Raw genomic sequence first — 56223 nt, forward strand, 5'->3', positions numbered from 1 at the left:
CTCGACCGGCTACTGTCCCACCCACCAAAACATGGTGTTGCAGACGCGGGTTGAATCCACCGCACGGCTCAGGTTGCTGGGGCACCGCTGGTTGGCGGGTGGCTGGGTGGGCGGTGTGTGGGCAACCGTTCGGTGCGGCTGTGGGGTTGGTCAGCCACCGCCGATCGCCGGTGGTGGCTGTGGGGCGGTGTGTGGGCAACCTTTCGGGGCGCGGCTCAGGTTGCTGGGGCACCCCCGGTCGGCGCCGCGAGGCTCAGGCCAGCTCGGCGGCGAGGCGCTCGGCGAGTGAGTCCTGGACGTCGTCCGGCACCCTCAGGTCGTCTCCGGCGCCGAGCCAGCCGAGGACCCCAGGGCCCTTGCGGTCGTCGGGCGGGTCGGGGACCCGCGGCACGAGGTGGACGTGCAGGTGGGCGAACCCCGGTGCCTCGGAGAACTGCATGACGTACGACTTCCGGGCTCCCACGACGAGTCGGAGCGCGGCGGTGAGCCGACCCTGCAGCACGCCCATCTCGGCGAGGGCCGCCTCGGGCAGCTCGTCGAGGGCGAGCACGTGCCGCCGCGGCACCATCACGAGCCACCCCGGCAGGGCTGCGTCGAAGGCGTGGGCGACCCGCCAGTGGTCGGTGAGCACGACCCTCTCCCGAGGGGGCAGCGCGTCGACGCGGGTCTCGAGCCGGCAGTTGTAGCAGTCGTCCACGAGCTCAGTCTGGCGTGCGGCGTCCACCCCGCCGCCCGCCGCCGCGCCCCCGCCACCCCGGGACGTCATGCGAACGCGCCCTGCGGTGCGCCGGGATGGATGACGTCCGCCCCGCCGCCCCGGGAGGTCATACGAACGCGCCCTGCGGTGCGCCGGGATGGATGACGTCCGCCCCCGCCACCCGGGACGTCATACGCACACGCCCCACGACACGCCGGGATGGATGACGTCCACCCACGCCGGCGAGCAGCCGCCGGCCCGGCAGACCCGGCACCCCCCGTTCCCACCCCGTCATGTGTCGAGAGTCATGCGCCCTCGACCGCGTGCAACCGGGCAACCCCGGGCATAGTTGAAAGCGATACGGAGAGCGTGTCGATTTCTACGAGGAGCAGAAGCATGAAGATCGGTGTCGTCATCGGTTCGGTCCGCAAGGGGCGCCGCGGCGCGTCCGTCGCCGAGTGGGTCGCGGAGGCGGCCAAGCAGCGCGACGGCGTGGAGGTCTCGGTCGTCGACCTGGCCGAGTACAACGTCCCGATCCTGGACGAGGAGACCCTGCCGATGATGGCGGGCAAGTCCTACGCCGACGCCGGCGTCCAGGCCTGGAGCGCCGCGATCGACGAGTGCGACGCCTACGTCTTCGTCACCCCCGAGTACAACCACGGCGTGCCCGGCGCGTTCAAGAACGCCGTCGACAGCCTGGGCCCGGAGTGGGTCGGCAAGACCGTCGCGTTCGTCTCCTACGGCGCCGACGGCGGCGTCCGTGCCACCGAGCAGTGGCGCCAGATCATGGTGAACTTCCAGATGTACGACGTGCGCGGCTTCGTCGCCCTCGGCCTCTTCAGCGACTTCGGCGAGTCCGGCTTCGCGCCGATGGAGCGCCGCACCGCCGAGCTGGGCGGCATGCTCGACCAGCTCGTCGCCCTCGCCACCAAGCTGGCCGGCTGACCCCGGCCCCGCCCGGCCGGTCGACACCGGCCACGCGTCGGGTCCTCCCCTGCTGGGCCCGACGTCACGCGCCGACACCGGGCGACGGACACCCCGTTGCCACGGTGTCGGCGCGTTCCCTTACCGTCGTCGCGTGACCTGGCCCGGCCGCTACACCGACACGGGAGTCTTCGTCTGCTTCGAGGGCGGCGACGGCTCCGGCAAGTCCACGCAGTCCGCGCTGCTCGAGTCGTGGCTGGTGGAGGCGGGGCACGACGTCGTCCTCACGCGCGAGCCGGGCGGCACGGACGTCGGGGTGGAGCTGCGCCGGATCGTCCTCTCGCCCGAGACCGGCGTCCTGGCCGACCGCACCGAGGCGCTCCTCTACGCCGCCGACAAGGCCGAGCACGTCGAGCACCTCGTCCTCCCGGCGCTCGACCGGGGCGCGGTGGTCGTGACCGACCGCTACGTCGACTCCACGCTCGCCTACCAGGGCGCCGGCCGCACCCTCGCGGTCGCGGAGGTCGAGCACGTCGCCCGCTGGGCGACCGGGGACCTGCGTCCGCACCTCACCGTCGTCCTCGACCTCGAGCCGGACGCCGCCCTCGCCCGCTTTGAGGGCCGGGACCGGATCGAGGGGGAGTCGCTGGACTTCCACCGCCGGGTCCGCGCCGCCTTCCTGGACATGGCACAGGCGGACGCCGAGCACTACCTCGTCCTGGACGCCCGGGCGCCCCGCGAGGAGATCGCCGCCGCGATCCGCGCCCGCGTCGAGCCGCTGCTCGGCCAGGCCGCCGGGGGGCGACCGTGACCGCACGTCACGGGGTCTGGGGCGACCTGGTGGGCCAGGCGCGGGTGGTCGAGTCCCTCGCGGACGCCGCCGCCGGCAAGGGCATGACCCACGCCTTCCTCTTCACCGGCCCGCCCGGCTCGGGTCGTTCCAACGCTGCGATGGCCTTCGCGGCCGCCCTCCAGTGCGAGCGCGGCCCCGGGCCGGAGGCGGGCTGCGGCGCCTGCCAGCCGTGCCGCACGACGCTGGCCGGCTCGAACCCGGACGTCACCCGCGTCCGCACGGACTCCGTGCAGTTCCTCGTCCGCGACGCCCGCGACATGGTGCGCAAGGCCGCGATGAGTCCCGTCTCCGGGCGCTGGCAGGTCATCGTCGTCGAGGACGCCGACCGCTTCAACGAGTCCTCCGGCAACGCCGTCCTCAAGGCCGTGGAGGAGCCCGGCCCGCGCACGGTCTGGCTGCTGTGCGCGCCCACGGTCGAGGACGTCCTGCCGACCATCCGCTCCCGCTGCCGGCTCGTCTCCCTGGCGACGCCGACCGCCCCGCAGGTCGCGGACTTCCTCGTGCGCACCGCCGGCGTGCCGGAGTCGCTCGCCGCGTACGCGGCCCGGGCGAGCCAGGGCCACATCGGCCGCGCGAAGGCGCTGGCCCTGGACGAGGCCACCCGGAACCGCCGCCGCGAGGTCGTCCGCTACCCGCGCCGCCTCACCGGCATCGGCGCCGCCATGACCGCCGCCTCCAACCTGGCCGAGGTCGCCAAGGAGGAGGCGGACGCGATCACCGGTGAGCTGGACGCCCGGGAGAAGGCCGACCTCGACCAGGCGTTCGGCTACGAGGACAAGGGGCGCCGCCCGCGCGAGTACGCGGCGGCCCTCAAGGAGATGACGGAGGGCCAGAAGCGGCGCGCCCGGCGCCGGGTGCTCGACGTCGTCGACCGCTCCCTCATGGACCTCGTCTCGGTCTACCGCGACGCGATCGCCCTGGGCGTGGGCGCCCCCGGCGAGCTCGTCAACGAGGAGATCCGGGACGAGGTGGAGGAGGTCGTCCGCGCCTCCACCCCCGAGCTGAACCTGCAGCGGATCGAGTGGATCTTCGCTGCCCGCGAACAGATGATGGAGTTCAACGTGCCCCCTGCCCTGGCCCTGGAGTCGATGATGGTCGCGCTGCGCGTGCCGGAGGCCCACCGGTGAGCGGGGACTGGACGCCGCCGGGGTCCTCCCCGCAGCCGCCGCAGAACGGCCAGCAGCCGCCGCAGTACCCGCCCCTCCCGCCGGAGCTCGCAGGCGCGCAGCCGGGCCCCGAGGGGCCGCGACGCGGCTCCACGGCCACCCGCGTGGTCGCCGTCGTGGCCGCCGTCGCGGTGGTGCTGGCCGCGGCCGGCGCCGGCCTGGCGACGGGCCTGGCCTTCTTCGGCGGGTCGGACGACTCCACGAGCGCGTCGAGCACGAGCTCGTCGGCGGCCCCCTCCGAGAGCCCGTCCAGCAGCGCCTCGGCCGACGAGGACGCGACGACCGCGCCGGACGCCTCGCTCCAGCAGTTCTACTCCCAGACGCTCGACTGGGCCGACTGCGGCGACGGCTCGGGCAACGAGTGCGCCACGCTCCAGGTGCCGGTCGACTACGACAACCCGGACGACGGCTCGTTCGGCCTCGCGGTGCTGCGGGTGCCGGCGGCCGACCAGGCGGACAAGGTCGGCTCGCTCGTGGTGAACCCGGGCGGCCCCGGCGCGCCGGGCACCAGCTACGCGGCGGGCGGCAGCTCGGTCTTCACCCAGCCCGTGATGGACGCCTTCGACATCGTCGGGTTCGACCCGCGGGGCACCGGCTCCTCCGACCCCGTCGACTGCCTCTCCGACTCCGAGATCGACGACTTCGTCGCCATGGACCCCGATCCCGACACGGACGCCGAGGCCCAGGCCTCCGTCGACGCCCTGAAGTCGCTCTTCGCCGGCTGCGTGGCGAACTCCGACGACCTGGTGGGGCACGTGACCACGGCCGAGGCGGCGCGGGACATGGACGTCCTGCGGGCGGCCCTGGGCGAGTCGCAGCTCGACTACCTCGGGGCGTCCTACGGCACGAAGCTCGGCGCGACCTACGCCCAGCTCTTCCCCGACCGGGTCGGCCGGTTCGTCCTGGACGGCGCGGTCGACGTCTCGCTCAGCAGCCGCCAGCTCGCCCTCGGCCAGGCCAAGGGCTTCCAGCGCGCGCTCACGGCCTACGTCACCGACTGCGTGGACGGCGCGTCCGGCTGCTTCCTCGGCGACACCGTCGACGAGGGCCTGCAGACGATCTCCGACTTCCTCGAGAGCACCGACTCCGACCCGCTGCCCACCCAGGACGGCCGGACGCTCACCGAGGGCGACGCGTTCTACGGGATCATCACGCCGCTCTATAACAGCGACTACTGGTACCTGCTGACCCAGGGCCTCAAGCAGGCGTTCCAGGGGGACGGCTCGACGCTGATGCTCCTGGCCGACGCCTACACCTCGCGCAGCGACGACGGGACGTACGCCGACAACTCCTTCGAGGCCTACTACGCCATCAGCTGCCTGGACGACCCGGCCTCGGAGTCGATCGCCCAGGTGAAGAAGGACATCCCGGCCTTCGAGAAGGCCTCGCCGACGCTGGGTGAGGTGTTCGCCTGGGGGATGCTCGGCTGCCAGGGCGAGACGCTGAAGGCGACCGAGACGGTCGGCGACATCACCGCCGAGGGCGCCAACCCGATCCTCGTCGTCGGCACCACCCGCGACCCGGCCACCCCGTACGAGTGGGCCCAGGCCCTGGCGTCCCAGCTGGACTCCGGCGTCCTGCTCACCCGCGACGGCGACGGTCACACCGCCTACAACTCCGGCAACAGCTGCATCGACTCGGCGATCGAGGGCTACCTCATCGACGACGTCGTGCCGGACGACGGCACCACCTGCTGATCCGGCGGGGCGCGACCGGAGCCCGCGTCAGCGTCGGTTGATCGGCTCGGCCACGGAGCGGATGCGCTCCGTGGCCAGCTCGATCATCAGCCGCGCGGCGGGGGAGAGGACGGCCCCGGCGCGGTGCACCACCGCGAAGGTGTCGAACTGGCGGGGCCGGAGCGACACCCAGCCCGCGTTGGGGGCGAGCCGGGGCAGGAGCTGCTCGGCGGCGCCGTGGGGGATGACGGAGTCCGCGAGCCCCATCCCCACGACCTCGACGGCCGTCTCGATGTCCTCGACCTCGATCTTGCTGCGGGGGTTGCGGCCGGTCTCGGTGAGCATCTGCCGCAGCGTGGTCCGCGTGGAGTCGACCTCCGCCCACGTGGTCTCGGGCATCACGAGGCTGGCCAGCGAGAGCCGGTGGGCGGTGACGGGCGTGGCCAGGTGCGCGGGGTCGGCGCTGATGTACACGAGCTCCTCGCGGGCCACCGGGGTCACCGTCAGCCCGTCTGCGTTGACGCTGGAGACCGCGAGCATCGCCGCCTCCAGCCGTCCGCGCCGGAGGTCCTCGGCCACGGCGATCGAGTTCTGCCCGACGAGCTCGACGTTGACGCCCGGGTAGCGGGCCAGCACGTCGGCGATGAGGCTCGCGCCGGCGTACAGGCGGGCGATGCCGAACATCCCGAAGCGGATGGTGCCAGTTTCGAAAGAGCGGACGCTCGCGACCGCCTGGCGGGCCTCCTCCACGGACGCCAGGACCTTCTCCGCGTGGGGCCGCAGGGTGTCGGCCACGGAGGTGGGCACGACCCCCCGTCCGACCCGGCGGAAGAGCTGCACCCCGAGGGTCTTCTCCAGGGCTCTGATCTGCTCGGACACGCTCGGCTGGGCGTAGCCGAGCGCGTTCGCGGCACCCGTGAGCGAGCCGTGCTCGTAGGTCGCCAGGAAGCAGGTCAGCTGGTGCAGCGACAGCATGTGACGCACCTCTCTTCAAGCCATAGGTCGAGCCTTGAGAACCGGCTGGAAAGTAAGGCTACCCCTGGGCAAGAGGAGTCCTCAGAATGGAACTCGTCAACGACGTCGATCCGACTCCCCGGGAGGTACCCCCATGTTCGTCCACCACTGCTCCGCCTGCGCCAAGGACCAGCTGATCTTCCCGAGCATGCTCTCGGGCGTCCGCACCACCGAGGTCGGCACCGAGGTCACGTTCACCTGCTGGTGCGGCGCCGAGCAGGCTGCCGGCACCGGCCACGTCCTCGCCGACGCCTGAGCCCCACCGCCTCGGCCACGCTGCCCGAGGCTCATCTGCGCCGGCCGCCGGCGCGCACGCAACGAGCCCGCCCGACCTGATGGTCGGAGCGGGCTCGACGTGTCTCCGGGGTCCCCCGGTGGTCGCGGGTCAGCGGTTGAGCCACCAGATGGCGGCGTTGAGGCACGTCGCGAAGGCCACCCAGAGCAGGTAGGGGGCCAGCAGGACGCCGGCCGCCCGCTCGCGCCGCACGCCCAGCACGAGCGTGGTGGCGACCGCGACCAGCAGCACCACGATCTCCACGAGCGCCCAGCCGTAGAGGGCTGCCGCGAAGAACAGGGGCGTCCAGCAGGCGTTGAGCACCAGCTGCACCGTCCATGCGCCGAGGAACCGGTCGGCCCCGTGCCGCCGCCACACCTGCCAGGCGGCGAGGGCGATGAGCACGTACAGGACGCTCCAGACCGGGGCGAACAGCCACGAGGGCGGTGCCCAGGCCGGCAGCTCCAGGGCGGCGTAGTCCGAGGCCGCGCTGCTCGCGGCCAGGCCGCCCACGCCCGCGGCTACCGCGACCGCCACCAGGAACCCGACCAGCGCCGCGACCTGTCGGCCCCGGCTCGGGGCGGTCCGTCGGCCGGCGTCCGCGTGCCCCTGCGGTGTGGCGAGGGTCGTGCGGCCGGTGTCGGGGAGGGAGCGCTGTGCGGTCATGTCTCCACGGTGCCTCGCGCTCGGCCGACCGCGTCCACCCGGCCGGGTAGGAAGCGGGGAGGCCTGGCGCGTGACCCGGGTCGCCCCGCGTTTTCACGCCAGCGCCGGGCTCTCCCTATACTCACTGCCGTCGCCGGGCCCGGTCACGGGCGCGAGGACACGCCGCCTTAGCTCAGTCGGTAGAGCGATTCACTCGTAATGAATAGGTCGTCGGTTCGATTCCGACAGGCGGCTCCACCAGACAACCCCTGACCTGCAGCGATGCAGGCGGGGGCTGTCGGCGTTCCGGGGCGAAATGGCCCGATTGACACGTTTGCGACACGTTTCAGCGAGATCCGGGGCGCAGATCTGCCCTCTGACGTGCGGTGTCGGGCTCGGTGGCACCGCGATTGCGGACCGCCTCGGGTCAGATGTCGAGGGGTGCGAGCAGCCGGTCGAGCACGGCGCGGAGGTCGGGTGCGACCTCGCGTCGTCCGACGTAGTGGCGGAAGGTGACGGAGGGGTCGCGGTGGCCCAGCTGGTCGCGGGCGGCGTCGAGGGAGACCTCGTGTGCGAGCAGGGTGCCGACGGTGCGGCGCAGGGTGTGGAAGGTCGTGCCGGCCACGGCCAGGTCGAGCGCCGAGGGCGGCTCGTCGACGCGGGCGAGCGCGGTGCGGAGCCGGGTGCGGAGGTTGGAGGTGTGCAGCCAGCCGCCGGTGCGGCCGCGGAACACGGGTGTGTCGTCGTCGGCGGGGGAGTCGGCCAGGCGTCGGCGGAGGAGCTGCACCGCGGCGTCGGGGAGGACGAGGGTGCGGTCCTCGTGGTTCTTGGTCCAGTCCTGTCGGTGCAGGGCCTCGACGTAGCCGGTGCGGGGGTTCACCAGGGTGCCGGTGATCGCTGCGGTGGGCACGTCGGCGTCGAGGTCGAGGTCGCGGCGGCGCAGGGCGAGCGCTTCGCCCTCGCGGCAGCCGGTGGCGAGGAGGAGGTCGACGAGGTCCTGGAGGTCGTGGTTGGGCATGCGCCGGTCGGGGATGCGGACGGCTTCTCGGCGGACGCGCCGACGGAGGTGGAGCGCGGCCTCGACGGTGAGGAAGTCGACCTCGCGTGGCCGGCGGCGTGAGGTCCGCGGGGTGTCCCGCATGGGGTTCGCGGTCATCGCGCCGTGGCGGACGGCGAGGGAGAACATGCCGGACAGGACGACGCGCAGCTGCTCGGTGGCGCGCCCGCCGGGGCGTGCCGGGTAGCGGCCGTGGGGGCGTCCGTTCTCGATGGCGGCGAAGAGGTTGTCGAGCAGCGGGACGGTGATCTCACGCAGGTGCACCCCGCCGAGGGCGGGGACGACGGCGACGCGGACCTCGTTGTCGTAGCCGGCGAGGGTCTGCGGGGCGAGCGGGCCCTCGGATCGGCTCTTGCCGTGCTGACGTCGGTGCTCGAGCCAGATCTCGGCGAGCTCCCCGACGGTGGTGTCGCCGCGGATGGTCTCGGTGCCTGCTGTGTCCCGGGCTGCGAGCTTGCGCTGCACCGCCCGCACGGCAGCGCCCTTGGTGTCGGCCGTCGCGCGGACCGAGCTGACGCGGCCGTCGGCACCCGCACCTGCGCCCGCGCCAGCCACCGCCCGCCGGGTTGGCGGGCGGTGGTGACGGGACTGCTCTCCCCGCGAGGGATGCGGTTCTGGGGCAAGGGTCAGGACTCCATCCAGACGGCGCCCTCGTCGTCCTTCTGTTGCAGCCAGGCCTCGACGGCCGACCGCCGGTACCGGACGTGTCGCCCAATGTGCAGGCAGGCCGGGCCCTGCCGCTCGGTGCGCCACTTCTTCAGGCTGCCCACTGGGATGCCGCCGAGGATCTGCGAGACCTGCTCGGGCGAGAGCAGCGGGTCCTCGGCGTTTAGCGTCGGTGCGGTCTGCGGGTGCTGGTGCTGGGGTGCGGTCATGGTGCCTCCTGGAGCGAACGTGACGACGGGTGCCGTCGGAGACCGTTCGTGACACCAGAGGCGCGCCCCGGGGTCGGGGAGTGATCGCGGGACCGGCCGGGTGTCGGACGGCGCGTTCGAGCCTGGCACCGGGAAGGGTCGGGTGCTGGTGGGCGGCGCCCGTCTGTGGAGGCTCGCCGCCTGTCCACAGGGGCTGCGGTGGTGAGACCTCACCACCGCACTCACCACCGCACTCACCACCGCACTGGCGTCGGTCGGCGTCGGACACGAGGCACCCCGCCGAATCTCCGTGGCCCGAGCGGTGCCCAGGTGGGAGGGTCGGCGTCATGGCTGAGGACGATCCACGGGCCCGGGCGGCGGAGCTGAACGAGCAGCTCAGACCTATCGAGATCTCGGCCGAGACCGTCACGCGGCCCGCTGGCGCCCACACCGCCACCGTCCACGCGTTCCTGCGCCACCTGCGTGAGCAGGGGCTGGACTGCGTGCCCGAACCCCTCTCGCTCGACCGCGAGACCGAGACCCTGCGCTACATCGCCGGTGACAGTGGTGGTGATGCCTGGACACACCAGCACGACGAACGTGGGCTGAGCTCGGCGGCGCGGCTCCTGAGGCGCGTCCACGATGCCTCCGAAACGTGGGTCCCGCCGCGTGAGGCGGTCTTCGCCGCGCCGCCCGTGGACGGCGGTCAGGTCTTCGTCCACGGGGACCCTGGCCCCTGGAACTTCGTGTGGCGGGACGGCGAGGCCGTTGCCCTCATCGACTGGGACTTCCTGCACCCGGCACCGCCGATGAGCGACGTCGCCTACGCCCTGCAGTGGTTCGCGCCGCTGCGGGACGACGAGGCCGCCGTGGAGTGGCACCACTTCCCGGCGGTGCCGGACCGGCGCGCCCGCGCCCGGGCGTTCCGCGATGCGTACGGGATGCCGGCTGGGGTCGACGTCGCCGACGCCGTCATCGCTTGGGTCAGGTACACCGGCGACCACGTGAGGTTCCTGGCCGATCAGGGCCACGAGCCCCAGAAGACCTGGGTCGCCGACGGGCTCGTGGAGCAGACCGAGCTGGCCGACGTCGAGTGGATCGACGCCCACAGGTCGCTGTTCACGGGTTGACGCGTGGCTGGACGCACCCCCCTCTGGCGAGGGCAAGTGCGCGTCCGCATTACGTACGGACGCTTCACCATCCCGGTGATGCACTAGGTGTGTGGGTCTAGCTGCTGGCACCGATCTCTCGGCCTGGCAGGTTCGTTGAGCCGGAGCCCGGCGTGGGAGTCCGGTGGCATGAGTTGTCCGAGCCTGCCGCTGGCCAATGCCGTTGAGGGGGGCAGGGGCGGTTGCCGCCACGTCAGAGTGACACCGGTTCGTGCAGCAGACCCGACTGAGTGGTCCAGCGCATACACGGAATCCTGTGACTTCTCATGAAAGTGGCTCATCGCAGATGAGGGTGTAGTCGGTGTCTGAAGCCTCCGGTCTCGAGGAGGCACCTGGCGATGTAGTTGGTGAGGTTGCGGAACCCGAGCGCGGAGCCGCGGAGGTGTTCGAGGCGACCGTTGATGGCCTCGGTCGGTCCATTGGATGTGCCGGCCCGGTCGAAGTAGGCCAGGACGTCATCGGCTCGCTTCTTCAATGTCCGTCCGAGGGTGGTGAGTTCGGTCAGCGGCTCCGGGACACCGCTCCTGAGTTGGGTCACGTGCCTTCCGTTTCGGGGAGCGGATCAAGCTGACCTGCGGCGATGGCGTCAGTTAGCGCGCCACCAAGGCACTAATCCCAGGCAGCAAGCGGTGTCGAGGCTGACGTTCAGCCTCGGACCTTGATGCTCGTGGCGGCCGCCGGGCACCTCGAGATCGACGTCGAGGCGTACATATCAGGGACGGCATTCGGCGTGTTGCCGTTGACCAGGCGCTCACGAGTCCGTTCTGGCCCTGGTGACGAGGCTGCGCGGTCGAGTGAGTTTCCTGGGCCGACCAGCTGCCACGGGCGCCACGAGCGTCGCGACCTGCAACAACGTGGGCGCCGAAAGTTGGACTCGCCCTCGCGAGCAAGGCACTAAGCCGATTGACCCAACTCAGGTCGAAGTAGGCCAGGACGTCATCGGCTCGCTTCTTCAATGTCCGTCCGAGGGTGGTGAGTTCGGTCAGCGGCTCCGGGACACCGCTGGCCAGTGATGCGATGACCTGGGTCGTGAGCTCGCGGCCCTGGCGGCGGTCTTCGTGGCGGTAGGCGGTGATCATCCGCTGGTAGATGCCCCAGGTCGCTTCGACCTCGACGTGCCGATCGTCGGCGAACAGGGCCCGGAGCCTGGTGGCTAAACCACCGACCCGCACCGACTCGATGTTCGTGACGTCCACATCAAGTGGCCCCTTCATCGCATCCAGCCGTTCAGTCGGGCAGTGTAGGGAGGAACGCGCAAACGGGCGGAGTCTGGCTTGGTCTGCCGTTCCAAGACGCAGTTGGTATCGGTTGGCCGGAGCGCGCGTCTTCGTAGTGTCTACGGACCTGACGTCGGCGGCCAAGGACGGCGATCGCTGCGGCCAGGAAGAAGCCCGAGCCAAAGGACGCCCAGTGGAGGCTGCCAGAGGCGATTGCCTGAACGAGACCGAGGGCAGCGACCATCAGGAACACGACCGGAACGAGGAGGTCCCTGAAACCGTGGCCGCGCCGGTCGCTCGGCGGCTCCACCTTCGGATCCTACTCCCGCGAAGTCGCGGTGTCCGCTCGTCGAACAAGCCCGATTGGAAGGCGGTCGTGATGTTGGCCTTGGCGCGGGTCACCCACCAAAGCAAAGCTTCCTTTGCGTCTTCCATAGCGCCGCAGGGCTATCAACCTTTACCCAATTGGGCCATTGCTCGCCCCCTCTCCCGTCGTCGAGGCTGAACTGGCGGATGGCTGTCGCGGCCACTGTTTCTGAGGAGCGTGCAATGCGGTGGTCATCACGTCTACCTGCTGCAATACTCCTTTCGGTCATGACTTGCATCATTATTGAGGGTGCAGCATTCTCTCAACAGGTTGGGGCCGCCGCGGGCGGCTCCGGTTACGAAAGCGACTTCCGAACACACATTGCCGAGCCGTCCGCGTTCATTAACGGAACCTACGGGCGGACATATTGGGGTGCTGTAACCTTTCCAAACGGGACCTTCTTTCAGTCCGGCTATCTCGATGCGAGCAACCAGTACTCAGATCTCTGTCAGACCGGATTCGCTACCTTTGTAACTGGATTGAACTCGTCGGGCCAGAGCGTCTTCTCAGATCTCTACAATGATGGCCACTGCAATCTCACTGGTGACCACTACTTCCGACTGCTGATCACGAACGTAACGTCAAGCGCAGTATCCTGGCGCTGGGCACTCGACGGCGTGACCTATGGTCCGACACTGTCCATGTCTTTGTCGAACTCAAGTTTTCAACGACTAAATGCTGGGGTCATATCTGAGATAGTCGACCCGAACCCCATTGGCTCATCGGCGGCATTTCCGACGGTCACATACAACCCGGCCATACAATTCAAGAATTCTAGTGGAGTGTGGGTCGACGCCACTCACGGTCACTTCCTCGAGTCGCCGGACAATACATGCAGATATGCCCTGAAGGTATTGGCGGACGCTGACATACGTACCGGCCTCTCAGGTGTCATAAATGCAACGCAATGCTACAGCTCAGGGGACAGCCTATGGTGAGCACAACGGCCGTGAGGCACCTCGTTTCGCTTGCCGTCATTATCGTAAGCGTCACGTTTTCGACAGCTTGCTCGAGACAGGGTCAGAATTCGGCAACTGAACAGAGCCCACTTGCCTCCAATACGGTTTCTCCCTCAAGCGGCGTACCGCCCACGCCAGCGTCAACCCCGGTTCAGACGTGTCATGGACTGCTCGACTCCTCCGATGCGGCGCGCCTTGTGCAATCCGGCAGGGCAGTGGCTTTGGTAGTCCTCACGATTGGAAACGAGACGAGCGCCGATGACGCAGCTCGCGTCGTGGGGGTAAGCTCCTCCGAGCTCCTGTCCGGCTCGCTGCCGAGTGGACCTGTTCGGACGCTGGAGCTGGAGCCAATTGTCGCCGGATACGACCCGTTCGCGGCAGGGCCGTATGCAGTACTGGTTGGCGAAACAGGAAGTTCGGGCGCCTACTACGCAGCGGACGGACTGTCAGGCTCTTTTATTGTCGATGAGGGCAAACTATTTGAGCGTTGTCCAAACTACTCAGATCCCGAGAATCCTGACATCGTCAAGGACGGGGTCGTGGAAAGATCCGACGTGACTTCATTGTTTGATGCCGCGTTTGCCGAAGTCGCCGCAAGCGCTCCTCAGTCCTAGCTGTTGCGGGGCAGGAGGTTGGTGACGCGGGGGCTGGGTCGGGGGTGATGCAGGTCGGGCAGGTCCTCTGAAGCGCCCCAGGTTCTCTGCCGGTCCTATACGGGGTGCGGCTCTCGGTTGAGGGTCGCGTAGTGGGCCTGCTCGAACTCCACGGGAGTCATCATCCCCAAAGTCGAGTGCAGGCGTCTGTTGTTGTACCAGTCGACCCACCCCGCGGTGGCGTACTCGACGTCTCCGATGGTCCGGTAGGGGCCGGCGTGGAAGATCGTGGTGCGCACGCACTCGGTCTTGTACAGGCCGATCAAGCACTCCATGAGGGCGTTGTCGTAGGCATCGGCGACTGACCCGATCGAGGGCCGGATGCCCTCATCGGCGAGATGTTCGGTGAACGTGATCGAGGTGTACTGGGACCCGGCATCGGCGTGGCCGATGAGCTCGCCGCGCACCACGGGGTGGCCCTCGCGGCCGCGCTGCCACAGCGCCATCCGCACCGGCACGTCGACGAGCTCGGGTCTGCTGCACGGATAGGTGACATGGTTTTGCGCGCCGCCCTGATGTCGATCGCCGTCACCGCCGTACTCATGCCCCATCTGTGCCCCGCGGCGTCGAAATCCGGGTGTTCGTGCTGGTGGCCGGTTGGGGGAGTCGGGGTCTGTAAATCCGTCGCGGATGCTCCCTGCTCGACTGGTGCCGGTCGCCGGCTGGACAGAGATGCGTGACCAGCGGAAGCTGCGGGTGAAGAGCTACCCTGCGCTGTCCGACGGCACCCGGTTGACCCCGGCTGTGCTGGGCGCCGTGTGCGCGACTGGTGCCCTGGCGCCTGGTTCGCTGGGTGCAGTGACTGAGCCACCGAGTCAGATGGAGTAAGCGCGGCTGCACGAGGCGCCGAAGACCGGTTCCGCGCGTCGTGCTCCGGCCGGCCTCGTGGGGCGGATTCGCGGTCACGCCGACGGCCTGGGCCAGCCGGTGCGTCGTCGCATCAAAGTGACACGTTTGCGACACGTTTCCCGCAGAAACGACACGATTCGCCGCACTTTGTAGCAACGCGCTGCGCTCGCGGGTTTCGCGTTGCTCCAGGTCAGATGCCCTGTTGCTCCTCATCGAGTCGGACCGAGTCGGTTTGTATCCCCCTTTGACAGGTGAATAGGTCGTCGGTTCGATTCCGACAGGCGGCTCCACCAGACAGCCCCTGACCTGCAGTGATGCAGGCAGGGGCTGTCGGCTTTCGCGGCTCAGACAGGCTTCTCCCTGCGGCTTCGCAGGGCCCGCCCCGGTTCGGTGGACGGCTCAGGGTGTGGCGGTCGACTCGCGCGGCACGAGGTGGCACGGCGTCCGACGCACTCCGCCCTCGAGCTGTTGGCCGCCCATGGCGTCGAGCAGCAGCCGGGCGGCGATCTGCCCGACGTCGTAGAGGCCCAGGTCGACGCTGGTCAGGGGAGGCCGGCACGCGTCCACCATGACGTCCCAGTTGTCGAATCCGACCACACCGACCTGGTGTGGGACGTCGATGCCCGCGTCCCGTAGGGACTCGGCGACGCCGCGCGCGATCTGGTCGTTGCCGCACACGACGCCGTCGAATTCAATGCCCGATCGGATCAGCTGCTGCGCAGCCTGGCGGCCCCATCCCTCGGTCCACTGGCCGAGGAGCGGCGGGTGGACCAGCGAGTGTCCCTGCCCCTCCAGCACGTCGGTCGTTCGGTTGAGCCGGACGCGGGACGCGTCGTCCCACCGTCCCGACACGAAAGCGAGCCGGCGGCGCCCAGTGGCGAGCAGGTGCCGCACCGCCGCCTCGGTGCCGGCCGCGTCGTCGGGGACCACCGACACGTCGTGGGGGTCGTCGGACCACGCCATCGCATAGACGGTGGGACTGGAGAGGTCGCGCCCCACGGACTCGCGGCCGAAGATGCCGGCGCCGGTGACGAGGATGCCGTCGACGCGACGCTGGAGGAAGGAGTCCACGAAGAACTGCTCGCGGATGCGGTCGCCACGTCCGTCGCACAGCAGGAGGGCGACGCCCTCCTGGGCGAGTGCCTCCGTGGCTCCGAGCAGGACGGGCGCGGTGAGTCTGCCGAACCGGTCGCTGGTGATGACCCCTACGGTGTTCGTCCGTCCGGCGAGCAGGCTGGCAGCCACTGCGTTGGTCTGGTACCGGAGCTCGCGAGCGGCCTCCACGATGCGCTCCCGCGTCTCGTGGCGGACAGCGCCTTTGCCCGACAGCGCCTTGGACACGGTCGAGATGGACACTCCGGCGCGCTCGGCCACGTCGGCAGCGGTCGGGCTGCGTCGACGGGGGGCGGAGGGGTCCGTCGCCTGCGTCTCGGTCACGGAGGAAAAGTAGCAGAAAACTGCGGAAGACATTTCCGAACGCCGCCTCGACTCCCGTTGCTGGACTCGGACTGTCCACACAGGCCGTCCACGCTCGGTGCGCCGCTGCAGGGCTGCGCATCCGTTTCGGACATGACTGTGACGCCAGTCACGAAAACCTGTGGAAAAACATTGACAGATTTGGAAACCGATTGCCACAGTCGGGGTCGCCGGCACGTCGCCGGGCGGAACCGAGAGCACCGGGAGTCACCATGAAGCGTTGGGCCAGAGCCGTCGTCGCGGGAGGCGCGGTCGCAGCGAGCGTCTCCGTCCTGGCCGGGTGTGGAGGTGACTCGACCGGCGCGGTCTCGCCGGACACGGTGACCGCCAAGGACGACGGCGCCGAGCTCACCCTCTGGGTCCGAGCCGGGAACGAGGCCGTCACCGATGCGGTGGTCGACGCCTACAACTCCTCGCACCAGAACCAGGTCTCGATCACGCACGTGCCGGCGGACCAGTACGTCGCCAAGTTCGCGGCCGCTGCCCAGTCCGACTCGCTGCCGGACATCCTGACCTCCGACATCGTCTTCCAGCCGCAGATCATCGCTACCGGTGCGGTGATGGACCTGACGTCCCTGCTCGAGGAGTCCGGCGCCGCGGACACCCTGGCACCGGCGCACGAGCAGGCCTCGACCTCGGACGGCAGGACCTATGGCGTCCCCTTCGTGACCGACACCTCGCTGTACGTCTACAACAAGGACCTCTTCCGTCAGGCCGGCCTCGACCCCGACGACCCGCCGTCCACGTGGGACGAGCTGCTGGACGCCGCCGACCGGATCACCGCTCTGGGTGACGGGGTGAAGGGCTTCTACTTCAGCGGGGACTGCCCGGGCTGCCTGGCCTACGACGTCACCCCACTCATCTGGGCGCAGGGCCAGCAGGTGGTCGACTCCGACGGTGGCTTCGACCTCGACAACGAGGCTACGCAGAAGGCGCTCGGGTTCCTCCAGCAGCTGCAGCAGCGCGGTGACATCCCCGACTCGGCCAAGACCGACACCGGGGACGGGTTCTTCTCGGTCTTCGCCAGCGGGAAGATCGGCATCGACCTGGCCGGCGGCAACGGCGTGAACACCGCCACTCTCGGCACGGACCCCTCCTTCGACTTCGGCCTGGCGCCGATTCCCGGTCCGGAGGAGGGCCAGTGGGCGACCTTCTCCGGGGGCGACACGGCCAACATCAGCGCGACCACCGAGCACCCCGACGAGGCCTGGGACTTCATCTCGTGGCTGTCCTCGAAGAGCACCTCCGAGGACCTTTACCTGACGCTGCCCGCGATGGCGCCTCGTACCGACGCGACCGTGCCCGACTCCCTGGGTGATCAGTTCACGGTGCCCGCCCAGCTGATCAAGAAGGGACAGACCTACGTCAGCACCGACTACAACGAGGTCGTCTCCTCCAACCAGGGCCCGTGGCTGGAGATGATCCAGTCCGTCGTGTTCAACGGTGCCGACCCCGCCGAGGCGACGGCCCAGGCCCAGCAGGCCGCGGACGCCATCACCCGATGAGCGTCGTGCTGCAGAACCCGGCACGCGGCGAGCGAGAGGCCGCCCGCCCCACCGTGGCCCCGCGGCCGCGGGGCGGCAAGGGCACCGCGAGGCGCCGCGACAACGTCCTGGGCTGGGCCCTCTCGGCTCCGGCGGCGGCCCTGCTCGGTCTGTTCTTCGTGCTCCCACTGGGGCTGACGGTATGGATGTCGTTCTTCGACTGGCCCGCCTTCGGCCCGCACACGGCGGTGGGCACGGAGAACTACCAGCAGATCGCCACCGACTCGAAGTTCCGCGACGCGGTGGTGTTCACGGTGCTGTACACGGTCGTCACCTCCGTGCTGGGGCTGGCGCTCTCACTGGCGCTGGCGCTCCTGGTCCGTCCCCGCATGCGGTGGCGGACGGGGATCCGCGCGATGCTCTTCGCTCCCGTCACGATCGGGTTCGCGCCGGCCGGGCTGCTGTGGCTGTCCATGTCGAACTCACGCACCGGCGTGCTCCCCTCCTTGGCCAGGGATCTGGGGCTGGCCGACCAGGGCACCGACTGGTTCGCCCACGCCGGCAGCGCGTTGGCCGTCGTCGTGGTGATGACGCTCTGGAAGACCGTCGGCCTGGCCATGCTCGTGCTCATCATCGGCATGGACGCCATCCCCGACGACGTCTACGAGGCGGCCCAGCTCGACGGCGCGAGCGCCGTGTCGACGTTGCTGCGCATCACGCTGCCGTTGGTGCGCAAGCCGCTGTCCCTCGTCGTCCTGCTCACGGTGAGCACCACCTTCCTGTCGTTCGACCAGTTCTTCACCATGACCAAGGGCGGGCCCGACAATCGGACCGTCAGCGTCGTCTACTACCTGTACAACGCGGCGTTCGTCGGCCTGGACCGCGGGTACGCCGCAGCGGTCGCCGTGGTCGTTGTCGTCGTGATGGCCGTGATCTCGCTGCCCCAGGCGTGGCTCCAGCGGGGAGGCGCGCAGTGAGCGCGCTGACTTCCGGGCCGGCGGCCGCGGGTCCTTCCGTCGGCCCGGGAGCCCCCCACCACGGCGGTCGTCCCCGGCGGTCCGGTCGTGGCGATCGGGTTCGCTTCGTCGTGGCGGGCCTGCTGGCCCTGCTCTTCGCGTTCCCGATCGCGTGGACGACCCTCGGCGCGTTCAAGTCGCCGACGGAGGCGAACGCCTCCCCTCCGGTGTGGTGGCCACACGACTGGACGACGGCCAACTTCACCAAGCTCGGCGGCGGGTCCGGCGGCAGCCTGACCACCTACATCGCGCACTCGGTCGCCGTCAGTCTGCTCACCGTGGCCATCACGACGGTGGTCGCCGTCCTGGCGGGGTACGCGATGGCGTTCCTCCGGTTCCGCGGGAAGAACGTGCTCTTCGCGGTCAGCATCGGAGTGCTGCTGGTCCCGTACCCGGCGCTGCTCGTGTCGCTCTTCACGGTGATGGTCTGGCTGGGCCTCACCAACTCGCTCCTCGGACTGGGGCTCGTCTACTCGACCTTCCAGATGCCCTTCGCCATCTACATGATGCGCAACTCCTTCGACTCCGTCCCGGCCGACATCGTCGAGGCCGCGCTCCTGGACGGTTGCGGACGTCTCTCGGCTCTGTGGCACATCCTGCTGCGGCTGGTCGCACCCGGCGTCGTCACCGTCGTCCTGTTCGCGTTCCTCGCGGCCTGGAACGAGTTCCTGGCCGCCCTCGTGCTGCTCAACGACAACAGCAAGTTCACCCTCCCGATCGCGCTGGTCAACGCCCAGAACGGCCCGCTTAACACCGTCGACTGGGGCGGGCTCCAAGCCGGCATCACGGTCACGATGCTGCCGTGCGTGGTGCTGTTCGTGCTGCTCCAGCGCTACTACGTGGCCGGCCTGGTGGCCGGCACCGGAAAGTGACTCCCCATGCCTGAGATCCCAAGCGGACCCGGCCGGTTCGCCACACCCCAGCGGGACGGGAGGCTCGTGGTCTCACCGAGCCTCCAGCCCGGCCGCTTCGACTCGCTCGCCGTGGACTGCCCCTTCGTCTTCTCCGTTGACGGACGCACCGGCATGACCTACGTCGGATGGGACGGCGACGGCTATCAGACCGCGCTCTCCTGGCTCGAGGACGAGCGGTGGACACCCGGCGAGCTCGTGCTGCCGCGTGACCCGGCTGACCCGCTCACCCGCTGGAACGCCGCGCTCACGTCCATCCTGCGGGAGAACGACCTGTGGTCCGGCGGCGAGCTGCGCCGCGTCGGCGGCTGGTACCTCGCCACCTTCCACGCCTACCCGGGCGCCGGCTACGAGGCCGGACCGGGATCCATCGGCTTCCTGCGGAGCCGCGACCTGCACACGTGGGAGCGGGTCGGTGGGGTCCTCCGTCCGGAGGACGGCGCGGAGTGGGAGCGCGGAGGGCTGTACAAGTCGTGGCTGCTCGAGCACGACGGGCTGTTCCATCTCTTCTACAACGCCAAGCAGCGCGACGAGTGGCCCTGGGTCGAGCAGACCGGCCTCGCGGTCTCGCACGACCTGGAGACCTGGACCCGTGTGTCCGAGAACCCGGTGCTGCCGGTGGGCGCAGACGGCGACTTCGACGAGGTCTTCGCCTCGGACCCGTGCGTGCTGCGCGACGGTGACCAGTGGGTGATGTTCTACTTCGGCCTCGCCGAGGACGGTCATGCGCGCGAGGGCGTCGCCACCTCCCCCGACCTGCGGACCTGGACGAAGTCCGGGGACGTCCTCATCGACGTCGGGCCGGAGGGTGCCATCGACTCGCTGTACGCGCACAAGCCGGCGGTCGTCACCCGCGACGGCCGCCTCGAGCACTACTACTGCGCCGTAGCCCGACGCCCCCCGCACGACGTGGGGGACCGCCAGATCACCGAGAGCCGGGGGATCACACGTGCTGTGCGTGACCTCGGCGCGGCAGCCGTGCACGCGCTGCCGGTCGACGAAACCAGCACCTTCCGGGAGGACATCGCATGACCACGCCATCACGCCTGGCAGGCCTCAGGCCGACTCGCACCCGTCTCGTCGCCGCGACGACGGCCGGCCTCGTGGCCGGCCTCGGGCTCGCTGCAGTCGTCCCTGGGGCCTGGGCGTCGCCTACCGGCTCCACAGCGCAGGCGTCCGCCGTCACCGCTGCGGCGGGGTCCGGGACGAGCATCAGCCGGGACGACGACGCGCACACGGTCACCATGACGAGCCCCCGGCTCAGCATGGTGCTCGACACCGACCACCGCGCACTGGTCTCCAGCCTGAGGATCGACGGTGTCGAGGTGCTCGACGCCGGCATGTTCAGCGCTCTCCAGGTGGCCGACGGCGACGGTCTTGACTCCCGTCACCTCGACACCAGCCCGGCCGTGTCCGTCCATGGCGCGACAGTGTCGACCTCCTTCACCCAGTCGGACGACGACGTCAGCGTCGCGGAGACCTGGAAGTTCGTGGTGACCCGCGCGAGCATCAAGCTCCACGTCGAGCGCGTCTACACCTGGGCCGATGGGGCGGCGCGGACCGTTGATCACAACGGGCAGCTCACGATCGGCTGGGCCCGTACCTGGGACGCGATCCGCAGGCCCGACGACGGCGGCACGATCCCGCTCGGCAACGACTACACCGGAAAGAACGGCTTCTACCTCAACGACCCGACCGACCGGTACGGCGTCGAGGAGTCGCGCTTCGTGATGCTGCGCCAAGCCGGCGGCCTGGCCCTCGGTGTCGACGCCACGAGCCAGGGACGCAGCCTGGCGACGGAGTTCTCCTACGACGGAGGGCAGTCCACCTGGCAGGAGACCCAGGTCAGCGCAGAGCCGTCCTGGTCCTACACCGCAGGGGACAAGGACTCGGGCTACGTCTACGGCGGCCACTCGTCCGACGGCACTGACGCGTACATCTACTCTCCCGTCGCGGTCGGTCAGGGCCAGGACGATGTCGTCGACTACACCTTCTCCGGGAAGGACTACGACTGGTACTACGACGTCGGCACCCTCCACGGCGTCACCGACACCAGTGCCTTCAGCTCGCTGCTGAACGACTTCGGGCGGTCCGGCGTGATCGACAAGGACTACGGCATGTCCACCGTCGGGCTGAAGTACCCCGGCGTGGGGCCCTACGACATGATCTATGCCGACCGAACGGTGCTGGGTCTCGACGACCCCGAGGTGACCGCCTCCCACCAGCGCCTCCTCGAGTACTTCCGCGACCACGCGCAGCGCGAGGACGGGCACATGAAGGGCCGCACCTACCACCGCGACCACACATGGGGGGACAGCTCGCTCTTCGACGCCGACCCGGCGTACGCGTTGTCGGTGGCACAGATGTACGACGCGCAGCCCGACCGCGCGTGGCTCGCCGGCATGCGGGACTCGGTCCAGCGATCGCTGGGCTTCATGATCTCCGACTACTACGACGAGGCTGACGGGCTGTTCCACAACGACGTCACGAGTTGCACCAGCACCAAGGGCGCCCGCGAGTGGAGCGACGCCTACTTCGTCCGGTACGAGAGCGCCTACGTCAACGAGCAGATGTACGCCGCGCTCACGGCGTGGGCCGACCTCGAGCGGGACGTGTTCGGGGACGCTGCCACCGCGCAGCAGTACAGCGACCTCGCGGCCAGGCTGAAGGCCGCCTTCAACGAGGACGCGGGCGAGGGAGGCTTCTGGGACGCCGGGACGAACAGCTACGGCTACTGGCAGTGCCCCGACGGGACGGTGCAGGCGCGCATCCAGCACACCCAGGTCAACCTGCAGGCCATCTACTACGGCATCGCCGACCTGGACCGCTCCCACACGATCCTGGATGCCATCGACCAGAACATGCAGCGGTTCCACCTGCCGATGCTGCCGTTGAACTTCACCCCGCTTGGTCGGTCGTACGAGTGGAGCGGAGACCACTTCCCCACGGGTCTCGAGGACGGTGCGATCTACCCGATGATGACCGAGGAGTACATGCGGGCCGCCGCCACGGTGGGCGAGCGCGGACGCAGCCTCGACTACCTCAACAACACGGTCGACCGCTACACGTGGGACGGCTTCAACGGCTGGAGCTTCGTCGACTGGGATCTTGGCGAGCACACCAGCGAGGCCTGGTTCCCGTCCAACGCGAACGGTGCCGGTGGGCTGTACACCGAGGTCCTCGGCATCCAGCCCACCGCCGAGGGCGTGACCGTGGCGCCGAACATCCCGACCGCGATGGACGGCACCAGCGTGACCCGGGCCGTCCACGACACCGACACGGTGACGGTCACCTACCGTGACGAGCTGCACCAGGTGGTCGACTTCAGCAGCGACGTCGAGCCGGTCACCCTGTCCTGGTCGGGGCAGGAACCGGGCGCCCGCTACCGGGTCGTCGACAACGGCGTGGCCAGCACCGTGACGGCGGACGAGCGGGGCAGGGCCGTCTACACCTACACGGGTGCGGGCGAGCACGACGTCCGACTGGTCGGCGGCGACGCCGCCGGCTACCAGCTCCCGGCGCCGCAGGCACCGGACCTGGCCTGGAAGAAGACCGCCACGGCTTCGAGCAGCTGGGAGCAGGACCCCTGGCAGATCGCGAGCGTCACGGACGGGCAGCCCTACAGCGTCGACCACGCCAATGGCTGGTCGAGCGACTCCCAGACCGACGCTGACCACACCGAGTGGCTCCAGGTCGACCTGGGCGCCATCCGGACGATCAACACGGTGACCCTGTGGCCGCAGAACTTCGACATGCAGAAGCCCGGCACCGACTTCCCGATCGACTTCACGATCGAGGTGTCACCGGACGGGACGAGCTGGACGACGGTGGCCGACCGCACGGACTACCCCAAGCCCACTGAGGGCGGCCCGCAGGACTTCGGTGTCGATGCCACCGATGCCCGGTACGTACGCATCACGGGTACCCGGCTCCGGGCCGACGAGAACGGCGAGTACCGCATGCAGCTGGCCGAGGTGGAGGTGTTCGACCGCTGACCCTCCAGCTGGTCCGCGGAGCGCCGACCGCGGACCACCCCGGCGCCGCCAGAGTTGCCGCGATCTCCTGACGGCTGTCGGCCCTGGCCCCTACGCTCCGGCCATGACCCGGTACGAGCAGGCCCTGCACGCCACCATGCTGGTCGGCTGGGTGAAGGACCTGATCGTCCGCTGCCTCTTCGTGGGCGCCGTGACGCTGATCCTGGCGTCGCTCCTGCTCGCCGAGGCCGATGCGCCGGGGGGCCTGGCGTTCGGCGTGGCCTTCCTCGCTGTCCTCGGCGTCCTCTGGGTGGCCTCGCCGCCCATCCCGGAGCTCTACGGCGACGAGGACGAGGACGAGGGCGAGCACCTGGGGATCGGTCGGAGCTACGGCACCCAGGTCTGACCTGCCCCGGAGGCGGGCAGAGGGTCCTCAGCGCACCACCTGCAGCGTGGCGAGCGAGGCGTCCGCGGCGTAGGCGATCCGGACGCCGCGGGCCTGCGCGCGGCGCAGGGTCGCCAGGGTGTCGACGGTGACCTCCTCGCCGGGCACGAGCACCGGCACGCCGGGCGGGTAGGGCGCCACCACCTCGGCGCAGACCCGGCCCACGGCCTCGTCGGCGCCCACGGTCTCGCGCGCCGCGAAGAAGGCCTCGCGGGGCGTGAGCCGCTGCGGCGGGAAGGTGGACGAGGACGCCCAGCCGGCCCCGGCGCTCAATGGGGCGACGGGCCTTGACAGCGAGGAGCCGGCGGCGACCTCCTCCGCCACCCGCACCAGCGCCTCCACGGCCGGCGCGGGGTCGATCAGCCCGACGATCGGCACGAGCATCCCGGCGTCCGCCATCTCCAGCGGCATGCCCCGGGCGGCGAGGGCCTCGGCCAGGACCCGCAGGTCGGGCACGCGGTCCGACCCGGTGACGACGAGCTTCGCGGGGTCCGCGGCGGGCAGCGTGTCGGGGCCGGGGACGACGTAGCCGACCGCCCGCAGCCGGGCTCGCGCCGACGCCAGCAGCGCGGCGAGGTCGCCGAGGGCCGCCCGGGTGCGGGGGTGCTCGAGCAGGGCGGTCGCGGCGTCGGCGGAGGCCAGGATCGCGCCCGCGGGGCTGGTGGTGTGGCCGGCCTCGAAGGCCTGGTCAAGCCGGGCGGGGTCGATCCGCTCCGTCCTCGCCACCACGAGCGCGGCCTGGCTGAACGCCGGCAGCGCCTTGTGCGCGCTCGTCACCAGCGCGTCCGCGCCCAGCGCGAGCGCGTGCGCGGGGTAGTCGGGGTGGAAGCCGAGGTAGGCGGCCCACGCCTGGTCGACCAGCACCGCCGCCCCCGCCGCGTGCGCCACCTCGATCGTGCGGCGGCGCTGCGGGTGCAGGGTCCCGAGGTACGAGGGCTCCACCAGGACGACTGCCGCCGACCGCGCGTGCTCGGCGAGCGCGGCCTCGAGCGTCGCCGGCGCGACCCCGAGCGGGAGCCCGGAGGCCTCGTCGTGCTCCAAGGGCAGCCACACCGGCCGCGCGCCCGACTGCACCAGGCCCAGCAGCGTCGAGCGGTGCGCGTTCCGGGCGACCAGCACCGTGTCGCCGGGCCCGGTGGTGGCGAGCAGCAGCGCCTGGTTGGCGTGGGTGGCCCCGCCGGTGGAGTACCGGGCGACGTCCGCGCCCCACCGTGCGGCCGCGAGCGCCTCGGCCCGCGCGAGCGTGCCGCGCTCGAGCCCCACGGTGTCGAGGCCGCCGTAGAGCGGCACGTCGGCGGCCAGCACGGCGCCGAGCGTCGGCGACCAGGCGCCCGCCCGGCGCTGGTGGCCGGGGATGGTGAAGGGGGTGGGCGCGGCGGCGGTGAAGTCGGCCCAGGCGCGCAAGAGGGGTGCGCGCTCGAGGAGCCAGGCGTCGAGGTCGCGTGGCTCCTCGGCGTGGGGCCGGCCGGCGTCGGTCACGGCAGCAGGCCCGGCACCCGGTGCTGCTCCCACAGCGCCATCCGGGTGCGGGCGGGCTCGCCGAGGGCGGCGATGACGGCGGGCAGCAGCAGCTCGGTGAGCAGGTAGCCGCCGGCCATCGACTGGTAGGCGCTGCCCACCGTGCTGGGCACGGCGAGCACGACGGAGGCGTCCCGCGAGACCGGGCAGGCGTGGTCGTCGGTGACGAGCAGGACCGTCGCCCCCGCGTGGTGCGCGGCCGTGGCCAGCTCGGCCGCGCTGTGCTGGTAGCGGTGGTAGTCGAAGACCACGAGGACGTCGCGGCGGCCGAGGTCGACGACGGCGCCGAGGTCGCGGCCCAGCGGGTCGCCGAGGTAGCGGACGCCGGGCCGCAGCTGCTCCAGGTGCAGCGCGAGGTTGCTCGCCAGCAGCGAGGAGAACCGGCCGCCGACCAGGAGCAGCCGGCGCGAGGTGTCGGCGAGCAGGGCGACGGCCGCCTCGAACGTGTCGGTGGGGACGGCGGCGAGCGCCGCCAGGGCGAGGTCCACCTGGGCGCGACCCTGGGCGACGGCGGCGGCCACGACCCCGTCCGGGTCGGCGGCAGGCGGGGCCGCGTCGCGCAGGCGGGAGATGGGGCCGGTGGACCGGGCGCTGAGCTCGCTGCGCAGCGACTGCTGGAGGTCGGCGAAGCCCTCGAACCCGAGGCTCTGGGAGAACCGCAGCACGGTGGGCGCGCTGACGCCGGCCCGCTCGGCCAGCCGGGCCGCGCTGGTCAGTCCGGCGCTGGGGTAGTCCGCGAGCAGCGCGCTGGCCACCCGCCGCTCGGCGCGGGAGAGGGACGACAGCGCCGCCGTCGTCAGGTCGTAGACGCGACCGGCCCCGTCGGTGGTCTCCGCCGCCGTGGGAACCGGGTCCGCCGTGTCGTCCATGCCCCCACCCTGTCAGGCGGGCGCGAGCTGGAGGGTGCGGACGGCGCGGGTGGCCAGGTCGACGACGGTGACCGACTCCGGCTCCAGCTGCTCCCACCCGCCCTGCCACTGCCCGCCCTGGGCCGGGTCGGCCGACTCGGCCGACCCGAAGCCGGTGGAGCCGATGACGACCGACCCGTCGGCGCCGTGGCGCAGGCGGAGCCCGAAGTAGTCCTCCACGTGCTCGGCCGGCATGCAGGCCGACTGCATCTCGTCGAGGTCGTCGGCGGGCAGGACCGCGGTCGCGCTGGCGTGCACGGCGACGAGCTGGTGCTCGTCCAGCACGAGGGCGTTGAGGCTGGAGACAGGGAAGTGCGCCCGCAGCTCGGCGACCGCGGCGAGCACGGCGGTGCCGAGGTCGGGGGACGAGGCGCGGTGGCGCCGCACGAGCATGAAGTAGCGCTCGGAGTCGGTCGTGCCGTGCAGGGCCGCGCGCTCGGCGTCCGTGAGGAGCGTGTCGAGGGTCTCGACGGGGCGCAGCGAGCCGTTGTGGGCGAACGCGATGCCCTGGGCGGTGAACGGGTGGGAGTTCTGCGGCTCGACCCGCATCCCGGAGGTGGCCCAGCGCAGGTGGACGACGGAGGCGGTGGACGCCCCGGTGTGGACGGCCGCGCCGAACTGCGCGTCGGTGTTGGCCGGCAGCGCGCTGACCTGCACGGACGGCTCGAGCCCCGCTCCTCCTGCCGCCATGCCCCACCCGTCACCGTGCAGGCGGGCGAGGTCGGTGAGCTCGGTCAGGGTCGTCTCGCCGACGACGCCGGCGACGGTGGAGGGGGCGGGGGAGACGATCCCCAGGAGGCGGCACATGCCCACATTCTGCGGCGTTTGTAATGGATCGAACAAGACGAGTCATTCGATACTGATCTGAAACATGCGTGACATTCTTCGGCTGCAGGATGATGGCTGCACCGCCGTGGGGCACGCCGTTCGACGCCCCGCAACCGATCCGTGAGGAGACCGCCCGTGACCGCCCTGCAGACGCGCACCGACGCCGAGGTCGAGCGCAGCACCCAGGCCCTGCGAGAGGCCGGCACCCAGCTGCTGCTGGGGTCCGTCACCGACCTCGCCGGCGTGACCCGTGGCAAGTACGTGCCCCTCGACCGCGTCCCCGCCTTCCACCGCTCCGGCATGGGCGCCTCCCCGAGCTGGTCGGTGTTCTGCGTCGACAGCGGCATCGCGTTCACCCCCGAGCTCGGCGTGGTCGGCGACCTGCGCATCCGCGTCGACCCCACGCAGGCCCGCCCGGTCGAGGACGGCGTCGCCTGGGCGCCCGGCGAGTTCTACGAGCAGGACGGCACCCCCTCGTCCATGTGCACCCGCGGCGCCCTGGCCCGCCAGGCGGCCCGCGCGGCCGACCTCGGGCTCAGCGTGCTCGTCGGCGCCGAGCTGGAGTGCACCGTCCTCGCCCCCGACGGGAGCCACTCCACGACGTCCCCGTGGTCGCCCTACAGCGTGCGCACCTCGCTCGCCCACGCCGGCCTGCTCCGCGAGGTCACCGCCCGCTTCGCCGCCGCCGGCCTGCCGATCGAGCAGCTGCACGACGAGTACGGCCACGACCAGCTCGAGCTCTCCCTGCCGCCGCTGCCGCCCGTCGAGGCCGCCGACGCCGTCGTCCTCGCGCGCATCCTGCTCTCCCGCGCGGCCGAGTCCCAGGGCCTGCGGATCTCCTTCTCGCCCGTCCCGTTCGCCGGCGAGGCCGGCAACGGCGCCCACCTGCACCTCTCGCTCGCGGACGAGGAGGGCCCGCTGCTCGCCGGCGGCGACGGCCCCCACGGGATGCGCGAGGCCGGGCAGCACGCGGTCGCCGGGCTCGTCGACAGCCTGCCCGAGCTGCTGGCGCTGCACGCCGGCTCGGTGCTCTCGCCCGTCCGGCTGCAGCCGGGCAACTGGGCCGGCGCCGCCGCGTGCTGGGGCCTGGAGAACCGCGAGGCCGCCGTCCGCCTGCTCGGCGCCACCCAGGGCAACCCGCACGGCGCCAACGTGGAGCTCAAGGTCGTCGACCCCAGCACCAACCCCTACCTCGCCGTCGCGACGATGCTCGGCGCCGCCCTCGACGGCATCGAGGAGAAGACCGAGCTGCCGGCCGAGGTCACCGACGCCCCCGACGGCGCGACGCTGCCGCCGCTGCCCACCACCCAGCGCGACGCGCTCGCCGCGCTCGACGGCTCCGCCCGCGCCCGCCGCCTCCTCGGCGACGGGATCGTGGGCGGCGTCCTGGCCGTCCGCACCTACGAGGCCGACACCTTCGGGGAGCGTCCGGTCGCGGACGTCGCCGAGGCGCTGCGCCTCGCCTGGACCTGCTGACCCCGACTGTCCCTCTCTCCACCCTCCTCTCCCGCTTCCCGCACCAGCCGCTCCACCGCCGCCCGTCAGGGCGTCGTCCTCCGCGACGGCGCCCCGGGCCGTCACGCCCTGATCCGCCCTGTCCCGCCCCGTTCTGCCCTGCCCCGACCCACCCACCGGAAGGCCCCTGATGAGCTCGACCGCCACTCCCACGCAACGCCGACGGCTGCCCCTCTGGGTGGCCCTCGCCCTCTCGCTGGCCACGATCGGCCCGACCCTCGCGATGTCCGGCAACGGCCAGGGCCTCGTGGGCACCGTCGGCGCCTCGGTGCCGCTGGTCTTCGTCATCGGCATCATCGGGGTCTCCCTGGTGGGCTACTCCTTCTACCGGCTCACCCAGCACCTGCACCACGCCGGCAACTCCTACGCGCTGGTCGGCGCGACCGTCGGCCCGCGCTCGGGCTTCTTCTCCGGCTTCGCGATGCTCGGCGCCTACCTGGGCTTCTCGATCGGCACGCTGGCGCTGACCGCGGCGTTCGTCAACGCCTTCCTCGCCGAGCTCCAGCCCGACTCCGCCGACCCCTTCCAGCTGCCGTGGCTGCTCGTCGTGGTCGTCGGCGCGGCCGTCTCGCTGCTGCTGGCCGGACGGGACGTCTCGTTCCTCGCCAAGCTGCTGCTGGGCATCGAGGGCGTCGGCATCGTGGCGATGCTGATCCTGTCCTTCGTCATCCTCGGCAAGGGCGGCGCCGACACCACCGGCCTCGACCTCTCGACGTTCTCCTTCGGCGACGGCGGGCCGTCGGCCGTCTTCTCCGGCGTGGTCTCCGCGTTCCTGTCCTGGGCGGGCTTCGAGGCCTGCGCCTCGATGGGTGAGGAGACCGACGACCCCAAGCGCAACATCCCCCGCGCCCTGGCCGGCTCGCTCGTGCTCACCGGCGTGCTCTTCGTCTTCGTGATGTTCGCCCAGACCGTCGGCTTCGGCACCGACCAGGCCGGCCTCGACGCCTTCGCCTCCTCGGGCAACACCCTCGGCGACCTCGGCAGCACCTACATCGGCCAGTGGTTCTCGCTCATCATCATCTTCACCGCCACCGTCGCCGCGTTCGGCTGCCACATGGCCACCGCCGCCACCTCGGGCCGCATGCTCATGGCGTTCGCCCGCGACGGCTTCGGCCCGGCCGCCCTCGGCGTCGTCGACTCCACCGGCGGCCCCCGCCGCGCCAGCTGGCTGGTCATCGTCGTCGGCCTCGTCGCGAACCTGCTCTGCGGGATCACCGGCTGGCCCGACATGGGCTCCGGCTCGGCCGCCAACGACACCTACTTCCTCTTCGCGGTGGCCGGCTCGGTCTCGCTGATGATCTGCTACTTCATGGTCGAGGTCGCCGCCGCCTGGTTCGTCGTCGCGCCCCGCTTCCACCACGTCCACGGCGGCCACGCGAAGCTGCGCGGCGTCGTCCTGCCCGTCATCGGCGCGGTCGTGATCCTCATCGTCCTGTGGACCAACGTCTCCTCGGCCACCTCGCCGTTCGACGCCACGATCCTCGGCCTGTGGTGGTGCCTCGTGGGCCTCGTCATCGCCCTCGTCGCCTCCCGCACTGCCAAGGCCGTGGGCGCCCGGCTCACCGCCGAGCTCAACGAGGGCGCGGCCGCGACCGCCGAGGTGGTGGAGGCCCGATGACGGCGGGCAGCCCCACGCTCCCGACCCGCCCCACGCTGCCCTACCCGACCCTCACGACCGCGCCGGCCGGCGTCAGCCTCTACGAGCGGGACGCACGGGCCGTCGCGGGCATCGAGAAGCTCCGGTTCTTCCCGATCGAGGTCGTCTCCGGCCACGGGTCGACGCTCGTCACGCCGGACGGCTCGGAGCTGCTCGACCTCTCCGCCACCTGGACCGCGTGCGGTCTCGGCCACGGCCACCCGGCCGTGGCCGAGGCCTTGGCCCGCGCGGCCGTCGACGCCCCGGGCGCCGGCGGGCTGTCGGCGGTCCACCCCGCCTCCGTGGGTCTCGCTGAGGACCTGCTGGCCGTCGTCCCCGGCTCCGGGGACCGGCGCGTCTACCTCGGCCACGCCGGGTCGGACGCCAACGACGTCGCCATCCGCGCGGCCCGGCACGCCACCGGTCAGCGCACCGTCGTGGCGTTCGAGCACAGCTACCACGGCGGGGTCGGCGTCGCGATGGGCGTCTCCGGCGTCCACGTGGAGGCCGGTGCCGAGGCCGACCCCGACGCGGTCTTCCTGCCCTACCCCAACCCCTTCCGCCCCGGGCCCGAGGGGATCGAGGCGGACGTCGTCGCGATCCTCGCCGCGGCGGACGAGGCCCTGGCCTCCGGGACCGTCGCCTGCCTGCTCGTCGAGCCGATGCTGTCGGACGGCGGGATGGTCGTCCCGCCCGACGGGTTCCTCGCCCGGCTGCACGAGGTGTGCCGCCGGCACGGCGTGCTGATGATCTGCGACGAGGTGAAGGTGGGCCTGGGCCGCCCCGGCCTGCTGCACGCCTTCGCCCACGACGGGATCGAGCCCGAGATCGTCACGTTCGGCAAAGCGCTGGGCGGGGGGCTGCCGCTCTCCGCGGCGGTCGGCCCGGCCGACGTCCTGGACGGGCCGGTGGGGTCCGCGCTGCTCACCACCGCCGGCAACCCGCTCTCCACCGCGGTGGGCCGGGCGGTGCTCGCCACCCTGGTCGCCGAGGAGCTGCCCCAGCGGGCGGCCACGGTGGGCGCCGTCCTGGCCGAGGGGCTGCGGGCGCAGGACTGGGCCGGACGGCTCGGGGAGGTCCGCGGACGCGGCCTCATGCTGGGCGTCGAGCTCGTGGACGCCGACGGCGCGCCCGACCCGGCGCTGGCCGCGCGCACGGTCTACCGGGCGTGGCAGCTGGGCGCCGTCGTTCACTACGTCGGTGGGAACACCCTCGAGGTGACGCCCCCGCTCGTGCTCACCGCCGAGGAGGCCGCCAGGGCCGCCGAGATCCTGGGCTGGGCCGTGCGAGATGCTGCGGCCGGAGTGGTGACCGACGAGGAGGTGGCTCCCTATGCCGGCTGGTGAGACCCCGGGCCTGCCGCCCGACCTGGACCTGCTGTCGGGGATCGAGGACGTCGTCCCCGCCGGGCTGGCCCGCGCCGTCCGGGAGGTGCCGCTCGTGGACCACCACGTGCACGGTGCCTTCACCGCGGACGTCGAGCGCTCGGCCTTCGAGTACGCGCTGGTCGAGGCCTCGACCGACCCCGTGCCCGCCTGGGACTCCGCGTTCGCGACGCCGCTCGGCCTCTCGCTGCGACGCTGGTGCGCCCCCCTGCTCGGCCTGCCGGCCCACGCCGGCGGCGAGGAGTACTGGGAGGCCCGCTCGGCGCTCGGTGCCGACGAGCTCGCCCGCCGCTTCACCTCCGCCGCGGGCGTGGAGCGCTGGGTCGTGGACACCGGCTTCTCCGGGGGGTCGGTGCAGTCGCCGACCGCCCTGGCCGGGACCGGCGGCGGCACCTGGTCGGAGATCGTCCGGCTGGAGCCGATGGTGGAGCGCGTGGTCGCCGAGGTGGCGCCCGCGGACGTCGCCGACGAGGTGCGGACGCGGCTCGCCGCCGCGACCGCGGGGCCCGAGCAGGTCGGCGTGAAGTCGATCGCCGCGTACCGGTGCGGGTTCGACATCGACTGGTCGCGGCCCACCGACGCGGCCGTGGCCGCGGCGGCCTCCGCCCTCGCGGCCGCCACCCCCGACGGGGAGACCCCGCGGGTGGCCGACCCCGTGCTCATCGCGTTCGCGGTGCACGAGGCCGCCGCGCTCGGACTGCCGATCCAGCTGCACGTCGGCTTCGGCGACCGCGACCTCGACCTGCACCGCACCGACCCGCTGCTGCTCCTGCCGCTGCTGCGGACGGTCACCGTGCCCGTCCTGCTGCTGCACTGCTACCCGTTCCACCGGCAGGCGGCCTACCTCGCCCAGGCGTTCGACCACGTCAGCTTCGACATCGGCCTCGCGATCAACTACCTCGGACCCCGCTCCGTCGAGCTGGTCGGCGAGGCGATGGAGCTCGCGCCGTTCGCCAAGCAGCTGTACTCCTCCGACGCGTTCGGCCCGCCCGAGCTGCACTTCCTCGGGTCGGTGCTGTGGCGGCGCGGCATGGCCGTCACCCTCGGCACCTGGCTGCGGCGCGGTGACTGCTCCGAGGCCGATGCCGTCGATGCGCTTCACGCGATCGCGGGTCGGAACGCGCGGCGGGTGTACGGGTTGCCGGGCTGACGGTGGCTGGTGGCTGCTGCCGGCTGGCTGGCCGGTGGGCGGTGTGTGAGCAACCTTTGTGTCGCCCGGTGGGGTTGCTGGCGCACCGCCGGTGGCGGCTGAGCTGGTGGGCGGTGCGTGAGCAACCTGTTGGCTGCCGCAGCAGGTTGCTCAGCCACCGCCCCTCGGCGTCCTGCTGGGGAGCGGTGGCTCAGCAACCGATGAGTCGGCCGCTGAGGTTGCTGGCGCACCGCTCGCCAGCAGCCCGCCGGCGCCGGACGTCATACGAACCGGCCGTGAATCAGTGCGGTGGGTATGACGTCCCGGGTGGCGGGTGCGGGACGTCATGCGAAGTGGCCCTGAGACGGCTCAGCTGTATGACGTCCGGGGCCGGCCGAGGAGCGGTGGCTGAGCAACCGACCCGCAGCCACACCGCGTTGCTCAGGCACGCCCGCGCCGGCCGTCGGAGGTCATACGAACAGGCCGTGGAATGGCCCTGTTCGTATGACGTCCTCGGCGCGGACGTGAGGCCGGGTCAGAGACCGATCTTGTTGACCGCGTATGTCGCCTGGGCGACGGTGAACTGCGACCCGTAGGCGCTGGACAGCTGATCGATCAGCCCCTGCCGGGAGAACGGCTGGAAGTCGAGGTACGACTTGGCCGCCCGGACCGCCTGCTTGTTCCAATCGGTGTCCAGCTGGTCGACTGCCCAGGTGGCGTCGGCGAGCTTGAACCCGGAGCCGTAGTCGGACGACAGCTGGTCGATGAGGCCCTGGCGGCTGAACGCCTGGAACTGCAGGTAGTCCTTGGCCGCAGCCAGTGCGTTGGACATGGCGAGCGTGATCTTGGAGCGGCTCGGGTCCTTCGGGAAAGCGTCCTTCTCGTCAGCCACGCCGTCGCCGTCGCTGTCCTTGCTGTACCGCGCATCGTCCGGGAAGGCATCGAGCTGGTCGGCTACACCGTCCTCGTCGCTGTCCTTGCTGTACTTGGCGTTCTTCGGGAAGGCGTCCTTGTAGTCCGGGACGCCGTCCTTGTCGGTGTCGACATCGTCGGCGGTCTGGACCTTGGGGTCGTCGGGCGCGTAGTCCTCGTCGTCGGTGACCCCGTCGCCGTCGGAGTCGACGGGCTCCACGTCAGGCTCGTCCTCGGTAGCCGGTGTCGGGTCGCTCTCCGCGACGTCGACGGCGCTCGTCCCCGTCTCCGCGGCTGCCGGCGTGGTGTCCTCGTCCTCTCCGCTCAGGGCGCCGATGAACGTGAGGAGCAGGAACGCGGCGATCAGGCCGCTGAGCACCTTGTGCCTCACGAACCAGTTCTTCTTGGCGGGGTCCGGGTCCGCTGCGTGGGAGGTTCCCGCCTGGGCGGTTGCCCCGGCGACCTCGGGTCGCTGTGCCGTGGAGCCGCCGGCATCGCCGCCCGGAGCCGTGTGCTCAGTCCACTTCTGCCCGTCCCAGTAGCGGAGCCCGGTTCCGGAGTGGTCCTGGTACCAACCGGGCGGGGGAGTCTGGTTCATCGTGTTCCTCTCGTCGACACGGCCCGAGTCGCCGCGTGCTCGCAGGACGCTAGGTCGTCAATCGGGGCTTGTCATGGGAATGCGGAAGTCGGAAATTGCTCTCAGGTCGGGGACGCCGCGGTCGACCGCATGCGGCCCGCCGGCGCCGGACGTCATACGAACCGGCCGTGGATCAGTGCGGTGCGTATGACGTCCCGAGTGGCGACTGCGGGACGTCATGCGAAGTGGCCCTGAGACGGCTCAGCTGTATGACGTCCGGGGCCGGCTGAGGAGCGGTGGCTGAGCAACCGGTTCGCCGCATCAGGTTGCTGGCGCACCGCCCCTCGGTGTCCTGCTGAGGAGCGGTGGCTGAGCAACCGACCCGCCGCCGCATCAGGTTGCTGGCGCACCGCCGGTCGCCGAAGACCCGATCAGCGGTGGCTCAGCAACCAACCGGCAGCCACACCACGTTGCTCACGCACCGCCCCCCGCAGCCGCCGAGCACCAGGTCACTACGCTGCCCGGGTGCCCCGCTCCCCGCTCCCGCCCCGGCACGGTCTGCAGGCGGCGTGGGTGGTGACGCCGCACGCCAACCCCGAGCGTCCGGCGCCGTGGCGGACGATCGGGGAGTGGCTGCGCGACGCCGTGGACGACCGCGTCGACGTCGAGGCGATGCTCGCGGCCGGACGCTTCGTGGGCTCGGACGGCGAGCCGGTCGACGAGCAGCAGCGGTACCGGCCCCAGGTGTTCGTGTGGTTCCACCGTGAGCTGCGCGAGGAGCCGGTGGTCCCGGGCGAGCTCGTGGTGGTGCACCGTGACGAGCGGATCGTGGTGCTCGACAAGCCGCCGTTCCTCTCCACCGTCCCGCGCGGCAACCACGTCGTGCAGAGCCTCGTGGTGCGGGCCCGGGAGGAGCTCGGGCTGCCCGACCTCACGACCATGCACCGCCTCGACCGGGTGACCTCCGGGCTCGTGCTCTGCACGGTCGGCAAGGGGTGGCGCGCCGAGTACCAGTCGATGTTCGCCGCGGGCACGGTCCGCAAGACCTACCGGGCCCTGGCGCCGTACCTCCCCGGCCTCGAGGAGCCGCTGACGGTGCGCAACCACATCGCCGCCATCCCGCGGACGGGTCGGGCGCACGTCGTCCCGGACGCCCCCGTCAACGCCGAGACGCTCGTCGAGCTGGAGGAGCGGCGGGGCGACCTCGCCGTCTACCGCCTCTCCCCGCGCACGGGCCGCACCCACCAGCTCCGGCTGCACCTGCGCGACCTCGGCGCCCCGATCGTGGACGACCCGCTCTACCCGGTCGACCTCCACGTCGACATCGACGACTTCTCCCGGCCGCTCCAGCTCCTGGCCAGCGAGCTCGCCTTCACCGACCCCGTCGACGGCACGGCCCGCCACCTCGTCAGCCCCCGCAGCCTCCCGCTCACCAGCCGGGCGGGCGAGGAGCGCGGGGAGCGCGGGTAGCAGGGGAGGAGCAGGACGCCGGGCTCAGTGCTCCCGCAGCGCCTCGATGAGCTCGTCCTTGGTCATGCTCGAGCGGCCCGCGACGTCCAGCTCCCGCGCCCGTCCGCGCAGCTCCTCGACCGTCCACTCCTCGTAGGCGGGGGAGGAGCCTCCGCGCCCGCCCACCTCCGAGCGGGACGACGCGGCCGCCGCGTTCGCGATCCGGGCCGACTTCTCCTTGCTGTTGCCCTCCTCGCGCAGCCGCTCGTAGAGCTCGGGGTCCTTCACGCTCGGGCCGGGGTCGTTGCTGGTGCGGGTCGCCATGAGGGGTCCTCTCGAGAAGGGGGACGTCTCGGGTGGACGTCGCAGCCACCCGTTTCCCCGCGCCCGGCGGCGCCAGACCACCCGGCAGGGTGCCCGTCCTGGGCCTGCCCTGGGCTCAGGCCCGGCGCACCACCCAGGGCTGCTTGCCCTTCGCCGTCACGACCTCGAACCGGTCGTCGCCGGCGGTGAGGACGGCGCGCAGCACCGGCAGCGGCTGGCCCATGGCCTCGGCGAGGCGGGCGTCGGTGAGGCCGTCGTCCGCCCCGCCCTCGGGGCCCGGGGTCAGCAGGCGGTCGACGGCGGCCCAGACGGCGTCGGCGAAGTCCATGACCCGACCCTAGGCGGTCGGGCCGGCGGTGGCGCCGGGCCCGCTGCCGGTGCCGGGCGGCGGGCCGGTCACGAGGGGTAGCACGACCGTCACCGTGAAGGCGTCGGTGTGCGCGCACGGCGGGGCACCGGCCGACCCGGGGCCCTCGACCCGGTGCTCTCCGCGCTGGCACAGCCGCAGCTCGCCGCCCGGCGGCAGCAGGCCCGCCACCAGCGAGAGGCCGAGCCCGGAGCCGGCGCGGCCGCGCGCCTCGTCCCCCCGCACGAAGCGCTCGGTGGCCGTGGCGAGGAGGGCCGGCGGCATGCCGGGCCCGGCGTCGGCGACCGCGAGCACGTAGTGGCCGGCGTCGGTGCGGCTCGTGACGGTGACGGGCGCGGCGCCGTGCGCGCGGGCGTTGTCGAGGAGGTTGACCAGGGTCCGGCTCAGCGAGGACGGCGGCGGCGAGACCCGGGCGCCCGGGGCGCCCAGGTCGGTGCGCAGGTCGTCGCCCGGCACGAGCGCCGCGTAGTCCCGCAGGACGGCGCGGGCGGTCGCGTCCGCGTCGGTGCCGCTGCCCAGGGACTCGGGCGCGGCGCCCGCGAGCAGCACGGAAGCGAGCTCGGCCAGGGCGTCGACGTCCACCTCGAGCTCGCGCAGCGCCGCCCGTAGCTCCTCGGTCGAGCGCTCGCGGCGCAGCGTGAGCTGGATGCGGGTGCGCAGCAGCGTGAGGGGGGTGCGCAGCTCGTGGCCGGCGTCCCGGACGAACCGCTGCTCGCGCTCCAGCGCCACGGCCAGCACGTCGAGCAGGTGGTTGAACGTGGCGCCGAGGCGGGTGATCTCGTCGTCGCGGTCGGGCGGGACGTCGAGGCGCAGGGCGAGCCCGCCCTTGGCGCCGTCGGCGATCTGGAGCGCCCGGGTGCGGTACCGCTCGACCGGCCGCAGGGCCGCCCGGGCGAGCAGGTCGCCCACGAACCCCGAGACGACCAGCGCGCCGAGGCTGGTCAGGGACAGCTGGAGCACGAGCTCGCGCAGGGCCTCGTCGCGGTGGGCCCGGTCGACGGCGACGAGCAGCCACGCGGGCCGGCCCGTCCCGCTCGTGCCCAGCGCCACGGCCCGCACACGCACCGCGCCGGCGTCCGCGGGCAGCAGGGAGCCGACGTCCTCGGTGACGGTGTCGCCGGCCGCGTGATCGGTCGGCAGCTCCGTGACGGGGAGCAGCGGGACCTCGCCCGGCGTGGAGGAGTCGAGCACCTGCCCGTCCGCGTCGAGCACCTGCCAGGCGGCGACCGGCGTGCCGGTGAGCGGTGCGCTCACCTCGCCGTCCTCCCCGACCCGGGTGGCGAGGGTGGACGCGGCGGTGGAGAGGTCGTCGTCGAGGCCGCGGTCCAGCGCGTACTCCACCCGCCAGTAGACGAACCCGCCGGCGCTGGTGAGGAGCACCAGCATCACCAGCACGAACCCGGCGACCAGGCGCCGCCGCAGCGGCAGTCGGGAGACCCGGCGCCGGAGGCGGGTGCGTCGGGAGACGGGGGCGGGAGACGGGGCGGGAGACGGGGCGGGAGACGGGGCGGGCTCGGGGGCGGGCTTGGCGGGCGTCACGGGCTCAGCCGCCCGACCCGGCGTCCACCCGGAACCCGACGCCGCGGACGGTCGTGACGGTGGCGGTGCCGAACGGGCGGTCGACCTTCGCGCGCAGCCCCGCGACGTGGACGTCGATGGCGTTGCTGCGCAGGTCGGTGCCCGGGTCCCACAGCGCGGCCAGGACCTGGTCGCGGGTGACCACCGCGCCCTGCGCGCGGAGGAGGAGGTGGAGGAGGTCGAACTCGCGGGCGGTGAGCTCGACCGGCGCGCCGTCGCGGGTGACGACGCGGGCGGCCGGGTCCAGGGCCAGGCCGCCGCAGGCGAGCACGTCGGCGGCGACCGGGGTGGCCCCGCGCCGGTGCAGGGCGCGGAGCCGGGCCAGCAGCTCCTCGAGGTCGAACGGCTTGGTGAGGTAGTCGTCGGCGCCGGCGTCCAGGCCCTGCACGCGGTCCGGCACCTGGTCGCGCGCGGTGAGCACCATCGCGGGGGTGGTCACGCCGTCGGCCCGCAGGGCGCGGACGACGTCCACGCCGCTGCGGCCCGGCAGCATCCAGTCCAGCAGCAGGACGTCGTGGGCGCCCGGCTCGCTGGCCTCCGCCCAGGCGGCGCCCCCGTCGCCGACGAGGGTGACCTCCCAGCCCGCCTCGCTCAGGGCCTGCTCGAGCACGAGCCCCAGCCGCGGGTCGTCCTCGGCGAGGAGCACCCGCGGGGCGGGCTGGTCGGGGGGCACGGCCTCAGCGTAGGCGTGCTCCCCGACCCCCTCCCCGGGACCCGCGCCGGAGCCGGGGGCGAGGCGTGCGTCAGCCGGTCGCACCCTGCACCGCCAGCGTGGCCGGGCTGCTCGACCCCACCCCGGTGGTGGTCGAGAGGGTGACGACGACCTGGCTGTCGCCCGCGCGCAGCCGGCCGGGCAGCGTCACGGTCTTCACCTGCTCCTCGGCGAGGTCGAACGGCACGCTCCCCAGGCTGCGCCCGGTGCTGCCGTCGGCGGTGGCCACGGTGGCGGTGAGGGTGCCGGCGCAGCCGTCGCTGCCGGTGCCGCAGCCGAGCTGGACCTGGGGGTGCCCCGAGGCGTCCACCTGGGCCGTGGTGCTGGTGAGGGAGAGCAGCGAGGGGAAGGTGTGGCCGGTGGGCGTGTTCGAGGTGTCGGGGTCGAAGCACCCGTCGAACTCGTAGGCCGGGTTGGTGACGGTCTTGCCCGAGGCGTCCGTCATCGTCGCGTAGCCGACGAGCTTGGACGGGCTGGAGGCGGTGAAGCAGTCGTTGCTGCGCACGGTGAGCTCGAACTTGCCGTAGCCCTCCGTGGGCATGGGGACCTCGGGGTCCTGCCAGCTCATGAGGCAGACCCAGTCCGAGCCCGGGCCGGTGTCGGCCACGCTCGGGCCGCCGCGGTCGCACATGGCGACCGGGTCGAGGTCGGCGACGGTGAGCCCGGTGCGTCCGGCCAGGCGTTGCTCCTGCACGTAGACGTGCGCGAAGACGGCCGGGAGCGCGCGCTCGAGGCGGGCCTTGGTGACGGTGCTGCCGGGGTTGGTGGCGAACGCGAGCCCGGTGAGCGCCGCGAGGGCGAGGACGAGCGCGAGGGTGGGGACGAGGACGGGGATGAGGACGCGGCGCATGGGTCAGCCTCCGGTGATGTCGCGACGGTGCAGGATGAACGAGGCGCCGGCCAGGCAGACCGCGGCCCAGGCCGCGCTGACCACGAAGCCCTCGAGGAGCGGCCCGGTGAACCGCGGGTCGGTGAGCAGGCCGTGCCAGGACTCGAACGCGGTGGTGAGCAGGAACGGCCGGACCGGCTCGAGGGTGCCGACCGAGCCCAGCATCTGCATGGCCAGGGCGAGGACGACGGGCACGGCGATCGCCGCGGCCGAGCTCCGGGTCCACACGGACATGAGCAGGGCCAGGCAGGTGAAGCCGAGCAGGGGCGGCAGGACGCTGAGCCACGCCGCGGCCACGAGCCACAGGGCGTGGCCGGGGGCGATCAGCTGGCCCGTCAGCCCGGTGAGGGCCGGCGCGCCCTCGACGAGCAGCGCGGAGGCGATCGTCGAGGCCGCGAGCACCACCAGGACCAGCGTGGTGAGGCCGAGGTTGACCAGTACCTTGGCCCAGAAGAGCCGGTTGCGGCTGGTGGAGCGGGTGAGCACCGTCTTCCAGGTGCCGTGCTGGTCCTCGCTGGCGAAGCTGTCGCCGGCCACCACCGAGGTGAGCAGCGGCAGCACCCACTGGCCGAGGAAGCCGAGGAGCATGAGGGCCAGGGCGAAGCCGTTGTCCAGGGCGAACCGCCCGAACAGCGTGTCCTTCGGCGGGTTGGCCTGGGCGGACATCACCAGCGCCACCGGGATCGGCCCGAGCAGGGCGGCGAGGAGGAGGGCGCGGACGCGCCACTGGGCGGCGAGCTTGCGCAGCTCGAAGCGGACCGCGGCGCTCATGCGGCCGCCCCTCCCGTGGGTGCCGTCCCTGCGGGGTCGGTGAGCATGAAGAAGAGCTCCTCGAGGGGGGTCTGGGTGGGGGTGAGCTCGAGCAGCCCCACGCCGGCGGCGACGAGGTCGGCGACCAGCCCGGTGGTGGCGGCGCGCTGCCCGGCGACGCGGAGGGTGTCGCCGTCCCGCCCCACCCGGAGGTCCGGACGGGCGAGGGCGAGCCGCTCGGCGGCGACGTCGTCGGTGGTGCGCAGCAGGTGGCCCGGCTCGGGGGCCAGGGCGCGCAGGTCGGGCAGGGAGCCGTGGAAGGCCACCGCCCCGCGGGCCATGATCGTGACGTTGTCGCAGATCTCCTCGACCTCGTCCATGTGGTGGGAGGAGAGCAGGACGGTGAGCCCGCCGGAGGCCAGGCGCTTCACCAGCGCCCGCATGTCCCGGATGCCGCCGGGGTCGAGGCCGTTGGCCGGCTCGTCGAGCACCAGCAGCCGCGGGTCGCGCAGGAGGCTGGCGGCCACGCCGAGCCGCTGCTTCATGCCGTAGGAGTAGCCGCCGACCTTGAGGTGGGCGCGGTCGGCCAGGTCGACCGTGCCGAGGACCTCCTCGACCCGGCCTCGGCTCGCGCCGCCGTCCAGGAGCGCGAGGGCCTCGAGGTTCTGCCGGCCGGTGAGGTAGGGGTAGAAGCGGGGCGCCTCGATGAAGCCCGCGACGCCCTCGAGGACGCCGACGCCCGACTCCGCCCACGAGCGGCCGAAGACCCGCACGGTGCCGGAGTCGGGGCGGATGAGGCCGAAGAGCATCCGCAGGAACGTGGTCTTGCCGGCGCCGTTCGGGCCGAGCATCCCGTACACCTCGCCGGGCTCGACGCGCAGCGAGACGCCGTCGACGGCCCGGACGCTGCCGTAGGTCTTCACGAGGCCGACCGCCTCGACGGCCGCGGGTGGGCTGCCGTCCGGGCGGGGGCTGGGGGTGGTGGTCATGGCGCGGACGCTAGGGAGCCGAGGATGAAGCGTTCGTGAAGCGGGCGGGAAGGACGAGACCCCCGCGCTCAGGGCGAGCGCGGGGGTCGGGTGGGTCCGGCCGCTGGGGGAGGCCGGTGGGAGGGGGTCAGGCGGCGGCCGGCTCCGGGGCGGAGGCGGCCAGGGCGGCGGTCGCGCGGCGCTCCTTGACGGTCAGCCAGACGATGCCGCTCACCAGGACGGCGAGGAGCACGGCCGAGGCGCCGTAGGTGCCGAGGCCCAGCCCACCCTTGACGGTGGGCTTGGTGAAGAAGTCGCCGACGGTCGCGCCCAGCGGGCGGGTCAGGACGAACGCAGCCCAGAACAGCGCGACGTTGGAGACGCGGGGGACGAACTTGAGGGCGGCGATGACGGCGAGCAGCGAGGCGATGAGCAGCGCACCGCCCGCGTAGCCCAGCCCGGAGGAGTCGGAGAGGAAGTCACCCATGGAGGTGCCGAGCGTGTTGGAGATGAGGATCGCGGTCCAGAACAGCAGCTCGGCGCGGAACGAGGTGATCTTCTTGAGGGAGAACGGGTGGCCGGTGGCCCGCCAGACGGCGAAGGTGGCCAGGAGCATCGCGCTCAGGATGGCGGCGCCGACGGGGTAGCCGAGGCCCAGGCCCTGCGGACCCCAACCCAGCGAGGTGCCGCTGGACAGGTACTGCGCGGACGCGTCGCGGTTCATGAAGTCGCTGATCGTCGTGCCGGCCATGCTGGTGGTGAGGATGACCGCCCAGTACAGGGCCGGCTGGTACGACTTCGAGCGCATCTGAGCGACGAGGCTGACGAGGAAGACGAGGAACAGGGCGATCGTCGTCAGGAAGTAGCCGAGCTGCAGCGTCTGGGCGAACATGTCGCCCCCGGTCTCGCCGAGCGTCGTCGCGGCGATCTTGAGGACCCAGAATAGCAGGGTGACGTGCGGCAGCTTGGAGGTGGCGGCCTGCCCGATCTCCTCGAGGTCGAGGTCGGGCGAGGACGGCAGCGGGGGAAGGGAGTGGCTCATGCCGAGGAGGGTGAGGCCCGCTCTCTGCACGGAACCTGATCACGTGTTCACCGGTTTCCGGGGGCCTCTCCCCGGGTCCTGGGGCGGTGTGTGGGCAACGGTTGTGCGGGGTGGGCGGGTTGCTGGCGCACCGCTGGTCGGCGTGGCTGGGGGTGGGGCGGTGTGTGGGCAACCGGTGAGCCCGGTGGCCACGTTGCTGGGGCACCGCTGGCCTGCGGGCCTGGGGTGGGCGGTGTTTGGGCAACCGATGAGCCCGGTGGCCAGGTTGCTGGGGCACCGCTGGTTGCGAGGCTGGGGGTGGGGCGGTGTGTGAGCAACCGATGACCGGGGCTGCCAGGTTGCTGGCGCACCGCCGGTCGGCCGGGCGGCCGAGCGAGATGGTCAGGTTCGATGCAGCCGGGGGACCGCACCCTCCTGCCATGACCCCCTCCACGCAGCCGCGCAACGCCGCGCGCACCGGCCTCGACGGCACCCGCACCGGCCGGGCCGGCGGCCCCCGCACCGGCCGCCACGACGCCCACGCCGGTCTCGGCCGCACCATGCTCAACAAGGTCCCCGAGGTCACCCTCTGGTTCTGGGTGATCAAGATCCTCTGCACCACGGTCGGCGAGAGCTTCGCGGACTGGATCAACATGCAGCTCGGCGTCGGCCTGGTCGGCACGGCGGTGCTGTTCACGGTCGTGTTCGCCGTGGTCCTCACCGTGCAGATGCGGCTGCGCCGCTACGTGGCCGGCGTCTACTGGCTCACCGTCGTGGTGGTGAGCGTGACCGGCACGCTCTACACCGACCTGCTCACCGACCAGCTCGGGGTGCCGCTGTGGTTCAGCACGACGGTCTTCTCGGTGCTGCTCGCCGGCGTGTTCGGCGTCTGGTGGCTCCGGGAGCGCACGCTGTCGATCCACAGCATCACCACCACCCCGCGCGAGGCGTTCTACTGGCTCGCCGTCCTCGTCACGTTCGCGCTGGGCACGGCGACCGGTGACTGGACCCTCGAGCTCACCGGCTGGGGCCCCGGCGTCTCGGTCCTGCTGCCGCTGAGCCTCATCGCGATCGTCACGGTCCTCTGGCGCGGCGGCGCCAACCCGGTGCTCGCGTTCTGGGTGGCCTACATCCTCACCCGCCCCCTCGGCGCGAACATCGGCGACTGGCTCGCCAGCCCCCGCAGCGAGCAGGGCCTGGGCCTCGGCACGCTCGGCACCAGCCTCGTCTTCCTCGCCGCGATCCTCGCGACGGTCGTCCTGCTCACCATCACGCGGGTCGACGTCGCCGAGGAGGACGGGCCGGGGGCCGGCACGGGCGAGCAGCAGGACGCTCCGGTCCGGCCAGGCCGCGAGCGCGCGATGCTCGGCGTCCTGCTCGTCGTGGCCGTGGCGACCGTGGCCCTCCTGACGTGGGCCGACCACCAGCCGCACGTGAGCGCGCTGGACGCCGAGGAGGGCAGCGCGCCCGCCTGCTCCTCGGCCGCCCTCGACCCGTCGGCTGCGGCCCCGGCCGCGGCGAAGGACTTCCCCGCCGCCTCGATGGCCGACTACCGCACCATCACCACCGACACCCTCGCCCTGGTCGACCAGGGCGACCAGGCCGGCGCCCAGACGCGGATCACCGACCTCGAGACCGCCTGGGACGACGACGAGTCGACCCTCCAGCCGATGGACTGCGCGGCCTGGACGACGCTGGACGGCCAGATCGACGACGCCCTGACCGCCGTGCGCGCCTCGAGCCCGCAGCAGGCGGACGAGGACCAGGCTCTCCGGACGCTCCTCACCACGCTGGGGGGCTGAGCACGCTGGGCGGCTGAGTCCGCCGGGCGGATGACCGACACCCGTGGGCTGGACCGGCCCGGCCCACGGGTGCGCGGTCAGGTTGCCTGCAGGTGCCCGGGCGCACACTCGTGCCGAGTCGAGACCCCCCGTCCGTCCTCGCCCGTCCTCCTCCGCCCGCGGGAGAGCCCCCGACCACCGGGAGCACCCGCCCCTCCTCAGGAGCCCTCGTGTTCGACCTCATCAACGGCCTGCCGGTGCACCCGCTCGTGGTGCACGCCGTCGTCGTCCTGCTGCCCCTCGCCATCCTCGGCGCGATCGCGATCGCGGTCCGCCCCTCCTGGGCCGTCCGCTACGGCTGGCTGGTCGTGGGCGTCGCCGTCGTGGCGTGCGTCTTCATCCCGATCGCCACCAGCAGCGGCGAGGCACTCGAGCACCGCGTCGGCGACCCCGGCGAGCACGCCGAGCTCGGCGACCAGCTCATCTGGTTCGCGCTGCCGCTGCTCGTCCTCACCGTGGCGCTCGTCCTCCTGGCCCGCCGCAAGGAGCAGGGCAAGCCGGCCGTGGGGCCGTCGTTCCTGCCCACCGCCGTCGCGGTCCTCACCGTCGTGGCCGCCGTCGCCGCGGGCGTGCAGGTCTACCGGGTCGGCGACTCGGGCGCCCGGGCCGCCTGGGGCGACCAGGTCTCCGGCACGACCAACGACGGCCCCCCGCCGGGCGGGCCCGACGGGGACGACAGCTGACCTACTAGCGAGCGACACACATGGCGACCCTTGGCGTCTGCGAGGACGACGCGGCGATCCGCAAGGTCCTCGTGCGCGGCCTGCGCCAGGCCGGGCACGAGGTCGTCGTCGCGCACGACGGCCGCGAGGCGCTGACGCTGCTCGGCGCGGACTGCCCGATCGAGGCGCTGGTGATGGACATCGGCCTGCCCGACGCGGACGGTCGCGACGTCGTCACCGCGCTCAAGGCGGCCGGCCAGCACGCCCCCGTCCTCTTCCTCACCGCCCTCGGCGCGACGCACGACCTGCTCTCCGGCTTCGCCGCGGGCGCCGACGACTACCTCGTGAAGCCGTTCGAGCTCAAGGAGCTCCTGGCGCGGCTCGAGGTGCTCGTGCGGCGCGGCGCGGGGCCGCGCGCCGTCGTCGGCGGCCTCACGCTGGACGCCGTGGCGCACGCCGCCCGGACGGCCACCGGCGAGGTGCTGCTGAGCCCCACCGAGTTCCGGATGCTGGCCGCCGTCCTCTCCCGGCCCGGCGAGGTCGTGCGGCGGCGCACGGTGGTCGCGGCCGCGTGGCCGGACGGCGCGGAGGTCAGCGAGAACACGATCGACTCGTTCGTCCGCAAGATCCGCGCCAAGCTGGACGGGATCGCCTCGCCCGTGCGGATCGAGACCGTCCGCGGGGTCGGGTTCACCGCCCGCGAGCAGGCGGCCGACCCTGCGGCCGGCCCCACGGCCGACCCTGCGGCCGACCCCGCGTGAGCCCGCCGCGACCGCCCCGCTGGTGGGGCCTCTCCGGGCGGTCCGGTTCATGGCCGAGCATCGAGGCCGCCGGCCGCCGACGGCTCGGTCTGCGCGGCCAGGTCGTGACGCTCGCGGCGGTCGTCGCGCTGCTGGTCGCGGTCGTCCTGGCCGTCGTCCTCCAGGCCGTCCTCAACACCTCTTCCTCCTCGGCCGCCGACCGGGTGCTCGACGACCGCGCCGACGCGGTCGTCTCCAGCGTCCTGGCCACCACGACCGCCTCGAGCGGGATCACGGTGCCCGACACCCTCCTCGACCCCGGCGTCGTGGTCTACGACGACACCGGCGCCCTGGTCGCCGGCTCCGTGCCCGCCTCCCTCGGCCGCGTCTTCGACGACCTGTCCACCTCCACCTCCCGGCGGATCGTCCGCGCCGGCGACGCCTACCGCCTCCTCGCGCTCCCCTTCGAGACCGAGGCCGGCGGCGCGGTCGTCGTGATCGCCGAGCCGCTGGCCCCCTACGAGGGCGACGAGGTGCTCGCGCTGGTCGTCACGATCGTCGCGGGCGTGGTGCTGGTGGCCCTCTCTGCGGCGGTCGCCGGCTGGGCGAGCGGCCGGGCGCTGGCACCGGTCGCCGCGATGGCCGCCACCGCGGAGGAGTGGAGCGAGCACGACCTGCAGCGACGGTTCGAGCTCGGCGCACCCACGAACGAGATCCGGGCGCTGGGGCACACGCTGGACGCCCTGCTCGACCGCGTCGCCCAGGCGATCCGCGCGGAGCAGCGCCTCACCGCCGAGCTGGCGCACGAGCTGCGCACCCCGCTCACCAGCCTGCAGGTGACGGCGGAGCTCGCGGCGTCCCGCGACGACCTCGACGCCGACCTGCGCGAGGACCTCGACGACATCCTCGCCGCCTCCCGCTCCATGGCCGCCACCATCACGGTCCTCCTGGACGTCGCGCGCGCCCAGGCCTCCCCGTTCTCGACCGCGGGCGCGGCGGGCGGCACGCCCGGGGGCGGCGCTGCCCCCGGGACCCCGGCGGCCGACGCGGTCCGGCAGGCCGTGGACCAGTACGTGCTCAGCGCCGCGGTGGCCCTCGACGTCCCGGACGACCTGGTGCTGGAGGTCCCCCGGGAGCTGGCGGTGCGGGCGCTGGCGCCCGTGCTCGCGAACGCCGACCGGCACGGCACCCACGTGCGGGTGACCGCGCGGCTCGAGGGCGACCGGGCCTGGCTCGACGTCACCGACGACGGCGACGGCGTGCACGAGGACGACGCGGAGGCGCTGTTCCTCCCGGGCCGCTCGGGCTCCGGGGGCGCCGGCCTCGGCCTGCCGCTGGCGCGGCGGGTGGCGCGCTCGGCGGGCGGGGACGTCACCCACGTCCCCGGCGTCGCCCCCGGTGAGGACGGCGGGCCGGGCACGGCGGCCGGGGCGGGCGGGGCCACGTTCCGGGTGAGCCTCCCGGCTCACGCCCGCGTCGGCTGAGGCACCTCCACGAACCACTCGGTGCCGAGCACGCGGCGCTGGAGCGCGCGGGGCAGCCGCACGAGCAGGGACGCCGTGCGCGGACCGCCCGTGCGCTGGCTGCCGTGGGCCGCGATCGCGCGCACCTTCGGGCCGAGCTGGCGCCGGACGTCCAGGCGCAGGGTGATCTCCTCGCGCGGGGTGAACTTCTCCGAGAGGTCGGGGACCCGGGGGACGGGCAGCACGCGGCCGAGGCCGCGCAGCAGCCGGGAGGCCGCGAGCACGCGCTCACGCTCGACGGTGGCCTCCAGGAGTCGCGGGGCGTCGTCGCCCAGCAGCGCCACCGCGGCCCGGACGACCCGGTGCACCTGGACGTGGTCCGGGTGGCCGTAGCCGCCCGCCCCGTCGTAGGACGTGACGAGCTCGGCGTCCTCCTCGCGCAGGACCGCCGCCACCTCCGGTGCGACGGCGGCCGGGTCGAGCGTGGCGAAACCCCCGGGCGCCGGCGTCCCGGACCCGCTGTCGCGGTGGCCCAGCAGCACCACCCGGGCCACGCCGAGGGCCTCCGCGGAGCGCTCGAGCTCGGCGACGCGGAGCCGGCCCAGCCCGTGGCAGAGCCCCTCGTCAGCGAGGCCCGCCTCGCCGTCGGTGGCCACCACGAGCACGGTGCGGCGGCCCGCGGCGGCCGCGGCGGCCAGCGCCCCGCCCGTCCAGAGGGCCTCGTCGTCGGGGTGGGCGTGGACGGCGACCACGGTGCCCCGCCCCGGCAGGGTGCGGGCATCCGGACGCCTGCTCATCGTCCGGCTCCGTCCGCGCCGGGCGTGCCCACGGGGAGCGCGAGCGGCGCCGCGCCGACGAGGGCGGCGGCGCGGACGTAGAGCGCGTCGGCCCCGGCGACGGCGCGGTCCCAGTCGTGCAGGACGGGGACGGTGCGGTCGTGCTCCCGCACCGCGGCGCGCAGGGCGCGGTCGCCCGCGAGCCGGGCGATCGCCGCGGCCATCCCGGCGTCGTCGTCCGCGAGGAGCCCCTCGGCCCCGTCGGTGACGAACTCCGTCACCCCAGAGGAGCGCGGGGCGACCAGCGGGACGCCGGCGGCCCGCGCCTCCAGCGCCGCGATGCCGAAGGACTCGCGGTAGGCGGGGGCGACGAAGACGTCGGCGGTCGCGAGCAGGTCGCGGACGCCGGCCCGGTCGACGGGTCCGGGCAGGTCCACCCAGTCCATGCCGTGCCGGCGCAGGTAGCGCTCGAGCGCGGCCCGCTGGGGCCCACCGCCGGCGACGGTCGCGCGCAGCGGGACGTCCTCGGGCAGGGCGCGCCGCGCCGCGCGGAGGACCGCCGCCAGCGGCACGGCCCGCTTCACCCGGGTCAGCCGCATGACCGCCACGACGTGGACGGGCGCACCCGCGGGCGAGGGTCGGCCCAGGCCGGCCCACCGGTCGGGCTCGACCGCGTTCGGCAGCACCGCGACCGGCCTGGGCGCGACGACCGGGGCCACCGCGTCCGCGGCCACCCGGCTCACCGCGCTCCACACCGTGTCGGTGCGCTGCGGGGAGACGGCGTGCCGCACGGCCCACGGCAGGGGGCCCATGCCCGCCCACATCGAGTGCACGGTGGCCACTGCGGGCACCCGCTCCTCGTGGGCCGCGCGCAGGGCCGCGGCGGCGAGCGGGGAGAGCACCGAGGCGTGCACGTGGACGACGTCCGGCCGCTCGGCGCGCAGCCGGCGGCGCAGGTCGTCGGTGAGGCCCGCGAGCTGGTGCAGGCTCAGGCCCGTGCCGGGCGCGCGCAGCCGGGTGACGGCCACCCCGGAGGAGTCGACGGCACCGGAGGAGTCGGTCACGCCGGAGGAGCCGTCAGGCGCGGCGGCCGGGTCCGGGGCCAGGGTGACGACCCGGACCCGGTGCCCGCGCGCGTCCTGGTGCGCGGCGAGGGACGCGACGTGGACCTCGATGCCGCCCACGACGGGGGCGTAGCTGTCGGCGACGTGCCAGATCCTCATCGGGCCACCGCCGTCGCCGCCGTGCCGGCCGCACCGGCGCCGAGCCGGGTCCGTCGCCGGGCCGACCACCACCAGGCGGCCAGCCAGGTGCCGCCCACGGGGATCTCCAGGGCGAAGGTGAGCAGCCGGTACAGCAGGACGCCCGCCACCGCGCCGACCGGGTCGGCCCCCGCCGAGACGAGGACCGCGGTGAGGCCGAGCTCGACCGTGCCCAGGCCGCCGGGGGTGAGGGCGGCCAGCGTGAGGACCCGCTCGACCGCGAACCCCGCGGCCAGGCCCACCAACGGGACGGCCGCGCCGGTCACGTGCAGGCACGCGGCGAGCAGGAGCGCGAGCAGCGCGGTGTACCCGACCATGCCCACGGTGAGTCCGGCCCAGCGCGCCCGGGCGGTGCGGGCGGCGGTGCGGCGGGTGCGGAGGAGCTCGGTGCCCCAGGCGCCGCCGCGCCCGCGCAGCAGGAGGCGGGGGAGGGCGTCGAGGGGGCGGACGAGGAGCCGGGTCGCCCGGTCGGAGGCCAGCAGGACGCCGACGGCCACGAGCAGGACGCCGGCCGCGGCGCCGAGCGTGCCGAGCCCGGGCAGCGCCAGCCCGGCCCGCAGCACGTAGGCCGCGGCCAGGGCGGCCACGACCAGCTTGGCCAGGACGTCCCAGACGTTCGTCACCACCGTGTAGGCGGCGACGTCGCGCCCGGAGTAGCCCCAGGTGCGGGCCACCAGCCCGTTCGCGGCGACCCCGGCGGCGCCGCCCAGGGGCAGGACGTTGGCGACGAAGCTGCCGGTCAGGCTCAGCGTCGCCGCGCGCCGGTGGGTCAGCCCCGGCATCGCCGCGGTGAGCGTGACGGTGTGGGTGGCGAGCCCCGCCGCCCACAGCAGCACCAGCCCGACCAGCCACACCGCCGGCACCCCGGTCACCACCGCGAGCACCGAGGCCCAGGGCACGCCCGCGAGCCGCGGCGCCAGCACGGCCACCGCGCCTCCCGCGACGCCCAGCAGCGCGAGGCGGCGGGCCAGCCGGGGGACCAGGCCGGGGCGCGCCCCGGTGGTGGGCGGCAGCTCGCTCGGCGGGAGGGCGCTCGGCGCCAGCTCGGTCGGGGGGAGGGCGTCGGCGACGGTGCCGACGGGTGCGTCAGGGGTCGTGCGGTGCAGGTCGGGGACGGGCATGGTTCCACCGTGCGTCCGCCTTCCTGCACGTCACCTGACCGTCGAGCCACCCCGGGGTGAGGTGCCCGCCCCCCCACGGAACCGCCAGGCGACCGGCACGGACCAGTGCCCGGCGGTCAGGCTGCGTGCAGGTGGGCGGGCGGAGCCTGCTGGACATGTCCACCCTGCTGGTCCCCCGCACCCCGCTCCACCCGTCGCGTCGCCATCGCGCGGTCGCCCCCTGGGGCCTGCCCCCGGTCACGGTGGAGCGTGACGGCGGGCCCGGCGAGCCCGCTGCGCCCGGCAGGACCGGCGGGACCGTCCTCGTCGTCACCGGGAGCTACGGCGCCGGCCACGACGCCGCGGCGGCCCAGGTGGCGCGCGCGGTGGTCGCCTGCGGGGGAGCGGCCCGGGTCGTGGACGTGGTGGACCTGTTCCCCCTCGGGATCGGCCGTGCCCTGCGTCGCCTCTACTTCGCCCAGCTGGCGGTGTGCCCCTCCACGTGGCGTCGGCTCCTCGGCCTGCTGGAGCGCACCTCGGGTCCGAGCGGGCTGCTCGCCCGCGCCCTCCTGCTCCTGCTGCGCGTGCTGCCCGCCCGGGGCCTCCTCGCCGAGGTCGCGGGCGGGCGCGCAGGCGCGACGCACACGGAGGAGAGGGCGGACGCCGTGGTGTCGACCCACCCGTTCGCCGGCCAGGCCCTCGGGCGGCTGCGGGCCCGCGGGCGGCTCGACGTCCCCGTCCTCACCTACCTCACCGACGCCTCCGTCCACGGCCTGTGGATCGCCCCGGGCGTGGACGGGCACGTGGCGATCCACGAGGAGGCGGCCCTCCAGGCGCTCGCCCGGGGCGCGGCCGGGGTCCGGCTGGTCGCCCCGCTCCTCCCGTCGGCCCGGGAGCACGACGCCGGAGGCCGGGCCCGGCTGCGGGCAGCGTGGGCCGTGGGGCAGCGGCCCGTGGCCCTCGTGGTCGGTGGCTCGGAGGGCGCCGGCGACCTGCTGGGCACGGTCCGCGACCTGCTCGGCACGGGCCTCGTCCACCCGGTCGTGGTCTGCGGCCGCAACGAGGGCCTGCGCGCCGCCCTCGCCGGCGTGCCCGGCGTCACCGCCCTGGGGTGGCTGGACGGGCTGTCGGCCGCCATCGACGCCGCCGACCTCGTCGTCCAGAACTCCGGGGGCTTCACCACGCTCGAGACCCTGCAGCGCGGCCGGCCGTTGCTCTCCTACCGGTGCCTGCCCGGGCACGGCGAGGAGAACGCCCGCGCCCTGCGGGCCGAGGGCCTCGCGGAGTGGCCGCAGGACGCCTCGGCCCTTGCCGCAGCCGTGACCCGCGCCCTGGCGGTCACCGGCGCCCGCACGACGGGCTGGGCCGCTCGCCCCCGCTTCGCCGACGTCCTGGCCGAGACCCTGCCGACCGCCAGTCCGCCTGCCAACGGCCTCCCGCTCGACGGCCTCCCCACGGGGGTGTCGGCGTGAGCGCGCCGGGACGGGAGGTCCTCCACCCGGCCCGCGCCGTCGACCGCTGGCTGCCCGAGGCCCTGCACGGCCCCGCACGGCGGGTGCTCACCCCGCGGATGGCGGGGCGCAGCGACACCGGGCACGTCGCCCTCACCCTGGACGACGGGCCCGACCCGCTCTCCACCCCGCACCTGCTGGGGGTCCTGGACCGGCACGACGTGCGGGCCACCTTCTTCCTCGTCGGCGAGCGCGCCGCGAGCGCGCCCGGGCTGGTGCGCTCGATGCACGCGGCCGGGCACGAGCTGGCCGTGCACGGGTGGACGCACGACGCGGTGCTGCGCCGGCGTCCCGACGAGCTCGCCGCCGACCTGGCCCGGACAGCCGACCTCCTCGAGGGCCTGACGGGCCGCCGGCCGCGCTGGTACCGGCCACCGTTCGGCGTGACGACCCGGGCCAGCGTGATCGCGGCCCGCGGGTGCGGGCTGGAGCCGGTGCTGTGGACGGCGTGGGGCCGCGACTGGTCGCGCTACGTCTCCGCGGCCGGCGTGGCCTGGCGGGTGCGCCGCACCCTGCGCCCGGGCGGGACCGTGCTGCTGCACGACACGGACCGCTACGGCACCCCCGGCTCGTGGCGCCGCACCGCCGAGGCGCTGGACGTGCTCCTGCGCGAGTGGCGGGCGCTGGGCTGGGAGGTGGGTCCGCTCCGCGACCACGGCCTCCCCGTGGGACCCCCTCGGCCGCGGGACGTGAGCCGGGTCGCAGCCGTGTGAGGACGCCGTGAGGCCGTGAGGCCGATGGTCCCGTGTCCGTGAAGGACGCGTGCAAGGTCGCTCTCCCGTGGCGCCTCACGGCGTGGGAGGTGCCACCCTGGCACCATCCCCTCCTGTCGACCGCCCCGTGGCGGTGGGCCGGTCCCGTCTGCCGAAGGAACCACCGATGTCCTCGCCGTCCGTCCTCGTCGTCGACGACGACGCCGACTTCCGCGCCATGGTCCGGCTGCGGCTGGAGGACGTCGGCGTGCGGGTTCACGAGGCGAGCACCGGGGACGCGGCCCTCATGGCGATCACGACGGGCTCGGTGCCGGACCTGGTGATCGCCGACCTCCGGCTGCCGGGCATCGACGGGCGCGAGGTGCGCGACCACCTGGCCTACAGCCGGCCCGAGGTGCCCGTGCACGTCTGGTCGGCCCTGCCGCGGACCGGCGCGGACGTCTCCGTCAAGGACCTCGCCGTGCTCTCCGACCTCCTGCGTCGGCACTGCGGCATCAAGACGTCCTGACCCCGCCATGGCCCTCGGGCCGTGGATGCGGGACCCTGGTGGGGTGACGGGTACCGCAGGCACGCCGACCGGCGGCGCGAGCGCCGAGCCGGTGGGGCCGCTGGCCCGTCCCGCCATCGTGCTCTCCCTGACCACGGCGTTCCTGGGCCTCGTCGTCCTGCTGGGGTGGGCGCTGGGGCTCGACGCCCTCACCCACGTCCTCCCCTCCCTGGTGGCGATGCAGCCCGCCACGGCCACCGACTTCGTGCTCCTCGGGCTCGGCACCGCGGTCTTCAAGACGAAGCTGCCCACCCCGCGCGCTGCCGCGGCCGTCGCGCTCGTCGCCGTCGGCCTCGTCGTGGTGATCGCGGGGACCGCGTTCGTCTGCGAGCTGGAGCAGGTGGACTACCCGTTCACGTTCCTGGGTGACATGGCGCAGAACGGCGGCCGGATGTCCGGCATCACCGCCGTCGCGCACCTGACGCTGGCCGGGTCGCTGGCCCTGCTCGTGGGCGGGCGCCGGGCCTTCGCGCACGGAGCCGCCATCGCGGGCGTCGCCATCGGGCTGATGGGCCTCTCCGGCTACGCGTTCGGCCGCTCGGACCTCTACAGCGTGGGCTACTTCCAGACGCTGGCCCTGCACACGGCCGCCGGCATCCTGCTCCAGGGCCTGGCGCTGGTCCTCGCGACGGGTGACGTCGGGTTCATCCGGCTCGCGCGCTCCAGGACGACGGGCGGCCGACTCGCCCGGACGCTGCTGCCCGTGATCCTGCTGGTCCCGCTGGCGACGGGCTGGGTGGGCGTCTGGGCCATGCGGCAGGGGGCCGGGCCGGGCTTCGTCGTCGCGTGCATCGTCACGTTCGTCTCGCTCGCGAGCGGAGCGCTCGTCTGGGGTGCCGGCGCGTGGCTGCGGGACTCCGACGTCCGCCGGGCCGAGGCCGAGCACGCCCGGGCGGCCGCCGAGGCCGCGACGACCGAGGCCGAGGAGGCGCGTCTGGCCGCCGCGGAGGCGCTGGACCAGCTCTCGGCGCTCACCGAGGAGCTGCGCATCGCCAACCGCGACCTGCGCGACTTCACCTCCGCCGCGGTGCACGACCTGCGGGGGCCGCTCAGCGCGATCAGGATCGGGATGCAGATGCTCGAGGTCGCCTCCAGCGAGGAGTCGCGGGCCCGGGTGGAGGAGCGCGTCCGGGCGGCCACCGACCGGGGCATGGCGCTGGTCGACGACCTGCTCGACCTCCAGGAGGTCGGCGCCGTCGACCCGGAGCCGACCCGGATCGACCTGGCCGAGTCCGTGCGGGCCCTGGCCGACGCGGCCTCGGTCACCACCGGCCGCGCCGTGAACCTCGACGTCAACGGCCCCGCCGTGGTCGACGCGGACGACCACCTGATCGACCGGCTCCTCACCAACCTCGTCGAGAACGCGGTGAAGTACACCCCGGGCGACGGGCCGGTCGACCTCGCCCTGCACGGAGAGATGACCGGCACCGGCATGGTGGAGCTCCGGCTCGCGGACCGCGGCGTCCCGATCCCCGAGGAGGAGCGAGAGCTCGTCTTCGAGATCTTCCGGCGCGGCACCGACGGCGCGCGGGTCGCCTCCGGCACCGGCGTGGGGCTGGCCATCTGCCGGCGCATCGTCGAGCGCCACGGTGGCCAGATCGACATCCGCGACGAGGACGGCTGGTCCAAGAGCTTCCGGTTCACCCTCCCCGCCCACGTCTGAGCAGGTCCTGAGCCCTTCCCGGTGAGGCCCCGCGGGTGGTGGGCGCGGCCCGGACTCCTCAGGTGGGCGCCGCGGATGCCGAGCAACACCTCGGCGGAGCTCCTGCTCCGTGCCGCCAGCGCCCGTGTGCGCCCGACCTCCGAGGTGATCCGTTGACGTCCGTGCCCGTCTCCCTCCCCCTGTCCTCCCGCGCGGACGCGGGCAGCCGGGGCCGTTCCGCCTTCGCCGGCCTCGCCGACCTCGGTCTGCGGACGAAGCTGCTCGCCGTCGTCGTCACCCTGGCCGTCGTGGCCGTGGGCGTCGGCGTGCTCGGCATGGTCAACCTGAGCACGGCCGCCGCCACCACGCAGACCATGTACGAGGAGAACGTCCAGGCGGGCATCCTCACCGCCAAGGCGATCACGGACGTCGAGGAGATCGGCATCGCGCTGCGCGAGTCCGCGCTCCAGCCCGACCGGGCCAGCACGCAGGAGAGCCTCGACTCCATCAAGACCCTCTACGCCTCCTACCAGGAGAACGCCGCGTCGCTCGCGGCCCTCGGCCTCGGCGCCGAGGTCACGGGCCAGCTCGACACGGTGACGAGCGAGCTCGAGGCCGGCCTGGCCTACAACGACGAGGTGCTGGCGCCGCTGGCGCTGGCCAACCAGTACGAGGACTGGCTGATCGCGGCGCAGCCCGACCAGAACCCGCACTTCGGCAATGCGGTCCAGGGCCTCCAGCAGCTCACCGAGATCGTCGCCACCGACGCCGCCACCGCCGCGGACGACGCGGACGCGACCACGGCCTCCATGCGGAACCTCACGATCATCGTCCTGCTGCTGGGCATCGGCGTGGCCCTGGCCATCACCACCCTCGTCCTGCGCCGGGTGCTCTCCGACGTGGCCTCGGTCCGGCGGGTCGCCGACGCCCTGGCGGGCGGTGACCTCACCGCCACCTCGGGCCTGTCCACCCGCGACGAGATCGGCAGCATGGCGGCCGCCCTCGACGACGCCTCGGAGAAGCTGCGCTCCCTCATGACGACGGTCTCGGAGTCCTCCGGCGCCCTCGCCGTCTCCTCCGAGGAGCTCTCCGCCTCGTCCACGCAGATCGCCGCCGGCGCCGAGGAGACCGCGGTCCAGGCCAACGTCGTGAGCCAGGCCGCCGACGACATCTCCCGCAACGTCTCCACCGTGGCCTCCGGCGCGGAGGAGATGGGCGCCTCGATCCGCGAGATCGCCGCCTCGGCCACCGACGCCTCCCGCGTCGCCGCCAACGCCGTCCAGATGGTCGAGAGCACCAACGCCACCATCTCCAAGCTGGGCGTCTCCAGCCAGGAGATCGGCGAGGTCATCCAGACGATCTCCTCGATCGCCGAGCAGACCAACCTGCTGGCCCTCAACGCCACCATCGAGGCCGCCCGTGCCGGCGAGGCCGGCAAGGGCTTCGCCGTCGTCGCGAACGAGGTCAAGGAGCTCGCGCAGGAGACCGCCCGGGCCACCGAGGACATCATCGGCCGCGTCCAGGCCATCCAGGCCGACACCGGCGGCGCCGTCGCCGCCATCGGCGAGATCTCCGACATCATCGGCTCGATCAACGAGTACCAGATGACGATCGCCTCGGCGGTCGAGGAGCAGTCGGCCACCACCGAGGAGATGCTGCGCAACGTCGCGCAGGCCTCGGCCGGCTCCTCGCAGATCGCCGAGAACATCAGCGGCGTCTCGCAGGCGGCCCACGGCACCACCGAGGCGCTCTCGCAGAGCCGCACCGCGGTCGACGAGGTCGCCCGCATGGCCGAGGAGCTGCGCGGCGCGGTCGGGAGC

48 protein-coding genes, 1 tRNA gene and 3 pseudogenes (1 of these 52 only partly in view) are annotated in these 56223 nt (G+C 73.1%); 28 read left to right on the plus strand and 24 right to left on the minus strand.

Annotated elements, in window-relative coordinates; all coding sequences use genetic code 11:
• Positions 1-253 precede the first annotated feature (253 nt).
• A complete protein-coding gene (locus E8D37_RS16720; protein ID WP_206055820.1) occupies positions 254-697 on the minus strand; it encodes an HIT family protein in 444 nt (147 codons plus the stop codon).
• Positions 698-1093: 396 nt separating this feature from the next.
• Here E8D37_RS16720 and E8D37_RS16725 point away from each other — a divergent pair, with 396 nt between their 5' ends.
• The 4 genes from E8D37_RS16725 to E8D37_RS16740 all read left to right on the plus strand — a co-directional run bounded on the left by E8D37_RS16725 (position 1094) and on the right by E8D37_RS16740 (position 5337).
• The gene (locus E8D37_RS16725) at positions 1094-1642 is read left to right on the plus strand and encodes an NAD(P)H-dependent oxidoreductase (protein WP_136570980.1); all 549 of its coding nucleotides are present in this window, start codon (positions 1094-1096) and stop codon (positions 1640-1642) included.
• A gap of 133 nt (positions 1643-1775) precedes the next feature.
• Positions 1776-2432, plus strand: coding sequence for a dTMP kinase (gene tmk / locus E8D37_RS16730; protein WP_136570981.1), 657 nt, complete (start codon positions 1776-1778; stop codon positions 2430-2432).
• Positions 2429-3601 carry a DNA polymerase III subunit delta' gene (locus tag E8D37_RS16735; RefSeq protein WP_136570982.1) on the plus strand — a complete coding sequence of 391 codons (1173 nt, stop codon included), beginning with the start codon at positions 2429-2431 and terminating at the stop codon, positions 3599-3601. Before tmk ends, E8D37_RS16735 begins: the two co-directional genes overlap by 4 nt.
• Complete coding sequence (locus tag E8D37_RS16740) at positions 3598-5337, plus strand: alpha/beta hydrolase (RefSeq protein ID WP_240770518.1); 1740 nt, start codon at positions 3598-3600, stop codon at positions 5335-5337. Before E8D37_RS16735 ends, E8D37_RS16740 begins: the two co-directional genes overlap by 4 nt.
• Positions 5338-5364: 27 nt before the next feature.
• Here the strand turns inward: E8D37_RS16740 and E8D37_RS16745 are convergent, their stop codons facing one another.
• Complete coding sequence (locus tag E8D37_RS16745; protein WP_136570983.1) at positions 5365-6291, minus strand: LysR family transcriptional regulator; 927 nt, start codon at positions 6289-6291, stop codon at positions 5365-5367.
• A gap of 133 nt (positions 6292-6424) precedes the next feature.
• Here E8D37_RS16745 and E8D37_RS19955 point away from each other — a divergent pair, with 133 nt between their 5' ends.
• Positions 6425-6586, plus strand: coding sequence for a hypothetical protein (locus E8D37_RS19955; RefSeq protein ID WP_168929798.1), 162 nt, complete (start codon positions 6425-6427; stop codon positions 6584-6586).
• Positions 6587-6715: 129 nt separating this feature from the next.
• Here E8D37_RS19955 and E8D37_RS16750 read toward each other — a convergent pair whose 3' ends face one another.
• Positions 6716-7270 (minus strand): TspO/MBR family protein, encoded by a 555-nt coding sequence (locus E8D37_RS16750; RefSeq protein ID WP_136570984.1) that lies wholly within the window; start codon positions 7268-7270, stop codon positions 6716-6718.
• Between the two features lie 161 nt (positions 7271-7431).
• Between E8D37_RS16750 and E8D37_RS16755 the strand changes: the two genes are divergently transcribed.
• Positions 7432-7507, plus strand: a tRNA-Thr gene (locus E8D37_RS16755).
• A 169-nt stretch (positions 7508-7676) separates the two neighbouring features.
• On the opposite strand, the gene E8D37_RS16760 is transcribed toward E8D37_RS16755, so the two are convergent.
• Both E8D37_RS16760 and E8D37_RS16765 read right to left on the minus strand, forming a co-directional pair.
• Complete coding sequence (locus E8D37_RS16760; RefSeq protein ID WP_136570985.1) at positions 7677-8780, minus strand: tyrosine-type recombinase/integrase; 1104 nt, start codon at positions 8778-8780, stop codon at positions 7677-7679.
• A 152-nt stretch (positions 8781-8932) separates the two neighbouring features.
• On the minus strand, positions 8933-9181 hold the full coding sequence (locus tag E8D37_RS16765; RefSeq protein WP_136570986.1) for a helix-turn-helix domain-containing protein: 249 nt from the start codon (positions 9179-9181) through the stop codon (positions 8933-8935).
• 326 nt (positions 9182-9507) lie between these two features.
• Here E8D37_RS16765 and E8D37_RS16770 point away from each other — a divergent pair, with 326 nt between their 5' ends.
• Complete coding sequence (locus E8D37_RS16770; RefSeq protein ID WP_136570987.1) at positions 9508-10290, plus strand: aminoglycoside phosphotransferase family protein; 783 nt, start codon at positions 9508-9510, stop codon at positions 10288-10290.
• Positions 10291-10606: 316 nt separating this feature from the next.
• Here the strand turns inward: E8D37_RS16770 and E8D37_RS16775 are convergent.
• Positions 10607-10858 (minus strand): annotated as a pseudogene (locus E8D37_RS16775) (transposase); the annotation flags it as partial.
• A 388-nt stretch (positions 10859-11246) separates the two neighbouring features.
• Positions 11247-11477, minus strand: a pseudogene (locus E8D37_RS16780) (transposase); the annotation flags it as partial.
• A gap of 582 nt (positions 11478-12059) precedes the next feature.
• Here E8D37_RS16780 and E8D37_RS16785 point away from each other — a divergent pair.
• Positions 12060-12851 (plus strand): hypothetical protein, encoded by a 792-nt coding sequence (locus tag E8D37_RS16785; protein ID WP_136570988.1) that lies wholly within the window; start codon positions 12060-12062, stop codon positions 12849-12851.
• Between the two features lie 730 nt (positions 12852-13581).
• Here E8D37_RS16785 and E8D37_RS16790 read toward each other — a convergent pair.
• Positions 13582-13995, minus strand: a pseudogene (locus tag E8D37_RS16790) (integrase core domain-containing protein); the annotation flags it as partial.
• A 778-nt stretch (positions 13996-14773) separates the two neighbouring features.
• Positions 14774-15811, minus strand: coding sequence for a LacI family DNA-binding transcriptional regulator (locus E8D37_RS16795; protein ID WP_240770519.1), 1038 nt, complete (start codon positions 15809-15811; stop codon positions 14774-14776).
• A 251-nt stretch (positions 15812-16062) separates the two neighbouring features.
• On the opposite strand from E8D37_RS16795, the gene E8D37_RS16800 reads away from it, so the two are divergent.
• The 6 genes from E8D37_RS16800 to E8D37_RS16825 all read left to right on the plus strand — a co-directional run bounded on the left by E8D37_RS16800 (position 16063) and on the right by E8D37_RS16825 (position 23641).
• Positions 16063-17355, plus strand: coding sequence for a sugar ABC transporter substrate-binding protein (locus tag E8D37_RS16800; protein ID WP_136570991.1), 1293 nt, complete (start codon positions 16063-16065; stop codon positions 17353-17355).
• Positions 17352-18311 carry a sugar ABC transporter permease gene (locus tag E8D37_RS16805; protein ID WP_136570992.1) on the plus strand — a complete coding sequence of 320 codons (960 nt, stop codon included), beginning with the start codon at positions 17352-17354 and terminating at the stop codon, positions 18309-18311. Before E8D37_RS16800 ends, E8D37_RS16805 begins: the two co-directional genes overlap by 4 nt.
• A 110-nt stretch (positions 18312-18421) precedes the next feature.
• Positions 18422-19222: a carbohydrate ABC transporter permease gene (locus tag E8D37_RS16810; protein WP_136570993.1), complete on the plus strand. Its 801-nt coding sequence runs from the start codon at positions 18422-18424 to the stop codon at positions 19220-19222.
• 66 nt (positions 19223-19288) lie between these two features.
• The gene (locus E8D37_RS16815) at positions 19289-20293 is read left to right on the plus strand and encodes a hypothetical protein (RefSeq protein WP_168929800.1); all 1005 of its coding nucleotides are present in this window, start codon (positions 19289-19291) and stop codon (positions 20291-20293) included.
• 212 nt (positions 20294-20505) lie between these two features.
• Positions 20506-23256, plus strand: a complete 2751-nt coding sequence (locus E8D37_RS16820; RefSeq protein ID WP_136570995.1) for a discoidin domain-containing protein — start codon at positions 20506-20508, stop codon at positions 23254-23256.
• A gap of 103 nt (positions 23257-23359) precedes the next feature.
• A complete protein-coding gene (locus tag E8D37_RS16825) occupies positions 23360-23641 on the plus strand; it encodes a hypothetical protein (protein WP_136570996.1) in 282 nt (93 codons plus the stop codon).
• A 27-nt stretch (positions 23642-23668) separates the two neighbouring features.
• On the opposite strand, the gene E8D37_RS16830 is transcribed toward E8D37_RS16825, so the two are convergent.
• The 3 genes from E8D37_RS16830 to E8D37_RS16840 are packed head-to-tail and all read right to left on the minus strand — an operon-like array spanning position 23669 to position 26913.
• Entirely contained in the window at positions 23669-25159 is a 1491-nt protein-coding gene (locus E8D37_RS16830) for an aminotransferase class V-fold PLP-dependent enzyme (protein WP_136570997.1), read from the minus strand.
• Entirely contained in the window at positions 25156-26067 is a 912-nt protein-coding gene (locus tag E8D37_RS16835; protein ID WP_136570998.1) for a MurR/RpiR family transcriptional regulator, read from the minus strand. The genes E8D37_RS16830 and E8D37_RS16835 overlap by 4 nt, the downstream gene beginning before the upstream one ends.
• A 12-nt stretch (positions 26068-26079) precedes the next feature.
• Positions 26080-26913 carry a class II glutamine amidotransferase gene (locus tag E8D37_RS16840; RefSeq protein WP_136570999.1) on the minus strand — a complete coding sequence of 278 codons (834 nt, stop codon included), beginning with the start codon at positions 26911-26913 and terminating at the stop codon, positions 26080-26082.
• Positions 26914-27069: 156 nt separating this feature from the next.
• Between E8D37_RS16840 and E8D37_RS16845 the strand changes: the two genes are divergently transcribed.
• The 4 genes from E8D37_RS16845 (at position 27070) to E8D37_RS16860 (ending at position 32620) form a co-directional block, all read left to right on the plus strand.
• Positions 27070-28410 carry a glutamine synthetase family protein gene (locus E8D37_RS16845; protein WP_206055821.1) on the plus strand — a complete coding sequence of 447 codons (1341 nt, stop codon included), beginning with the start codon at positions 27070-27072 and terminating at the stop codon, positions 28408-28410.
• 169 nt (positions 28411-28579) lie between these two features.
• Complete coding sequence (locus E8D37_RS16850; RefSeq protein WP_136571000.1) at positions 28580-30067, plus strand: APC family permease; 1488 nt, start codon at positions 28580-28582, stop codon at positions 30065-30067.
• Complete coding sequence (locus E8D37_RS16855) at positions 30064-31431, plus strand: aminotransferase class III-fold pyridoxal phosphate-dependent enzyme (protein WP_136571001.1); 1368 nt, start codon at positions 30064-30066, stop codon at positions 31429-31431. Before E8D37_RS16850 ends, E8D37_RS16855 begins: the two co-directional genes overlap by 4 nt.
• Positions 31418-32620, plus strand: coding sequence for an amidohydrolase family protein (locus tag E8D37_RS16860; RefSeq protein WP_136571002.1), 1203 nt, complete (start codon positions 31418-31420; stop codon positions 32618-32620). Before E8D37_RS16855 ends, E8D37_RS16860 begins: the two co-directional genes overlap by 14 nt.
• Before the next feature lie 514 nt (positions 32621-33134).
• On the opposite strand, the gene E8D37_RS19960 is transcribed toward E8D37_RS16860, so the two are convergent.
• Entirely contained in the window at positions 33135-34109 is a 975-nt protein-coding gene (locus tag E8D37_RS19960; RefSeq protein WP_168929801.1) for an Ltp family lipoprotein, read from the minus strand.
• Between the two features lie 504 nt (positions 34110-34613).
• On the opposite strand from E8D37_RS19960, the gene E8D37_RS16880 reads away from it, so the two are divergent.
• Positions 34614-35558, plus strand: coding sequence for a pseudouridine synthase (locus E8D37_RS16880; RefSeq protein WP_136571003.1), 945 nt, complete (start codon positions 34614-34616; stop codon positions 35556-35558).
• Between the two features lie 24 nt (positions 35559-35582).
• On the opposite strand, the gene E8D37_RS16885 is transcribed toward E8D37_RS16880, so the two are convergent.
• The 8 genes from E8D37_RS16885 to E8D37_RS16920 all read right to left on the minus strand — a co-directional run bounded on the left by E8D37_RS16885 (position 35583) and on the right by E8D37_RS16920 (position 42167).
• On the minus strand, positions 35583-35861 hold the full coding sequence (locus tag E8D37_RS16885; RefSeq protein ID WP_136571004.1) for a Rho termination factor N-terminal domain-containing protein: 279 nt from the start codon (positions 35859-35861) through the stop codon (positions 35583-35585).
• Between the two features lie 115 nt (positions 35862-35976).
• Positions 35977-36189, minus strand: coding sequence for a hypothetical protein (locus E8D37_RS16890; protein ID WP_136571005.1), 213 nt, complete (start codon positions 36187-36189; stop codon positions 35977-35979).
• A gap of 9 nt (positions 36190-36198) precedes the next feature.
• Positions 36199-37767, minus strand: coding sequence for an ATP-binding protein (locus E8D37_RS16895; protein ID WP_276606509.1), 1569 nt, complete (start codon positions 37765-37767; stop codon positions 36199-36201).
• A 4-nt stretch (positions 37768-37771) separates the two neighbouring features.
• Positions 37772-38479, minus strand: coding sequence for a response regulator transcription factor (locus E8D37_RS16900; protein WP_136571006.1), 708 nt, complete (start codon positions 38477-38479; stop codon positions 37772-37774).
• Positions 38480-38549: 70 nt separating this feature from the next.
• On the minus strand, positions 38550-39368 hold the full coding sequence (locus E8D37_RS16905) for a hypothetical protein (RefSeq protein ID WP_136571007.1): 819 nt from the start codon (positions 39366-39368) through the stop codon (positions 38550-38552).
• Positions 39369-39371: 3 nt separating this feature from the next.
• On the minus strand, positions 39372-40178 hold the full coding sequence (locus tag E8D37_RS16910) for an ABC transporter permease (protein WP_136571008.1): 807 nt from the start codon (positions 40176-40178) through the stop codon (positions 39372-39374).
• A complete protein-coding gene (locus E8D37_RS16915) occupies positions 40175-41146 on the minus strand; it encodes an ABC transporter ATP-binding protein (protein ID WP_136571009.1) in 972 nt (323 codons plus the stop codon). The genes E8D37_RS16910 and E8D37_RS16915 overlap by 4 nt, the downstream gene beginning before the upstream one ends.
• Before the next feature lie 127 nt (positions 41147-41273).
• Positions 41274-42167 carry a hypothetical protein gene (locus E8D37_RS16920; protein ID WP_136571010.1) on the minus strand — a complete coding sequence of 298 codons (894 nt, stop codon included), beginning with the start codon at positions 42165-42167 and terminating at the stop codon, positions 41274-41276.
• Between the two features lie 419 nt (positions 42168-42586).
• On the opposite strand from E8D37_RS16920, the gene E8D37_RS16925 reads away from it, so the two are divergent.
• The 4 genes from E8D37_RS16925 to E8D37_RS16940 all read left to right on the plus strand — a co-directional run bounded on the left by E8D37_RS16925 (position 42587) and on the right by E8D37_RS16940 (position 46873).
• A complete protein-coding gene (locus E8D37_RS16925; protein WP_240770520.1) occupies positions 42587-43948 on the plus strand; it encodes a hypothetical protein in 1362 nt (453 codons plus the stop codon).
• A 209-nt stretch (positions 43949-44157) separates the two neighbouring features.
• Positions 44158-44670 carry a DUF2231 domain-containing protein gene (locus E8D37_RS16930; RefSeq protein ID WP_136571011.1) on the plus strand — a complete coding sequence of 171 codons (513 nt, stop codon included), beginning with the start codon at positions 44158-44160 and terminating at the stop codon, positions 44668-44670.
• Positions 44671-44690: 20 nt separating this feature from the next.
• Entirely contained in the window at positions 44691-45410 is a 720-nt protein-coding gene (locus E8D37_RS16935; protein ID WP_136571012.1) for a response regulator transcription factor, read from the plus strand.
• Positions 45407-46873 (plus strand): HAMP domain-containing sensor histidine kinase, encoded by a 1467-nt coding sequence (locus tag E8D37_RS16940; RefSeq protein WP_136571013.1) that lies wholly within the window; start codon positions 45407-45409, stop codon positions 46871-46873. The genes E8D37_RS16935 and E8D37_RS16940 overlap by 4 nt, the downstream gene beginning before the upstream one ends.
• On the opposite strand, the gene E8D37_RS20645 is transcribed toward E8D37_RS16940, so the two are convergent.
• Genes E8D37_RS20645 through E8D37_RS16955 form a run of 3 tightly spaced genes read right to left on the minus strand, consistent with a single transcriptional unit; the run spans position 46855 to position 50011 of the window.
• Positions 46855-47649 (minus strand): PIG-L family deacetylase, encoded by a 795-nt coding sequence (locus E8D37_RS20645; protein ID WP_136571014.1) that lies wholly within the window; start codon positions 47647-47649, stop codon positions 46855-46857. The two genes, E8D37_RS16940 and E8D37_RS20645, sit on opposite strands and share 19 nt — an antisense overlap.
• The gene (locus E8D37_RS16950; protein ID WP_136571015.1) at positions 47646-48851 is read right to left on the minus strand and encodes a glycosyltransferase family 4 protein; all 1206 of its coding nucleotides are present in this window, start codon (positions 48849-48851) and stop codon (positions 47646-47648) included. The genes E8D37_RS20645 and E8D37_RS16950 overlap by 4 nt, the downstream gene beginning before the upstream one ends.
• On the minus strand, positions 48848-50011 hold the full coding sequence (locus E8D37_RS16955) for a lysylphosphatidylglycerol synthase domain-containing protein (protein ID WP_136571016.1): 1164 nt from the start codon (positions 50009-50011) through the stop codon (positions 48848-48850). Before E8D37_RS16955 ends, E8D37_RS16950 begins: the two co-directional genes overlap by 4 nt.
• A 155-nt stretch (positions 50012-50166) precedes the next feature.
• On the opposite strand from E8D37_RS16955, the gene E8D37_RS16960 reads away from it, so the two are divergent.
• The 5 genes from E8D37_RS16960 to E8D37_RS16980 form a co-directional block, all read left to right on the plus strand.
• Entirely contained in the window at positions 50167-51462 is a 1296-nt protein-coding gene (locus E8D37_RS16960) for a galactosyldiacylglycerol synthase (RefSeq protein ID WP_136571017.1), read from the plus strand.
• A complete protein-coding gene (locus E8D37_RS16965; RefSeq protein ID WP_136571018.1) occupies positions 51459-52214 on the plus strand; it encodes a polysaccharide deacetylase family protein in 756 nt (251 codons plus the stop codon). Before E8D37_RS16960 ends, E8D37_RS16965 begins: the two co-directional genes overlap by 4 nt.
• A gap of 166 nt (positions 52215-52380) precedes the next feature.
• The gene (locus E8D37_RS16970; protein WP_136571019.1) at positions 52381-52722 is read left to right on the plus strand and encodes a response regulator; all 342 of its coding nucleotides are present in this window, start codon (positions 52381-52383) and stop codon (positions 52720-52722) included.
• A gap of 43 nt (positions 52723-52765) precedes the next feature.
• Positions 52766-54424 carry a HAMP domain-containing sensor histidine kinase gene (locus E8D37_RS16975; RefSeq protein WP_136571020.1) on the plus strand — a complete coding sequence of 553 codons (1659 nt, stop codon included), beginning with the start codon at positions 52766-52768 and terminating at the stop codon, positions 54422-54424.
• Between the two features lie 161 nt (positions 54425-54585).
• Positions 54586-56223 carry the 5' portion of a methyl-accepting chemotaxis protein gene (locus tag E8D37_RS16980; RefSeq protein WP_240770521.1) on the plus strand. Its footprint extends 12 nt past the window's final position, so 1638 of the gene's 1650 nt are visible here — the first part of the coding sequence; the start codon lies at positions 54586-54588; its stop codon lies beyond the right edge, outside the window.

The organism is Nocardioides sp. GY 10127, from assembly GCF_004919085.1.
Taxonomy (GTDB): domain Bacteria; phylum Actinomycetota; class Actinomycetes; order Propionibacteriales; family Nocardioidaceae; genus Nocardioides.

Bases quoted from the DNA above. Each gene is read 5' to 3' on its own strand.
- E8D37_RS16725 (WP_136570980.1), top strand. From the start codon at position 1,094: ATGAAGATCGGTGTCGTCATCGGTTCGGTCCGCAAGGGGCGCCGCGGC.
- E8D37_RS16745 (WP_136570983.1), bottom strand. From the start codon at position 6,291: ATGCTGTCGCTGCACCAGCTGACCTGCTTCCTGGCGACCTACGAGCAC.
- E8D37_RS19955 (WP_168929798.1), top strand. From the start codon at position 6,425: ATGTTCGTCCACCACTGCTCCGCCTGCGCCAAGGACCAGCTGATCTTC.
- E8D37_RS16750 (WP_136570984.1), bottom strand. From the start codon at position 7,270: ATGACCGCACAGCGCTCCCTCCCCGACACCGGCCGCACGACCCTCGCC.
- E8D37_RS16765 (WP_136570986.1), bottom strand. From the start codon at position 9,181: ATGACCGCACCCCAGCACCAGCACCCGCAGACCGCACCGACGCTAAAC.
- E8D37_RS16770 (WP_136570987.1), top strand. From the start codon at position 9,508: ATGGCTGAGGACGATCCACGGGCCCGGGCGGCGGAGCTGAACGAGCAG.
- E8D37_RS16785 (WP_136570988.1), top strand. From the start codon at position 12,060: ATGGCTGTCGCGGCCACTGTTTCTGAGGAGCGTGCAATGCGGTGGTCA.
- E8D37_RS16800 (WP_136570991.1), top strand. From the start codon at position 16,063: ATGAAGCGTTGGGCCAGAGCCGTCGTCGCGGGAGGCGCGGTCGCAGCG.
- E8D37_RS16805 (WP_136570992.1), top strand. From the start codon at position 17,352: ATGAGCGTCGTGCTGCAGAACCCGGCACGCGGCGAGCGAGAGGCCGCC.
- E8D37_RS16820 (WP_136570995.1), top strand. From the start codon at position 20,506: ATGACGAGCCCCCGGCTCAGCATGGTGCTCGACACCGACCACCGCGCA.
- E8D37_RS16825 (WP_136570996.1), top strand. From the start codon at position 23,360: ATGACCCGGTACGAGCAGGCCCTGCACGCCACCATGCTGGTCGGCTGG.
- E8D37_RS16835 (WP_136570998.1), bottom strand. From the start codon at position 26,067: ATGGACGACACGGCGGACCCGGTTCCCACGGCGGCGGAGACCACCGAC.
- E8D37_RS16840 (WP_136570999.1), bottom strand. From the start codon at position 26,913: ATGTGCCGCCTCCTGGGGATCGTCTCCCCCGCCCCCTCCACCGTCGCC.
- E8D37_RS16850 (WP_136571000.1), top strand. From the start codon at position 28,580: ATGAGCTCGACCGCCACTCCCACGCAACGCCGACGGCTGCCCCTCTGG.
- E8D37_RS16855 (WP_136571001.1), top strand. From the start codon at position 30,064: ATGACGGCGGGCAGCCCCACGCTCCCGACCCGCCCCACGCTGCCCTAC.
- E8D37_RS16860 (WP_136571002.1), top strand. From the start codon at position 31,418: ATGCCGGCTGGTGAGACCCCGGGCCTGCCGCCCGACCTGGACCTGCTG.
- E8D37_RS19960 (WP_168929801.1), bottom strand. From the start codon at position 34,109: ATGAACCAGACTCCCCCGCCCGGTTGGTACCAGGACCACTCCGGAACC.
- E8D37_RS16885 (WP_136571004.1), bottom strand. From the start codon at position 35,861: ATGGCGACCCGCACCAGCAACGACCCCGGCCCGAGCGTGAAGGACCCC.
- E8D37_RS16890 (WP_136571005.1), bottom strand. From the start codon at position 36,189: ATGGACTTCGCCGACGCCGTCTGGGCCGCCGTCGACCGCCTGCTGACC.
- E8D37_RS16905 (WP_136571007.1), bottom strand. From the start codon at position 39,368: ATGCGCCGCGTCCTCATCCCCGTCCTCGTCCCCACCCTCGCGCTCGTC.
- E8D37_RS16910 (WP_136571008.1), bottom strand. From the start codon at position 40,178: ATGAGCGCCGCGGTCCGCTTCGAGCTGCGCAAGCTCGCCGCCCAGTGG.
- E8D37_RS16915 (WP_136571009.1), bottom strand. From the start codon at position 41,146: ATGACCACCACCCCCAGCCCCCGCCCGGACGGCAGCCCACCCGCGGCC.
- E8D37_RS16920 (WP_136571010.1), bottom strand. From the start codon at position 42,167: ATGAGCCACTCCCTTCCCCCGCTGCCGTCCTCGCCCGACCTCGACCTC.
- E8D37_RS16925 (WP_240770520.1), top strand. From the start codon at position 42,587: ATGACCCCCTCCACGCAGCCGCGCAACGCCGCGCGCACCGGCCTCGAC.
- E8D37_RS16935 (WP_136571012.1), top strand. From the start codon at position 44,691: ATGGCGACCCTTGGCGTCTGCGAGGACGACGCGGCGATCCGCAAGGTC.
- E8D37_RS20645 (WP_136571014.1), bottom strand. From the start codon at position 47,649: ATGAGCAGGCGTCCGGATGCCCGCACCCTGCCGGGGCGGGGCACCGTG.
- E8D37_RS16950 (WP_136571015.1), bottom strand. From the start codon at position 48,851: ATGAGGATCTGGCACGTCGCCGACAGCTACGCCCCCGTCGTGGGCGGC.
- E8D37_RS16955 (WP_136571016.1), bottom strand. From the start codon at position 50,011: ATGCCCGTCCCCGACCTGCACCGCACGACCCCTGACGCACCCGTCGGC.
- E8D37_RS16960 (WP_136571017.1), top strand. From the start codon at position 50,167: ATGTCCACCCTGCTGGTCCCCCGCACCCCGCTCCACCCGTCGCGTCGC.
- E8D37_RS16970 (WP_136571019.1), top strand. From the start codon at position 52,381: ATGTCCTCGCCGTCCGTCCTCGTCGTCGACGACGACGCCGACTTCCGC.